The sequence below is a fragment of the Paraburkholderia sp. JHI869 genome, from assembly GCF_038900775.1.
GTDB lineage: Bacteria > Pseudomonadota > Gammaproteobacteria > Burkholderiales > Burkholderiaceae > Paraburkholderia.
In genome coordinates this window covers 1-49,160 of record NZ_JAYMSC010000050.1, presented here as the reverse complement: position 1 = coordinate 49,160, position 49,160 = coordinate 1, and the positions used below count along the sequence as shown (strand labels likewise).

46 protein-coding genes and 1 pseudogene are annotated in these 49,160 nt (G+C 60.9%); 30 read left to right on the top strand and 17 right to left on the bottom strand.

Annotated elements, in window-relative coordinates; all coding sequences use genetic code 11:
• Positions 1–1,385 (top strand): hypothetical protein (locus VSR72_RS41400; protein WP_342957967.1); only part of this gene is annotated, 1,385 nt, incomplete at its 5' end.
• Between the two features lie 97 nt (positions 1,386–1,482).
• Here VSR72_RS41400 and VSR72_RS41395 read toward each other — a convergent pair.
• From VSR72_RS41395 to VSR72_RS41385, 3 genes are all read right to left on the bottom strand, one after another.
• Positions 1,483–1,947 carry a hypothetical protein gene (locus tag VSR72_RS41395; protein ID WP_342957966.1) on the bottom strand — a complete coding sequence of 155 codons (465 nt, stop codon included), beginning with the start codon at positions 1,945–1,947 and terminating at the stop codon, positions 1,483–1,485.
• Positions 1,948–2,049: 102 nt separating this feature from the next.
• A complete protein-coding gene (locus VSR72_RS41390) occupies positions 2,050–2,610 on the bottom strand; it encodes a GNAT family N-acetyltransferase (RefSeq protein ID WP_342957965.1) in 561 nt (186 codons plus the stop codon).
• A gap of 170 nt (positions 2,611–2,780) precedes the next feature.
• Positions 2,781–3,584: a lipid II flippase Amj family protein gene (locus VSR72_RS41385; RefSeq protein ID WP_342957964.1), complete on the bottom strand. Its 804-nt coding sequence runs from the start codon at positions 3,582–3,584 to the stop codon at positions 2,781–2,783.
• Positions 3,585–3,837: 253 nt separating this feature from the next.
• Here VSR72_RS41385 and VSR72_RS41380 point away from each other — a divergent pair, with 253 nt between their 5' ends.
• Positions 3,838–4,380, top strand: a complete 543-nt coding sequence (locus VSR72_RS41380; protein WP_342957963.1) for a hypothetical protein — start codon at positions 3,838–3,840, stop codon at positions 4,378–4,380.
• A 30-nt stretch (positions 4,381–4,410) separates the two neighbouring features.
• On the opposite strand, the gene VSR72_RS41375 is transcribed toward VSR72_RS41380, so the two are convergent.
• The gene (locus tag VSR72_RS41375; RefSeq protein ID WP_342957962.1) at positions 4,411–4,881 is read right to left on the bottom strand and encodes a hypothetical protein; all 471 of its coding nucleotides are present in this window, start codon (positions 4,879–4,881) and stop codon (positions 4,411–4,413) included.
• A 366-nt stretch (positions 4,882–5,247) separates the two neighbouring features.
• On the opposite strand from VSR72_RS41375, the gene VSR72_RS41370 reads away from it, so the two are divergent.
• On the top strand, positions 5,248–6,663 hold the full coding sequence (locus tag VSR72_RS41370; protein WP_342957961.1) for a CocE/NonD family hydrolase: 1,416 nt from the start codon (positions 5,248–5,250) through the stop codon (positions 6,661–6,663).
• A gap of 237 nt (positions 6,664–6,900) precedes the next feature.
• Here the strand turns inward: VSR72_RS41370 and VSR72_RS41365 are convergent, their stop codons facing one another.
• From VSR72_RS41365 to VSR72_RS41345, 5 genes are all read right to left on the bottom strand, one after another.
• Complete coding sequence (locus tag VSR72_RS41365; RefSeq protein WP_342957960.1) at positions 6,901–7,245, bottom strand: hypothetical protein; 345 nt, start codon at positions 7,243–7,245, stop codon at positions 6,901–6,903.
• Positions 7,238–7,564, bottom strand: a complete 327-nt coding sequence (locus VSR72_RS41360) for a hypothetical protein (protein ID WP_342957959.1) — start codon at positions 7,562–7,564, stop codon at positions 7,238–7,240. Before VSR72_RS41360 ends, VSR72_RS41365 begins: the two co-directional genes overlap by 8 nt.
• A 2,114-nt stretch (positions 7,565–9,678) precedes the next feature.
• Complete coding sequence (locus VSR72_RS41355; RefSeq protein WP_342957958.1) at positions 9,679–9,972, bottom strand: hypothetical protein; 294 nt, start codon at positions 9,970–9,972, stop codon at positions 9,679–9,681.
• A 159-nt stretch (positions 9,973–10,131) separates the two neighbouring features.
• Positions 10,132–10,542 carry a hypothetical protein gene (locus VSR72_RS41350; RefSeq protein ID WP_342957957.1) on the bottom strand — a complete coding sequence of 137 codons (411 nt, stop codon included), beginning with the start codon at positions 10,540–10,542 and terminating at the stop codon, positions 10,132–10,134.
• A gap of 196 nt (positions 10,543–10,738) precedes the next feature.
• A complete protein-coding gene (locus tag VSR72_RS41345; protein ID WP_342957956.1) occupies positions 10,739–12,328 on the bottom strand; it encodes a winged helix-turn-helix domain-containing protein in 1,590 nt (529 codons plus the stop codon).
• 182 nt (positions 12,329–12,510) lie between these two features.
• On the opposite strand from VSR72_RS41345, the gene VSR72_RS41340 reads away from it, so the two are divergent.
• From VSR72_RS41340 to VSR72_RS41295, 10 genes and pseudogenes are all read left to right on the top strand, one after another.
• A complete protein-coding gene (locus tag VSR72_RS41340; RefSeq protein ID WP_342957955.1) occupies positions 12,511–13,266 on the top strand; it encodes an SDR family oxidoreductase in 756 nt (251 codons plus the stop codon).
• Positions 13,267–13,317: 51 nt separating this feature from the next.
• Positions 13,318–13,797: a carboxymuconolactone decarboxylase family protein gene (locus VSR72_RS41335; protein WP_342957954.1), complete on the top strand. Its 480-nt coding sequence runs from the start codon at positions 13,318–13,320 to the stop codon at positions 13,795–13,797.
• A 24-nt stretch (positions 13,798–13,821) separates the two neighbouring features.
• On the top strand, positions 13,822–14,220 hold the full coding sequence (locus VSR72_RS41330) for a cupin domain-containing protein (RefSeq protein WP_342957953.1): 399 nt from the start codon (positions 13,822–13,824) through the stop codon (positions 14,218–14,220).
• Between the two features lie 53 nt (positions 14,221–14,273).
• A pseudogene (locus VSR72_RS41325) lies at positions 14,274–14,393 on the top strand (MBL fold metallo-hydrolase); the annotation flags it as partial.
• A gap of 484 nt (positions 14,394–14,877) precedes the next feature.
• Positions 14,878–15,846, top strand: coding sequence for an ABC transporter substrate-binding protein (locus VSR72_RS41320; protein ID WP_342957952.1), 969 nt, complete (start codon positions 14,878–14,880; stop codon positions 15,844–15,846).
• Positions 15,847–15,957: 111 nt separating this feature from the next.
• Entirely contained in the window at positions 15,958–17,472 is a 1,515-nt protein-coding gene (locus VSR72_RS41315; RefSeq protein WP_342957951.1) for a sugar ABC transporter ATP-binding protein, read from the top strand.
• Entirely contained in the window at positions 17,469–18,509 is a 1,041-nt protein-coding gene (locus VSR72_RS41310; RefSeq protein ID WP_342957950.1) for an ABC transporter permease, read from the top strand. Before VSR72_RS41315 ends, VSR72_RS41310 begins: the two co-directional genes overlap by 4 nt.
• Positions 18,506–19,585: a galactofuranose ABC transporter, permease protein YjfF gene (gene yjfF, locus VSR72_RS41305; RefSeq protein WP_342957949.1), complete on the top strand. Its 1,080-nt coding sequence runs from the start codon at positions 18,506–18,508 to the stop codon at positions 19,583–19,585. The genes VSR72_RS41310 and yjfF overlap by 4 nt, the downstream gene beginning before the upstream one ends.
• Before the next feature lie 386 nt (positions 19,586–19,971).
• On the top strand, positions 19,972–20,544 hold the full coding sequence (locus VSR72_RS41300) for a hypothetical protein (protein WP_342957948.1): 573 nt from the start codon (positions 19,972–19,974) through the stop codon (positions 20,542–20,544).
• A gap of 103 nt (positions 20,545–20,647) precedes the next feature.
• Positions 20,648–22,198: a methyl-accepting chemotaxis protein gene (locus VSR72_RS41295; protein ID WP_342957947.1), complete on the top strand. Its 1,551-nt coding sequence runs from the start codon at positions 20,648–20,650 to the stop codon at positions 22,196–22,198.
• An 89-nt stretch (positions 22,199–22,287) separates the two neighbouring features.
• On the opposite strand, the gene VSR72_RS41290 is transcribed toward VSR72_RS41295, so the two are convergent.
• Positions 22,288–22,506: an HAD-IA family hydrolase gene (locus VSR72_RS41290; protein ID WP_342957946.1), complete on the bottom strand. Its 219-nt coding sequence runs from the start codon at positions 22,504–22,506 to the stop codon at positions 22,288–22,290.
• Positions 22,507–22,712: 206 nt separating this feature from the next.
• Between VSR72_RS41290 and VSR72_RS41285 the strand changes: the two genes are divergently transcribed.
• From VSR72_RS41285 to VSR72_RS41265, 5 genes are all read left to right on the top strand, one after another.
• The gene (locus tag VSR72_RS41285) at positions 22,713–23,831 is read left to right on the top strand and encodes an ABC transporter substrate-binding protein (protein ID WP_342957945.1); all 1,119 of its coding nucleotides are present in this window, start codon (positions 22,713–22,715) and stop codon (positions 23,829–23,831) included.
• A gap of 20 nt (positions 23,832–23,851) precedes the next feature.
• Entirely contained in the window at positions 23,852–24,787 is a 936-nt protein-coding gene (locus tag VSR72_RS41280) for an ABC transporter permease subunit (protein WP_342957944.1), read from the top strand.
• Positions 24,787–25,584, top strand: a complete 798-nt coding sequence (locus VSR72_RS41275; protein WP_342957943.1) for an ABC transporter permease — start codon at positions 24,787–24,789, stop codon at positions 25,582–25,584. Before VSR72_RS41280 ends, VSR72_RS41275 begins: the two co-directional genes overlap by 1 nt.
• A gap of 19 nt (positions 25,585–25,603) precedes the next feature.
• Entirely contained in the window at positions 25,604–26,674 is a 1,071-nt protein-coding gene (locus VSR72_RS41270) for an ABC transporter ATP-binding protein (RefSeq protein ID WP_342957942.1), read from the top strand.
• A gap of 145 nt (positions 26,675–26,819) precedes the next feature.
• The gene (locus VSR72_RS41265) at positions 26,820–27,137 is read left to right on the top strand and encodes a hypothetical protein (RefSeq protein ID WP_342957941.1); all 318 of its coding nucleotides are present in this window, start codon (positions 26,820–26,822) and stop codon (positions 27,135–27,137) included.
• 209 nt (positions 27,138–27,346) lie between these two features.
• Here the strand turns inward: VSR72_RS41265 and VSR72_RS41260 are convergent, their stop codons facing one another.
• Positions 27,347–29,707 carry an EAL domain-containing protein gene (locus tag VSR72_RS41260; protein ID WP_342957940.1) on the bottom strand — a complete coding sequence of 787 codons (2,361 nt, stop codon included), beginning with the start codon at positions 29,705–29,707 and terminating at the stop codon, positions 27,347–27,349.
• A gap of 194 nt (positions 29,708–29,901) precedes the next feature.
• Complete coding sequence (gene speB, locus VSR72_RS41255) at positions 29,902–30,855, bottom strand: agmatinase (RefSeq protein ID WP_342957970.1); 954 nt, start codon at positions 30,853–30,855, stop codon at positions 29,902–29,904.
• A 284-nt stretch (positions 30,856–31,139) separates the two neighbouring features.
• Between speB and VSR72_RS41250 the strand changes: the two genes are divergently transcribed.
• From VSR72_RS41250 to VSR72_RS41200, 11 genes are all read left to right on the top strand, one after another.
• A complete protein-coding gene (locus VSR72_RS41250) occupies positions 31,140–32,834 on the top strand; it encodes a 5-guanidino-2-oxopentanoate decarboxylase (RefSeq protein WP_342957939.1) in 1,695 nt (564 codons plus the stop codon).
• Positions 32,831–34,336, top strand: a complete 1,506-nt coding sequence (locus tag VSR72_RS41245) for an aldehyde dehydrogenase family protein (RefSeq protein WP_342957938.1) — start codon at positions 32,831–32,833, stop codon at positions 34,334–34,336. The genes VSR72_RS41250 and VSR72_RS41245 overlap by 4 nt, the downstream gene beginning before the upstream one ends.
• A 146-nt stretch (positions 34,337–34,482) precedes the next feature.
• On the top strand, positions 34,483–35,580 hold the full coding sequence (locus VSR72_RS41240; RefSeq protein ID WP_342957937.1) for an extracellular solute-binding protein: 1,098 nt from the start codon (positions 34,483–34,485) through the stop codon (positions 35,578–35,580).
• A gap of 5 nt (positions 35,581–35,585) precedes the next feature.
• Positions 35,586–36,512: an ABC transporter permease gene (locus tag VSR72_RS41235; RefSeq protein ID WP_342957936.1), complete on the top strand. Its 927-nt coding sequence runs from the start codon at positions 35,586–35,588 to the stop codon at positions 36,510–36,512.
• The gene (locus tag VSR72_RS41230) at positions 36,509–37,351 is read left to right on the top strand and encodes an ABC transporter permease (protein ID WP_342957935.1); all 843 of its coding nucleotides are present in this window, start codon (positions 36,509–36,511) and stop codon (positions 37,349–37,351) included. The genes VSR72_RS41235 and VSR72_RS41230 overlap by 4 nt, the downstream gene beginning before the upstream one ends.
• 41 nt (positions 37,352–37,392) lie before the next feature.
• Positions 37,393–38,466: an ABC transporter ATP-binding protein gene (locus tag VSR72_RS41225; protein ID WP_342957934.1), complete on the top strand. Its 1,074-nt coding sequence runs from the start codon at positions 37,393–37,395 to the stop codon at positions 38,464–38,466.
• A gap of 57 nt (positions 38,467–38,523) precedes the next feature.
• Complete coding sequence (locus VSR72_RS41220; protein WP_342957933.1) at positions 38,524–39,348, top strand: transporter substrate-binding domain-containing protein; 825 nt, start codon at positions 38,524–38,526, stop codon at positions 39,346–39,348.
• Between the two features lie 43 nt (positions 39,349–39,391).
• A complete protein-coding gene (locus VSR72_RS41215; protein WP_342957932.1) occupies positions 39,392–40,150 on the top strand; it encodes an amino acid ABC transporter permease in 759 nt (252 codons plus the stop codon).
• Positions 40,150–40,806 (top strand): amino acid ABC transporter permease, encoded by a 657-nt coding sequence (locus VSR72_RS41210; protein WP_342957931.1) that lies wholly within the window; start codon positions 40,150–40,152, stop codon positions 40,804–40,806. Before VSR72_RS41215 ends, VSR72_RS41210 begins: the two co-directional genes overlap by 1 nt.
• Before the next feature lie 39 nt (positions 40,807–40,845).
• Positions 40,846–41,571 carry an amino acid ABC transporter ATP-binding protein gene (locus VSR72_RS41205; protein WP_342957930.1) on the top strand — a complete coding sequence of 242 codons (726 nt, stop codon included), beginning with the start codon at positions 40,846–40,848 and terminating at the stop codon, positions 41,569–41,571.
• Positions 41,572–41,603: 32 nt separating this feature from the next.
• Positions 41,604–42,512 (top strand): LysR substrate-binding domain-containing protein, encoded by a 909-nt coding sequence (locus VSR72_RS41200; protein ID WP_342957969.1) that lies wholly within the window; start codon positions 41,604–41,606, stop codon positions 42,510–42,512.
• Positions 42,513–42,548: 36 nt separating this feature from the next.
• Here the strand turns inward: VSR72_RS41200 and VSR72_RS41195 are convergent, their stop codons facing one another.
• From VSR72_RS41195 to VSR72_RS41175, 5 genes are read right to left on the bottom strand one after another with little or no spacing between them, the layout of a single operon-like run.
• Positions 42,549–43,505, bottom strand: a complete 957-nt coding sequence (locus VSR72_RS41195; RefSeq protein ID WP_342957929.1) for a transporter — start codon at positions 43,503–43,505, stop codon at positions 42,549–42,551.
• A gap of 37 nt (positions 43,506–43,542) precedes the next feature.
• Positions 43,543–44,076 carry a flavin reductase family protein gene (locus VSR72_RS41190; RefSeq protein WP_342957928.1) on the bottom strand — a complete coding sequence of 178 codons (534 nt, stop codon included), beginning with the start codon at positions 44,074–44,076 and terminating at the stop codon, positions 43,543–43,545.
• 23 nt (positions 44,077–44,099) lie between these two features.
• Positions 44,100–45,338 carry a styrene monooxygenase/indole monooxygenase family protein gene (locus VSR72_RS41185; RefSeq protein ID WP_342957927.1) on the bottom strand — a complete coding sequence of 413 codons (1,239 nt, stop codon included), beginning with the start codon at positions 45,336–45,338 and terminating at the stop codon, positions 44,100–44,102.
• Between the two features lie 55 nt (positions 45,339–45,393).
• Positions 45,394–46,182, bottom strand: coding sequence for an SDR family oxidoreductase (locus VSR72_RS41180; RefSeq protein WP_342957926.1), 789 nt, complete (start codon positions 46,180–46,182; stop codon positions 45,394–45,396).
• Positions 46,183–46,218: 36 nt separating this feature from the next.
• A complete protein-coding gene (locus VSR72_RS41175; RefSeq protein WP_342957925.1) occupies positions 46,219–47,463 on the bottom strand; it encodes a dienelactone hydrolase family protein in 1,245 nt (414 codons plus the stop codon).
• 342 nt (positions 47,464–47,805) lie between these two features.
• On the opposite strand from VSR72_RS41175, the gene VSR72_RS41170 reads away from it, so the two are divergent.
• Entirely contained in the window at positions 47,806–48,819 is a 1,014-nt protein-coding gene (locus tag VSR72_RS41170) for an AraC family transcriptional regulator (protein ID WP_342957968.1), read from the top strand.
• The last annotated feature ends 341 nt before the right edge of the window (positions 48,820–49,160 follow it).

Below are 49,160 nucleotides of genomic sequence, written 5' to 3'. Positions count from 1 at the left end.
AGTGTCACCAGTTCGCCTGGTCGCATGGCTGGCTCCGCAGTTCGCACGAGCCGACCAGCATGCCAGTGGTCAAAAACACGACATCTGTAAATAGCCAGAACACGACATTAGGATATAGCTCCTACATATGTATATCTCACTATTCGGGTTATGTTAGGGAGGCGGCGATTGGGCGGGCGGTCGAGCTTGGTGACAGTTCGTCTTTAGACTCGATAGCAAAGCGCGTAAACGATTGGGTACCCGAGGTGCGGCGGGCTGCGACGAGCGCACTGCTTACGCTTTTGGCAACAGTTCCCGCCGAGCACTTTGTCCCCATCATTCCACGACTGCGCGGTCTCATGCTGGCCACGCGTACGGACCACAGGTCTTGGTTGTTCGAATTTGAACGGCGTCTCGTGGAAGCAGGCGGAACCAAAGCGATTGTCGCGGCAATGACTGGCACAGATTTCCGGCTCCGACGTGCTGCGTTTCTCGTGGCTGTAGACCATCAACTTCTGTCGCTTAACGAGACGATAGCGCTTGGTTTGAACTCAGGCGACATTGTGCTTGCGAGATCAGCGGTCGCCATGCTTGACCGTGCGCCGGTTTCAGAACGAGCTAAGTACATCGATCTTGCTGCCGCATCGCCGTTTGGTCCCGTACGCCTTGCTGCTTTCAACCTTATTTCGAGCGACAAAAGCAGTTCCGATTACGAGCCCTTCCTGTGGCGCGCGACACTTGACTCGCAGGGGAGTCTGCGGACGGCAGCCGCCCGATTGCTTGCCGAGCACGGTCGAGATGTGCTTGGCCACTGCACCGCGCTGCTCGATGCGGGAGAACTGACCGCAAGACAAGTCCGTGCAGGTTTATCGCTGCTCGCGGAGCTGCATGCGCCAGAAGTTGTCCCCACGCTTGCGAGGCACGCCGACGATGCACGAGCCGAAATTCGTGCCCATGTGGTCGCGCTGCAGGCCAAGATTTCGCCATCGCTCAAGGACGAAATCGCATCGCGTGCGCTTCTCGATCCATCCAGGCAAGTCCGAAAAGCCGGGGTTCGCCTGTGCACTTGTGGAGCGTTTGTCCCTCTGGATCTGATTAAAGCGGTTCTTGTTCAACAAGGAGACTATTGTGCAGCACTAACGGTCTGCGCGAGAGACAATTGGGATCGCCTCACATGCATCGCGCTCGTCACAGAACTGCATGTGTCGGGTGAAAGCGACTATCCAGATGTAAAAGAGGCGCTGAGACATTGGATCGAAGACCCTACTTCATCGTGGACGAAACCCAGCGGCGAGCACCGCGTGATTTTGTCCAATCCAAGCGCTCGATCACGTCTCCTCGATCTTGCCGATGATCAACAACCGCAGTTGCGTGCTCGGCTGCGAGAAGGCGGTATAGAGCTTTAGGGCAGGTTCCAACGCGAACTTGTAGCTGGGCGCGAGGAGGACGGATTGTCGATGATCCACGGGCTATTGCTGAGTGTCCCCTAGTGGCCGTTCGCGGCTAGTTGGTGATGTTGTCGCGTATCGATGCTGGGTCTTTCGGCTCCCAGTACCCGCCGCTCCCGTGATACGTTTCCGCGCGCAACCAAAAATCTTCATTGCAACGCAGGCAGCGAAAATGGTACTCGACGTAGTCGTCCCATGCGGCACCCGCCGCGAGTTTGTCGAATGAGACGGAGACCCAAGGGCTGTCGGGAATCACTTCTACGAGCGTCTTATCCGCGATGTTCTCCGCTGCGATCTGTATCGCTTTGCGTAGCTCGCGAGGATGCCTGATTGCATACCGAACGCAAAGGTCCTCGCATCGAGCGCATGCCACAAAAGACTCCTTCAGGGTTTCTCCGTCTTTAACGGGGATGGCCAGGCTGATGCCAGCAAAGCCGCCGAACCGAATTGTCGACGATTCATCCGTCGATGTCGAACGGCCGGTTGTGGCCGGCCAGAGCCCGATGACCGAGCGCGACAATTGCGTCAGGCGCTCGTCTCATGCAAAAGGCATAGCCAGACCCGCTCCGGACCTTCGGTTTGCTTCAAAGCGGCCGTTCAGCGCCGAAAGCGCCGGCGCTATCTAGCATCCTGACCCACGTATCGGATTCACCGATTTTTCAAACAGTGATTCGACATAGTCGCCAAGCTCGGGCATTGGCTTCACTCCTACCCGGACGAAGCCAAGCGATTCATAGTAGGCACAGAGCTTGGTGTTTCTCGCGTCGCAGCCGAGCCGAACATGACGTCGGTTCAGGATGCTGACTTGGTCGGCGCACCAATCGATAATGAAGCTGCCAAGTCCACGGCCGTTGAAGCCCTTTCTCACGGAAAGTCCATGCACATAGCCGGCGATTGGTTCTTGAGGTCCCCAGTACGCTTCATCATCCCAATCCAGAGAAAACGTCCCCACCGGCATGCAGTCGTGTTCGACAACATACACCGCTCTTCGCGAGAGACTGTTCAGCACCCACCTTTCGGAAAAGCCGTCGCCGTCCTTGCCCCATGCATAATCGTCGTGGGCCACCTTGTTCGCATGCGCGTCGTTTCGGATCAGCGTAATAGCCTGCACGTCATCTGCTGTTGCGCGGCGGATGCTTCTTGAGGTCATCGCTTGTAGCTCCGTTCGTTGTGCATTTGTCATCTCGATCGCCGTGGAGATCCACGCCCCGATTGTTAACGGTCTGGTCCGTATGGCGAACGGCGGAAACTGGCCCGGCCTACGCCTAACGGATGCAACGCGAATGAATCGGAAGCCGCCATGCTTTCCCCGTCAGCGGTCAATCACACCGTGTCGGGACGGCGTACTCAGCTCTAAATCAACTCGGCGACGCGTACGATAATCAGCGCGGCCGGTATGAGCATTATTTGTGCACACAGGGTCCCGAGAACACGCGCTCCAGCAAGGGTGGTGATAGCTCGCCGAAAGCTATTCTCGGAGATCCGGCCTTCGATCACGTCGTCCGTCATGACGGAAACCTGCGGGTCGATGACCACGGCTAACACCACGGTCGCAAAGCCATTAATCACCGACGATAGATTGGCGCACGTCACGCGCAAATCTGGCTTCAGATATCCAGCGTAGAGCGACGCGAAAACTCCGACAGTCCAGATGGCCATCGCAAAGACGTTGAGAGCTATCACCGTACCCGAGACCCCGGCACCGCTCGCTAGCTGGGAGATGTTTTGGCGTGACGGAACCCGCGCACCGTCCCGCAGATAGTTGATGCCGCCACGGCTGAAAATGTGGAGCACGAGGCGCGGCAATGAACGTTTGGCCTGAAAGTGCTCGACAGCTCGGCTGAAGTATCGCTGAAACGTTGGGATCAGCAGTGCGCCGACTACGCTCGCCGCAGTGGCTGTAATCAGGAAGAGACGAAAATCACCGAGCAAGCCACCCTCAAGATGCTGGGCGATATCAAGCTCTACGCGCTTAGCTATGAATGGCCCTTGAAAGGAGTTCGCCGTTCGGGAGACAAGGGCGATGATTCCGAACAGAGAGAAAGACACAGCGATACGTCGCGTGCGGACGCCAGCGATCCGTACCGCGTAGGCCAACGTCGCGATAACGTGGATTACGAATGTAAGTCCGCAGATGATGAAAAGCTGGGTGTCCATGCTATCGCGACGAGGTTGGGCAAGAGTCCGAGTCTACCGGAGCGCCGTTGCCGTTTCGATTGTCACGAAACTGACGGTCGATACCGAACGTCCGGAACTGGCCGACCGGGGCCCGACGACCGAGCGCGCGGATAGTCTCCGGGGCGTGTCCGATGCAAAAGGCATAGCCGACCCTGAAGAGACCTTCAGTTTTCCCGTTAGCGGACAGTCGCGAGGATCACTCTGTTACGCTAAGCGGAACCGGGTGACATCAATGAACAGAATAACTGCGGACCTGAATTCGTGGATTATCCAGGACGGAAACTACGATGATTTTCACTGCGGCGACCGTCGCAAACTCGCATTCGAATTTGGCGGCACGAGGCTAACGCCGTCAAATGACCGGGCACGACAGTGCTCGCACAATCATGGGTCCATCTACACGGTGACTGCCCAGGTGGCTTTCGCGCACCCAAAGGTCTGGGTGATCGACTTCGGCGTTCTGGCATATTGGGAATCGCCACCACCAGATTTCGCGAAGGTCGGAGCGTGGGTAACGGGCGAAATTTTGATAGGCGTCGATCCTTTTTTCTACAAGGAATACCTCTGTCAGGTGCCAGAAATGCCGGACCTGTTTAACGAATGGGTCGTCAGCCGTATTGAGCTAAATACAACGCCATGGATCCAGACAACGGAAAGTGGTCGGAAGGTCTTGGCAAGAGATCAGGCTGCTGAAGCGTGGGCCGAAGTTGAGGCCACCGACGCTTGGAACGATGACCAGTGCCGAGCTAGCTATCTCCTTTGTTTGGAGAAATAGGTTGAACACCGCGGCAGCGTCAAAGCCAGGTCACGATGACGCATGAATCTGAACGCTTGGCCAGTCGAGTCGAAGAAACCCGGTTGAAATAGCGGGACCATCGATCGGGAGCAAACAATACTCGACACCGCCTGGCGCATAACCCATCGATCCCCAATCCATCGAGATGAGCCTCCCCCATGAATAGTGGTCGGTTTTGACGGCGTCTCGCATCATGTTTTCGGGCGATCCTGACATATCGGATTTCGACAGAAGGTGCGCCGCGACTTCCTTCTCAGCAAAGAGATGCGGAAACAGGATTTCGACCAAGTGAGGCTCCTTCTGCGCAAAGCGTCCCGTTGAGCAGAACACCGTGGCCGACTGTGCGGCCTGGACAAGCTCAATTTCCTGCTCTGTATCGATCCAGTCCTCGTTCATCGAGTCATAGTCGCCATTGCGCGGCACCTTGATTATCGCTGTCCTGAAATCAAGCCTCACGAGTCCCAGTTCGATGGAATACATGTGTTGTTCGAAAAGAGGTGACGCGACCAATTGTCGACGATCTAGGAGCCGCCGTCGAGTGACCGGTTGAATCCGCCGCCGATCCCGGTCCGACGTCAACCTTGCGGAGTAGGCCGCCCTTGATCGGTCCGCGTCCGGCAGAACTCGACCCGTTGCCGCCGTTTGCAACGCCAAGCCGAACGGCGGATTATTCAGGCATGTTCGGACACTCGCATCAGCACTCGTGTGACGGCGTGGCGCGTGCATATCCAGGACTTTCACGGGCGATTTTTAAAGTTTCTGGCGTGATGTGCCGTTGACCGCAACGTACCGACGCGTTGTAGTAAGGACAACCCGCAGCAAATTCCCTAAAGAAAAAAAGCATAAATGCTGCTACGACTAAAGTTTTCGCTCGCCTTACTTTGGACTGCTTTCGTTTCGCTTTCTGCGCTGTCGCCGGCCGCATGGCCGGCAGATCACAGCGCAATCGAGCCCGAGGCGCCACTTAACGAACAAATTCTTCGCGTACCCGTTCAAGCGTCACCGCTAGTCACACTGGAGGTGACCGTGTATATGCCCGCACACTCTGCGGGTGGCGGTCCCTTTCCGCTCGCGCTTATCAATCATGGTGCGTCGCACGATCCGATGAACGCACCGCGCGTGGGCGATCAATTCATCGTCTGGTACTTCCTCTCGCGAGGCTACGCCGTCGCCATGCCGATGATGCGCGGCTACGCGCATTCCTGGGGCCATCTCGTCCCGCACGGATGTGACGTGCTTGCCATCGGCACCGATGCCGCCAAAGACATTCGCAAGGTCCTCGACTATGTGAAAGACATGCCGAGCATCGATGCCACGCACATCGTCGTCGTGGGAAAGAGCATGGGAGGCTGGAATACTCTCGTATTCGGCGCACAGAATCCTGCCGACGTGAAAGGGCTGCTCAATTTCGCGGGCGGCGTGAAAGAGGCGGATTGCGGCAAGCCCGACGAGAGCCTGATTACGGCCGCCGGTGAACTCGGCGCGAACACGCGCGTGCCGTCGATCTGGTTCTACGGCGACAACGACCAGACTTTCTCCAGTACGACGTGGAAAGGCATGTATGCCCACTACACGGGCGCGGGAGGCCACGCTCAACTGGTGGACTATGGCAGCTTCCAGCAGGACGCTCACGCCATGACGGCCTCAGGTGCCGGGCTTCCACTATGGGTTGCGAAGGCTGACGCCTTTCTGGCCAGCGTCGGCATGCCGGGCAGCGAAGTCAATCAGGAGTACCTTCCGCCTCCTGTGCTGAAGGCCAGCGGCTACGCGCGCATCAACGACCTCAATGCCGTTCCCTACCTCAGTGCGCTGCAGAAAGCCAAGATCTATGCGAGCTATCTGGTGGCGCCGCGGCCTAAAGCGCTCGCCATTGGGAGCACGAACGGCACATGGGCTTCCGGTGGATTCGACGCTGCGCGCAGCGCGATGCAGCAATGCTGGAAGATCTCGCAGTATTGCCAGCTCTACGCAGTCGACAATACTGTCGTGTGGCCGCGTCAGGAGTCGGCGCCTCCACTGACGAATTTCGCATCGCTTCAGGACGTCAACGCGGTGCCATATTTGCATTCGGATGGGCGGCAGGCCTATACACGTTATCTGGCTGCGACACGACCGCGCGCATTCGCGATCGCTCGCGATGGCGCGTGGGGGCAGGCTTCCGGCATCGATTCGATCAACGCGGCTTTGGTGCAGTGTGCAAACGGCCACGAGGAATGTCGCGTTTATTCGGTGGACGGTGATGTTGTATGGGATACAAAGTAGTTTGCGCATTTACCAGCGTTAGAGCGAGCAGCGGCAGGTACTGCGCGAGTGCCGGAGAGGCAAGACAGGGGCGGCTCAGAGTCTGGGGGCGGACACCCCCGGGATACTTATGAATGACTGCAACTGGCCGACCTGCCCGACGCGGTCGGCGGAACTCGACTTACAAGGGACAGTTGCAGTTCTCTGAAGCGGCCATTCGCGGGAGTGGCTCGCGTACCGGTGGCCGGGTGCTCGGGGCTACTGATTCTCGGCACGTCCCTCATAAACTCCCAATCTCTCATAGACGATAGCGAAGCGGTCTCCCAGTTCCTGTTGAAGATGGTCACGCATCGCGATCGCGGTCGCTTCAAAGCGCTCATACTCGTGCGCGTCCCATGGCCCAGGATCTGGAGGGTATTCCCAGTTGAGCGATAGGTCATGCCACGCAATCATTTCCGCAAGCTTTCCACGTGTCTCACCAGCTAGCGGCAGCGAGTCCTCAATCGGACCAACTCCGTACGTGCTACGAGTTGCGTCGTCTCCCGCCCAAATACAACCACCGCCCCACTCGAACATGAGCCTGAGGCGATATTTTTCAGTCATCACAAGAGTCCGCATTTGAAATAACCTCAAGTGCGGATAGCACGACCTTGAAGAACTCTTCCGCAAGCGTGTAATACTCCGCGGTTTCGGGACTCCTGGCCGGAAATTCGTGCATGAAACTCCTGCCTCGGTCGATAAGAATGGTGATCGGTCGATAATTCTCACTGAACCAGCAGGCAATCGTGTGATTGACCGCGCTAGACAACTGATAGATCGTCGCATCACGCCGATACAGGCGAAGTTCGAGGAAGCGCTTGTCATTCAACTGGCGCTGCAGTGAAGCAATTTGCTCGAGCAATCGACTGAGTTGCGTTGTCATGGCGCCCACCTCTCATTGGTTTGTTGTTCGAGAGCAGTTCGATTCAGCTTCGATGGGCCGGATATCGAACTGTCGGCGTTCGGTCTGAATTCGGCAAAGAATGCAAACATATCCGCCATTTGTTCACTGGCGGTTAGTGCCCGGCTTCCGAGCTTGAGACCCTAGTCGAGCCATCTCGAAGCAAGTACGCCGTCTGGCGCTCGTACGCAGCGGGAGAATAGGGTTGCCAATCTAGATCGCCCTGCACGCTATATTCCCCGTAGCCTACAAATTCATAGTAGACGGCCATAGTCTCTGCATGTGAACGTGTCCAGAATGTCCAGACCCATCCACTTCCAGACTCATTGAGCGCACGTGCTGCGTCGCCATCTGGTCCATATGGAATGCATGCAGGAAGCGATTGTCCGTGCCCGTCGGGACAAAGCCAAACCTCATGCAGATACCCAAGGGAGTGTCTCATTTCCGTGCGTCCTGGATTGGTGATTCGGTCGTCGTGCGCGAGGGCGTGACAATCGAACTCTTGAGCGAGGCATTGTCAACCATCCTCGTGCTTGGGTCGAGTGTCTCTTCCTGGCCGGAGCCCGACGACTGAGCGCCGATGATCTCCGGTGTGCACTCGATGCAAACGGCACGGGTCGACCCGAGGCGGCCAAAGAGGTTTTCATAAGCGGACATTGAGCGAGGTCACGTTTCCGTCTTCGCCCTGAACCAAGGCATTTGCTTCGCCGTCCGCCAGGCGTGCCATCCAACTGGAAGATCGAACAAAACTCGAACAGAGCCATCTAGCTGAACGATGTTTTGCAAACTCGCTACGAGGGCATCGCTTTCTCGCATTGGGTTAGATCGAGAGCCGTGAAATTGCCACGCACCATCTTCATAGTCGTGTGACACGAACGCGATCCAATCCTGCTCGTACACAATGCTCTTGGTTGCTATGACTGCCACGTTTGGAGGATCACCAAAAGCCCACATTTCGTTATTCACGCGTTAGCCGCCGCGGTTAAATAAGGCTGATTGTCGACGATCCATGCATCGATGTCGACCGACCGCTTATCCGACTGGCGCCCGACGACAGAGCCATGGCGATCTTCCCCGGCGCGCACCGAATGCAACAGGCATAACGCGACCCGTTACGGACCTTCGACTTTACCCAAAGCGGCCGTTCACCGTGCGCGGCGAGCCAAGCTGGTAGGATGACGTTCGTACTCGATACTCCTATAGAAGCTTATCCGCCAATGAAATTCGAGATTGAGGGAAAGGTAGATATTTCAGCCCCAACGGCAGCCCAAATCAGCCGCGGAGTAAAGTCATTGCGCAGCTACGGGCCGTCTTCGTACGCCTGTCTGACGAATGAGAACGGAGATTACGTTCAGATTGCATGGTCGAACATTTTGATTCCAGCACGAGGACGCGTTCAAGAGCCTTCCACTGCAAGCCCAATCCTGTGTTCCCGGACGGAACCATATTGGCGTTTCGGGCGGGGAACATCCCGATGCGTTCCGACGAATGGTTTATGTCGACGCAGGTCATCGACATATTTGCCGCGTTCTTGAATAACGCTTCATTCCCGGCTTATGTTCACTGGCGACCTGCGCCGGGCTTCTGAGCTGAGTGCGCTTCGAACCGTTCCCAAAAGCATCTAGACCTCTTTGACCGTAACCAATGCCTGTGGCTGCCAACGATCTAGGCGATCCCGTTGATCGACTCATGTAGGCCGCGTAGCGCACTACACACACTCTCAATTCCCATGAAAAAATCAGTTTGGCTTCTTCTCGTGCTCGCCGTGATCTCATGGGGGATCTGCTATGTATACGCTTCCAGCACCATTCACTTTGGCTGGCTTGGAACCTTTCTCGCATCAGCTGCAGGGATACTCGCGACAATATCTGCCTACCACACGGAAGAGAGGGCGCATACTCGCGGCGGTGTCGTTTACAAGTCCAAATCGCCTATCCAATTTCTCCTCGTACACCTTTTGCTGGGCTTGTTTCTGTCGGCAATTGCGCTGTTTAGCGTAATGGGTTGCCTTGGACTCGCGAGTGGTTCGTAGGGACCGATAGGCCGAAATTGTTACCGATTGGTGGGCGGTGGCGACCGGCCGCTTGTGGCCGAACTTAACTAAGACGATCGCCACATGGCACGTGGAGAGACCACAGCGTTTCGAAGGCCTCTAGCGTCACTTCCTTCGCCTCGAACTGCGAATCAGCGTTAATTGCATACAACTCGGGCACCGGAAGCGCTCCGAGTCCTGTTCCCAGCGCCGATCTCTTTCCGTCCGAAAATCCGACTCGTCCGTCGCGAAAGAACTCAAGCTTGCGGAGTTCATAACGATCCCGGTCGAGCACGGATACCAGACGGACTGGCTCCGCAGCGAAATCGTGCTTCCACTCGACATCAATCGCAATCAAACTGTCTCCCCTTGTCCGCGCGCGTCAGAGTAGCTCCATTCGCCGCTCCGTTGTGCGATTGACGATTTGGGCGTGGGGTGCCAATGGGCGCGCCTGGCCGCACGCCGACCAACAGCGCTGTCCCGACGGATGGTGACGCGCCGGCGGTACACGACACCCTTAGCCTCGAGACTCCCCAACGACCTGATCGCGATACTTCCGCCACTTCTCCAGCCCGGTGGCAGGGTGCTCGGACTGGTCGAGCAAGCTACTGTCTGAAAGGTCTATGGCTTGGCAGCAAAGGCGCTCGCAGAGCTGGAGAATTCCGCCAACGATCTCAGTGTTCGCCCGTACGTGAAGAGCCAGGTTTCGCACCGATTCGCCTTTTCCCAGGTTGAACTCAATCGAGCCGAACTCACTGTCGTAAATGCCCCAGCCGGGATCATTCCAGTTCGTGCCAGGAAAAACTTCTGACACTGCAGTTTGGACTTCGGAACGAGACCCTAGTAGCTGTGGCTGCTCGTCGCCTGGAATCTCCTCGATGCGGCGATAACGTCGGGTAAATTTGTACAGCGACACGTCCCAACTCATACTAGATACTCCGGTGAGGCTATCGGTCGATACGGACGGGGCTAATTGTCGACGATCCACGCCCCCGAGTCGAACGACCGTTCCTGGCCGACTCCCGCCTAACGCGGTCGGCCGTGGCCAACCCTGAAGGGACGCTCGCCTTCGCCGGAAACGGACGTACAGCTGGGAGTAACCTTGATGTGCTCGCCAGATCGCATCAATCCTTGCAGGGTTCAGGATTGAATCCAGCCTTGGCCAAGCCTTCCGTTAAAACGGCAAGATTTTCGCTGCGCTGGATCGGCATCCATTCGGTCAAGTTGCTGAGGCGCAAGTCGGGAACCAGTTCGCGTAAGCGAATCGCAGCTTGTCGAGCCTCTCCTTGATTCCCGAGCCAGGCCTGACTCGCGGCGAGCGTTGCGTGGGCAAGGCCGAAACTCGGCAAATCCCGGATCGCCTTCTCTGTCCACGCAGCGGCCTCGACGAAGTTGCCCATGAACAAATGCGCAGCGGACAACCCAAACTGCATCCGGTAACGTTCTGGATCCAGCGGGCTCAACTGCATCGCATGGGAAAATTGCCTGATCGCCTGTTCGGTTTCGCCGTGCCACAAGCGAACAAATGCGCCGAGGAACCACGCGGCGGAAAGATTGGGATTCAGCTCGAACGCCCGATCCAGAAGCGCAATGCCTTCAGCCAGGTCACCGGCAAGATGTCCGAGGGCGTGCCCGCTACGCGCCAGGGCCACGGCGTCGTATCTGCCCAGTTCGACGGCGCGGCGCGCCAGACGCGCGCCTTCGGCCATTTCCCGCGGCCGATCCTGCATCCAGCCATTGACCTTGCGCCAGCAATGACACCATGCCGCCATTGCGTACGCCGATGCGTATTCCGGATCGCACTCAAACGCGCGCTGGAATAGCGGCAACGCCTGGTCAATTGCTTCGCGGCTGCCTCGATGAAGCTGCGCCATGCCGCGCAGGTAGTAGTCGTAGGCATCGAGACTCCCGGTCGGTTTGTACCGAGCGCGCGTGATCTCCGCCTGTTCGAGCTGCGGCGCGATCGCGCCGACCACACTGTCGGCGATCTGGTCCTGGAACTCGAAAATATTCTCGAGCACGCCCTCGAAGCGGTCAGCCCAATGGGTCGCACCGGTGCTCGCATCGACGAGCTGGCCGGTGATGCGAACGCGGCCCTGTGCCTGCCGCCAACTGCCTTCGAGCACATAGCGCACACCAAGCTCTCGCCCGATCTGCTTCACATCCACGTTTCGATGCTTGTAGGTAAAGCTCGAATTGCCTGCCACGACGAACAACCAGCGGTATCGCGACAGCGCGGCGATAACGTCTTCGATCACACCGTCGGCCAGGTAATCCTGCTCCGGGTCACCGGTGAGATTGACGAACGGCAAGACGGCGATGGAAGGCTTGCTGGCCTGCGCCGTATCCGGCGATGACGTTTCGGCTGCCGTCGTTGTTTTCTCGCCGGACTGAACCGATGCCGGTTGTTCGGTGACGTCGGCGACAAACCGGAATCCCTTGCGCGCCACGGTTTTGATCACACGCTGCTGCTGGCCGTCATCGCCGACCGCCGTGCGCGCAGCGTTGACGTGGCTGGCGATGGTGGATTCGGAAATCACGCGTCCGTCCCACACCGCATTGATCAACTCATCACGGCCCACGACGCGGTTGCGATGGCTCGCCAGATAAGCCAGCAGATCGAACACTTTCGGCGTCGTGGCGACTGCTCGGGAAGCGCGGCGCAAGTCGCGACGCTCCAGATCCAGCGTGCAGTCAGCGAAAACCCATTGCATTCGGGACTCCGGGGTGAGAAAGCCGCCAGGTATGGGGGGCCTGGCGCGCTGAGGGAGCAGATCAAGGAATTTTGGACGGAAATACAAGGCGCAGGCAAAGCGGCGCCGGCAGTTGGAAATGATACTGCACCCATCGGATGAACCAGCAAGCTCTTCGTAAACCGAACCAGAGGGAGTGGAACATGAAAGTGGTCGTCATTGGTGGCAGCGGGCTGATCGGCTCGAACGTGGTGCGGCGGCTTGGCCGCGATGGTCACGAAGTGGTGGCCGCATCCCCCTCGACCGGGGTGGACTTGATGACGGGCCAGGGGTTGGCTAGAGCGCTTGAAGGCGCGCAAGTCGTCGTCGATGTCGCCAATGCGCCGTCATTCGAGGACGAGGCCGTGATGGCCTTCTTCCAGACGGCAGGCCGCAACCTGTTGGCCGCCGAGCACGCTGCGGGCGTCGAGCACCATCTTGCCCTCTCCGTCGTGGGCACGGAGCGCCTGCAGCAAAGCGGCTATTTTCGCGCCAAGGCCGCGCAGGAGACGCTGATCAAGGCGTCGCCGGTCCCGTACACGCTGCTGCGTGCCACCCAGTTCTTCGAATTTGTCGGCGGCATCATCGCGGCCGGCGCCCAGCGAGACGAGGTGCGCCTTTCGCCCGCGCTGATCCAGCCGGTCGCTGCCGACGACGTCTCCGCAGTCCTGGCCGACCTTGCCGCGGGGATGCCACTGAACGACACCATTGAAGTCGCCGGTCAGGACCGCTTCCCACTGGACGAGTTGGCCCGCAAGTTCCTCGCCGCGCACAAGGATCCACGCACGGTGATCGCCGATGTCCACGCGCGCTATTTCGGCAGCGAACTGGACGACCGCACCCTGGTCGCCGGCAGCGCTCACCGCATCGGCCCGACGCGCTTCCACACCTGGCTCAGCCTCTCCGTCGCGAAAGGCTGAACCGCATTCCCGCAACGATTTTCCTCCCTTGAATCACACAAAGGACATGCCATGACCCAGCGCATCGACTACCAGCAGCAATCCCCGGAACTGTTCAAGAAGTTCGTCGAGTTCAGCCTCGCGCTCAAGAAGTCCGCAATCGAGGAGTCCATCCGTCATCTAGTCGACATCCGGGCCTCACAGCTCAACGGCTGCTCGTTCTGCGTCGACATGCACGTGAAGGAAGCCACGATCCATGACGAGCGGCCGCTGCGCCTTCATCACGTGGCCGTGTGGCGCGAGTCCAACCTGTTCACGCCGCGCGAGCGTGCGGCACTGGCCTGGACCGAAGCGCTGACGCAGATTTCGCCGCTGGGCGTGAGCGATGAAATCTACGAGCGCGTGCGCTCCCAGTTCTCCGAAAAAGAGTTGTCCGATCTGACCTTTCAGGTGATGTCGATCAACGCGTGGAATCGCGTCAACGTCGGCTTCCGCATCCCGCCTGGCATCTATGACAAAGCGTTTGGCGTGGACAAGTCGGGCCTGGCCTGATCGCGACACAAAGGGGGTAACGTCATGCAAATTTCCAGATTGCTGATCGCATCGCTACTGCTCGCTGCGGGCGTTGTGCAAGCGCATGAGCCGGCGCAAGCACAAGTCACGCCGCTGATGACCAAGGCGCTGGACGACTATCCCGGCAAGGAAGCGCTGATGATCCGGGTGGAATATCCGCCCGGCGCGTCGGACCCGGTGCATCGGCACAATGCGCACGGTTTCATCTACGTGCTGGAAGGCAAGATCGTGATGCAGGTCAGGGGCGGCAAACAAGTCACGCTCGGCCCGGGACAGACGTTTTATGAAGGTCCAAACGATGTTCATACGGTTGGGCGCAATGCGAGCCAGACGAAGCCCGCGACGTTCATCGTAGTGCTGCTCAAGGACAAGGGCGCACCCGTTCTCGTGCCAGCGAAGTAAACGATGCCGTCGCGTGGCGCGGCTCACTTGATTCATGCACAGGAATACTTAATATAAGCAAAGCGACCCGCAATGTGCAGCCAGTTGCCGCCAACCTTGGCAAAGAAGGTTCAGGCGAACTCGGGGCATCCCGCTACGCCGTGCGCGTGGGTGACATTGACGTCGTGCTGGTCAAAGGTATGCGCTTCGAGCTCCGGGTTGGCCAGCGCGTTGCGGCGCAATGATTGTCGCAAAGGTGGCAGCCTCATTGCGGACTATGCCACCCCCCCTCCGCGCACAAAATCTCCCTCGCTCCCGGTCCTGCTGCCCGGAGCTCCGCGTTCACACGGTGCGCCTAGGTATTTATACCAATGCCGAAAAGTATATCGGACAAGGCCAATATTTCATTAGAAGGTTATCGGACTTCTTCATAGACTCTGTCGAGCCAAGCATTACCCGGAAATTCAAATCTAACGACACAAGGGGGAAGCGGAAAACTTGCGTTTTGGCTGAAGCATCCATTCGATCGGTGATTCGAACAGCGTCGGATCTGACAAACGGAAGAACCACCGGGGGCGCTTGAACGCGATGGCGGCCGTCACTGAAATTCGGCGAGCACTGCGGGTCGAGGCTGTCGCGAAAAATAGCAATTAGAAATTCGTACATCGGAGACAGAACATGAAGCTGGTCAGAAATATCGCACTGCGAACGATAGTCGGGGCAGCATTTGCGCTTGCCGCCGGGACAAGCGCGTTCGCGCAGAGCAAGCCCATTACGCTTGGATTCTCCCAGGTGGGCGCCGAGAGTGCTTGGCGCACTGCAAACACCGTGTCGGTGAAAGCGGCGGCAAAGGACGCCGGTATCAACCTGAAGTTCTCGGACGCGCAGCAAAAGCAGGAGAACCAGATCCGGGCGATTCGCTCGTTCATTGCGCAGAAGGTCGACGTTATCGCGTTCTCGCCTGTTGTCGAGTCGGGCTGGGAGCCGGTGCTTGAAGAGGCCAAGCGTGCAAAGATCCCCGTCGTTCTCACCGATCGCGCGATCGATGTGAAGGATCCCTCGCTGTACGTGACGATGATCGGCTCTGACTTCATGGAGGAAGGGCGCCGCGCAGGTCATTGGCTCGAGGAGCGTTACAAGAACGAGCCGGGCCCCATCAACGTAGCAGAACTGCAAGGCACGGTCGGTTCGGCGCCAGCCAACGATCGCCATGCAGGCCTGATGGAAGTGATCAAGAACGATCCGAAGTTCAAGGTCATTGCGTCGCAGAGCGGCGACTTCACGCTGGCGGGCGGCAAGCAGGTGATGGAAGCGTTTGCGAAGACGTACGGCAAGAAGATCAATGTCGTCTATGCCCACAACGACGATATGGCGCTCGGCGCAATCCAGGCCATGGAGGAAGCCGGCATCAAACCCGGCAAGGATGTCACGGTGGTTTCGTTCGATGCAACGAAGGGTGGCTTCCAGGCGATGGTGGACGGAAAGATCAACGTGGACGTCGAATGCAGCCCGCTGCTCGGCCCGCAGTTGATGGCTGCGGTGAAGGATATCGCGGCAGGCAAGCAGGTTCCGCGGCGCATTGTGACCGACGAAGGCGTTTTCCCGATGAATGTCGCGGCGCAAGTCATGCCGAGTCGCAAGTACTGATACGCGCGTCGTATTCAGCCGCTGAAGGGGGCGGTCGGGAGCGTCGTTCCTGACCGCTCCGGCTCGTCCCTGACACCACTGGCGAGGCCGTCTGCGGATCTCGCGAACACCATGAATCCTCTACCCATTCTCGAAATGACCGGCATCGACAAGACGTTCCCGGGCGTCAAGGCGTTGCAGCAGGTCGATTTTCGGCTGTTCCCCGGCGAGATTCACACGCTGATGGGCCAGAACGGCGCGGGCAAATCCACGCTCATCAACGTGCTCACTGGCGTGTTCGCACACGATCGCGGCGAAATCAGTCTCGCTGGGAAACCGGTTCGCTTCACCGCGCCGCTGGATGCCGAAGCTGCCGGAATTCAGACGCTCTATCAGGAAGTGAACCTCTGCCCGAACCTTTCCGTGGCCGGGAACATTTTCGCCGGCCGACATCCGAAGAAGCGTGGAGCCATCGACTGGAAGGCGATCAATATTCAAGCGCGCGATGCACTCGCCGCGCTGGATCTTTTCATCGATGTCACGCATTCGCTGGACTCCTATCCCATTGCGGTCCAGCAAATGGTCGCCATTGCGCGCGCCGTTTCCGTCGACGCGAGCGTGCTCATTCTCGATGAACCGACGTCGAGTCTGGACGACGGCGAAGTCGCGCGGCTTTTCGCCGTGCTGCGCCGATTGAAGGCGTCGGGCATGGCGATTCTCTTCGTGACGCATTTTCTCGAACAGACCTATGCCGTCTCGGATCGCATCACGGTCATGCGCAATGGCGCGCGGGAAGGCGAGTATCTGGCGAAGGACTTACCCGTCGACCTGCTGGTGGCAAAGATGACTGGCCGGGAAGGCATGAGCGAGCCAATGAAGGAAGGCGCATCGGGCGGTCCGCAGCCGGACTCCGCGGCAGCGCCTTTTCTTTCCCTGAAGGGCGTAGGGCGACGCGGATTGATGAGTCCCGTCGATCTCGACGTCTGTCCCGGCCAGATCGTTGGCCTTGCCGGATTACTGGGTTCGGGCCGCACGGAAACCGCGCGGCTGGTGTTCGGCGCCGAACGCGCGGACACCGGAACGATGCTGATCGACGGGCGTAGCGCGAAGCTCACGTCCCCGCGAGACGCGGTCCGCCATGGGATCGCCTATTGCCCGGAAGATCGAAAAAAGGAAGGAATCGTAGCGGCGTTGTCGATTCGCGAAAACATCATCCTGGCCTTGCAGGCACGACGTGGGTGGTGGCGCATGCTCAGTTACGCCCGTCAAAGGAAAATGGCCGAGCAATACATCGCGCAGCTCGGCATCAAGGCGCGCGACGCGGAACAACCCATCGGGCTGCTGTCGGGAGGCAACCAGCAGAAGGTATTGCTCGCTCGCTGGCTCGCGACAGAGCCCAGGTTGCTGATCATGGATGAGCCGACGCGCGGCATCGACGTTGCCGCGAAGTTCGAGATCATGGACCGTGTCCGCTCGCTTTGCGCGAAGGGCCTCGCGATTCTCTTCATCTCTTCGGAAATGAGTGAGGTGGTGCGCGTCAGTCACAGGGTTGCCGTCCTGCGCGACCGCCGCAAGGTCGCCGAGATTGCGGGCGATCGTCTCTCGGAGGATCAGGTGTATCAACTCATCGCAGGAGGCCAGTCATGAAATCGATTCGCGCGCTGGCGCGGCATCCATTGATCTGGCCTGCCATCACACTCATCTTGCTGGTCCTCCTTGACGTTGCGCATCGCGCAAGCTTCCTCCGTGTGACAGTGCTGGACGGCCATCTTTTCGGCGCGCCGATCGATATTCTCAATCGTGCCGCGCCGCTCGTGATCGTCTCCCTTGGGATGACGCTCGTCATCGCGACGCGAGGCATCGACATCTCCGTTGGCGCGACGGTGGCGATTGCCGGCGCGACCGCGGCGATCATCCTCGAGGCGGATCCATCGCGCGTAGGCCTGGCGCTTGGCGCAGCGGTTGCCGTGGGGCTGCTTGCGGGGATGTGGAACGGTCTGCTTGTCGCGCTCGTTGGCATGCAACCGATCATCGCCACGCTAATCCTGATGGTCGCGGGGCGGGGCGTTGCGCAGCTATTGACGGGCGGCCAGATTATCCCCATCGGGGCGCCTGGCTACCTCAGGCTCGGCGATGGATATCTGGCAATGATTCCCTGCTCGGTCTGGATTGCGGCCGTCGTGACCGCGGTGCTCGCGCTCGTGGTGAACCGGACCGCACTCGGACTTTTCGTGCGCTCGATTGGCGTCAACCCTATCGCTACGCGGCTGGTTGGGCTGCGCTCCAGCGCGATCGTCTTCAGCGTGTACGTTATCTGCGGCTTGATGGCGGCGCTCGCCGGCATCATTGCCAGCTCGAACGTACGGAGTGCTGATGGAAACAACGCGGGCCTGCTGCTCGAACTCGACGCGATTCTGGCCGTAACGCTCGGTGGCACGTCGCTGCTTGGCGGCCGCTTCAGCCTTGGCGGCACCGTGCTGGGCGCCTTGATCATCCAGACGTTGACCTATACGACCTATTCGATCGGCGTCCCGCCGGAAGCCACGCTGGTTGTGAAGGCGGTCGTCGTGGTCGTGGTGAGTGTGATCCAGTCGGAAGTGGCGCGAGCCCTGTTTTTCAAGCCGCTGAAGCATCTTCTTTCGCCGGCGCGCCAACGCGCATCCACCGGAACGAGTACATCATGAGAAAGCTGACTAGCCGGCTGACTGATCCGAGAACCCTGCCTATCATCGCGACGATCGTGCTGTTCGCGGCGCTGTTCGGCTTTGGTTCCGTCATGTATACCGGCTTCTTTTCGATGCAGGTATTGACGGGGCTCTTCGTCGACAACGCATTCCTGCTTGTCGTGTCGATTGGCATGACGTTCGTGATCCTGTCGGGGGGCATCGACCTGTCGGTCGGCGCCGTGGTTGCCCTGACTACGATCCTGTGCGCTGTGGGCGCCCAGTGGCTGCATTGGCCCATCTGGGTCGTCGTGCCCATCGTGCTGGTATTCGGTGCACTCTATGGCGCGGCGATGGGTGCGCTGATTCACTTCTTCCGTCTGCAGCCGTTCATCATCACGCTCGCGGGGATGTTCCTGGCGCGCGGCGCGTGCTTCCTGATCACGACGGAATCCATCACGATCGACGAACCGTCGTTCCATGCGGTTGCGTCGCTGAACATTCCCGTCGGCGGCGGCTCCCTGAATGCGGGGTCGTTGATTGGCATTGCGATGCTCGTCGTGGCGATCTTCGTCGCCCACTTTACGCGCTTCGGGCGCAACGTCTATGCCATTGGCGGCAACGAGCGCTCCGCGCTGCTGATGGGCCTGCCGGTCGCAAGAACGAAGATAGCCGTCTATGCGTTGAGCGGCTTCTGCTCGGCGCTCGGCGGGGTGATCTTTACGCTCTACGTGCTTTCTGGCTACGGACTGCAGGCGCAAGGAATGGAACTCGATGCCATCGCCGCGACGGTGATCGGCGGAACACTGTTGACCGGCGGGGTCGGCTATGTCATCGGATCACTGTTCGGCGTCGGCATTCTCGGCACCATCCAGACGCTGATCACTTTCGACGGCACGTTGAGCTCATGGTGGACGCGCATCGTCATCGGCGCATTGCTGTGCGTGTTTTGCCTGCTGCAGCGGATCATCGAACGCCATGCCGGTCGCCGCCGCACAGGCGGCACGGGGCTCTCGCGGAAATCGACTGGACCATCGCACGGAGGCAAGCAGGGGCAGGGCGAGCGCGAGAGTGGTGATCTGGTCACGACGACCTGATCGGCTCAGGGCGAACGTCGGTCCGTCTGAATGAGGAGAAGAACGTGCTCGAAATACGGGAAGCAGATTTACGAACGCCTGTCTTCGGAAATGCGGGCCGGCCTGGCGAATCAGCGCAAGGCGCGGCCGGCAGGAGGCATCGGCAAACGACGCTTTCGAACGCCTGTCTGAGAGTCGACATAGAGGCAGGCAGCCACAGCGGGATTGCGCAATTCGAGTGGAATGACCGCGGAATGTGGACGCCCGTATTTCGATCGGCGCAGCGGCAGGGGCCTTTATCGGCTCCGTGCCGGCTAGCGTGTCAGCCGTCAATCTGGATTCCAGGCGCCACGAATGACTCGATGGATGACTGGAGGATCGACTCAGTCGCAGAAAGCTCGCTTCGCTTGCAAACCGAAGTCGCGCAACGGTACAGGGCGACCCAGACATACGCGCTTGAGGGGCCAACACTCGAAATAACCGTCGAATTCGAGAATAGGCGGCGCAAGCCAGTAGCGTGCGCAATCGAAATCAGGCCGGCACTCGTGCGGGATCCGGATACACGCATCAGCGCTCCGGCCGGCGGGATCTGGATTGCGCGAGGGAAGGGCGTGGCTCCGAGGCTCGTTCCCGCTCCGTTCGCGTGGCAATTCGGCGTGACCTATCCTTTGCCGCAGAAGGCAGTGGACCACGCATTCACGGGCTGGGGAGGGCGGGCGCTGGTCGAATGGCCTGCGCGGCAGTTTTCCCTTGCGATTGTGGGAAACACAGACTGTTATCGCCTTCGCGCGCTGCCGCAAGAAGATGCGTTTTTGTTCCAGTTGATGAATGATCGATCGGAACACGGCTGCGTTCGCGGCGGCGATGGCGTGAACGGGTTGACGAAGCTCGCTGCGGGAGAAACGCTCAGTCGGCGCGTGAGCTTCACAGTCGAACGACTTGCGTCGCTGACGAAAACCGCGCGCTACGCGACGCAGTAGCGGCGCGGTTCTGACGGCAAGCGTGGAATTTCATTCATATTATTAAAAAGTCATAGGACCCGTGTGAGAGGTCGATTTGACGCACCATGAATCGGGGGGAAGTATGCTCAAGGGGTTCAGTATCAAAAGCGGGTTGACCGGCGTAATTTCAGTGTTCGTCGCAATCCTCGCCGTGACGAGCGCCGCAGGCATTCTGGCGCTGAAACTGAATAACGATGCGCTGCGAGCCATGTATGAAGTCGATACTAGTTCATTGGTCGCGCTGAAGACGAGCGACGCCCTGCTTCAGCGTGCCCGCGTTTCGCTCGACAGTTACCTTTCGTTATATGGTCTGGGCGACCCACAGCCCGCCTTGCTCTCGGGTGCCCAACAGGATCTCAAGGATTCCGAAGTAGAGTTCTCCAGGTATTTGTCATTGCAACTGGCTGCGGACTCGGAGGTGGTGAAGCAGTTGACCGCGCGCCGCCGAACGGTGCTCGATGGGTCCGTCCTGCCGGCGGCTGACGCACTCAGTCATATGGATTTCGGCCATTTCAAGGAACTCCAGGGGAAGGCGACACAGGAGGCAGTGGCCGCATATCAGAGCGCGATGAAGGCGCGCGAGAGCGCGGTCGTCGACGGACAACGTGAGCGGTTTTCACAGGCGCAATCGCGCTTTCATTTGATGGTTGCGACGCTGGCTGGAACGTCGATATTCGCACTTGCAGTGGGAATCATCGCGAGGCAGATTCTCGTCGGCATCGTCGTGCGTCCAGTCGCTGAGATCAAGACCCACCTCGCACGCATTGCTTCAGGGAATCTGCAGGGTAACGTGCACGCCGAATCGCGCAATGAGATGGGCATGCTCATGGCTGACGTCCGGACAATGCAGGACGCGTTGGTGCGGACTGTGCGCAGCGTTCGCAGCGGGACGGAAACCATCAATGTCGGTGCGCAGGAGATTGCGTCCGGCAGCACAGACCTCTCGCGGCGAACCGAGCAGCAGGCAGCGTCGCTGGAACTCGCCGCTGCGAACATGGCCCAGTTGACGCAGGCAGTCAAGAAGAACGCGGCGACAGCCGACACCGTGAGCCGCCAGGCACTGGCGGCTTCGCAAACCGCATCTGCCGGTGGCGAAGTGGTTCACGAGGTCGTGCGGACGATGCAAGGCATATCGGTGCATTCGAGCAAGGTTGCCGAAATCGTCGGCCTGATCGAAAGCATCGCGTTTCAGACCAACATACTGGCGCTGAACGCCGCTGTCGAGGCGGCGCGCGCCGGAGAAACCGGGCGCGGATTTGCGGTGGTCGCGAGTGAGGTTCGAAGTCTTGCGCAGCGAAGCGCCCAGGCGGCCAAGGAGATCAAGCATTTGATCGACGCCACCGTCGGAAAGATCGACGAGGGTTCGCTGCTCGCGCAGAGGGCGGGCTCGATCATGACTGAGGTCGTGTCGTCCGTCACAGCGGTTAGCGGTCTGATGGCCGAGTTGCACCGGGCGACCCAGGAACAGAGCCACGACATCGAGCAGGTGAGCGGCGCAGTTGTGCAAATGGACACAACGACTCAACAGAATGCCGCACTCGTCGAGCAGGCTGCGGCCGCCGCCCAGTCGCTGAAGGAGCAGGCAGCGCTGCTGGACAATGTTGTTTCGGAATTCAAGCTTGCCTCATCCTGATATGGGATAGCCGGTGGCCCGAAATGGGAAGTTTGTGGCCCGTTCAGACGTGTCGACGCTCCTGCGCGGCCCCGATTTGAATCCAGACGTCAGCGATTCAACAGCCCACATTGGCGGAGTTCTTCGGCAAGCACCTTGTGCCCGGTAAAGACATGCCCGGTCAGGCCGGCCTTACGGGCGCCCGCCACATTCGCTTCAAGATCGTCAATAAATAGCGATTCCGAAGGAGCCGCACCCAGCGAGTCGATGCACTTCAGGAAGGTTTGGGTCGATGGCTTCGCCGCACTGAAGGATGCCGACGCGAACACTCATGACGGCCCTTCCGACACGTACGAAAAGCTCAATCGTGGGATCTGGCAATCAGGGTTTCGTCGGCGCGAAGGTATGCAGCCTGCATCCGCCAAAACGCGAAGTTACACGTTTTTGACAGCTTGCAAAATTCTGGATTTAAATCTAGCCTGCATCAGCAATCGGCGGATCTCTTCAACGCACTACCTTCCTTTCGGGAACAGCGATGACGATGAAGCGTATCTGGGCGGGCCGTGTCCTTTCGATCTCCGCAACGGCTGGACTGGCTGCGGGCGGCATCAACCCTGCATCGGCTGCACCACCGGACGCGCTCGTGGCCGCCGCGAAGCAGGAAGGGCAGTTGACCACGATCGCCCTGCCGCATGACTGGTGTGGGTACGGTTCGCTGATCGCCGCATTCCAGAAGAAGTACGGCATCCACGTCAACGAACTCAACCCTGATGCAGGCTCGGGGGACGAGATCGAAGCGATCAAGGCGAACAAAGGCAACAAGGGACCACAAGCGCCCGACGTGATCGACGTCGGCCTGTCGTTCGGACCGTCCGCGAAAAAAGATGGCCTGTTGCAGCCTTACAAGGTATCGACGTGGGATTCGATCCCGGCAGCTTCCAAGGATGCGGAAGGCTACTGGTACGGCGACTACTACGGCGTGCTTGCGTTCGAAGTCAACGCGGACATGATCGACAAGGCGCCGGCCGATTGGGGCGATCTGCTCAAACCGGAGTACCGCAATGCGGTCTCGCTCGCCGGCGACCCGCGCTCGGCGAATCAGGCCATTCAGGCGGTTTATGCCGCGGGCCTTTCGCAAGGCAAAGGCGATGCAACGAAGGCCAACCAGACGGGCCTCAAGTTCTTCGCCGATCTGAACAAGAGCGGCAACTTCGTGCCGGTGATCGGCAAGGCCGCGTCACTGGCGCAGGGCACGACGCCGATCATCGTGCGTTGGGACTACAACGCGCTCGCCGATCGGGACACGCTCAAAGGCAACCCGAAGGTACAAGTCATCGTGCCGAAGACAGGCGTGGTGGCGGGCGTCTATGTGCAGGCGATCAGTGCCTATGCGCCTCATCCGAATGCCGCGAAACTGTGGATGGAATACCTCTACTCTGACGAAGGGCAGCTCGGTTGGCTTGCCGGTTATTGTCATCCGATGCGCTACAACGAACTCATCACGCAGAAGAAGGTGCCGGCAGCGCTGCTCGCGAAACTGCCGCCTCCATCGGCCTACGGCAACGTGGTCTTTCCGACGCTCGAGCAGCAGAACGCCACGAAGGACGTCGTGACCAAAGGCTGGGATCAGGTCGTTGGCGCGAACGTGAAGTAGGCGCGCGCGAGACCGCCGGGATGAGCGCATCTCCGCAGCCAGACGCCTCGGGCCCGGACTTGCTGACGCCTGCCGGGCCCGCGCCGAAATCCGGTCCCGTGCGCGACAGTGGCGGTGCAAGCTGGCTGACCTATGCGGGCGTCGTGCCGTTTTTCGCATTCGCGCTGCTATTTCTTTTGTTGCCCACCGCTCTTCTGATGATCGGCGCGTTTCAGGATGCGCAGGGGCACTTCACGCTGGCGAATCTTCGCGAGCTGTTTGAACCAGCCGTACTCGATGCCTACTGGATCAGCGTGAAGGTGAGCGTCGCCTCCGCGACCGGCGGGGCCATCTTCGGCGCGCTGCTCGCGTGGGCCGCGGTGCACGGTCGGTTACCCACGTGGATTCGCCCAACGCTCATGACCTTTTCTGGCGTCGCGTCCAACTTCGCGGGGGTGCCGCTCGCCTTCGCGTTCATCAGTACATTGGGGCGCGTGGGTCTCGTGACGGTGCTCGCACGGAAATATCTCGGCTTCAATCTCTATTCCACCGGGTTCAGCATTCTGAGCTTCCTCGGGCTAACCATTACGTACCTCTACTTCCAGATTCCGTTGATGGTGCTCATCATCACGCCGGCGCTCGATGGCCTGAAACGCGAGTGGCGCGAAGCGTGCGACTGCCTTGGCGGCACGGCGGCGCAATACTGGCGCTACGTCGGTTTGCCGGTCCTCTGGCCGAGCTTTCTGGGTGCGGCCCTGCTGCTGTTTGCCAACTCGTTCGGCGCGGTCGCCACGGCTTACGCGTTGACCGGCAGTTCCCTCAACATCGTTCCGATCCTGCTCTTTGCGCAGATTCGCGGCGACGTGCTGCACAACCAGAATCTCGGTTACGCCCTCGCGCTCGGCATGATCGTAGTCACGGGCCTGTCCAACGGCGGCTACATCTGGTTGCGCGCGCGAGCCGAAAGGGGACGCTGATGAAATCGCAATCGCAATCGCGCGCGGGCGCTTGGATCACCGTGATCATCGGCACACTGTATTTTTTGATTCCGCTCGCCGCGACCTTCGAGTTCAGTCTGCGGATGCGTCGCGATACGTACAGCTTCGATGCATATCGCGTTGTCCTGGGAGATCCCCATTTCCAGGCTTCGTTCGGCTATTCGGTATTGATGGGGTTGCTCACCATCGTGATTGGCGTACTGCTCGTCGTGCCGACGGCGTATTGGGTGCAACTGCGCTTGCCGAAGCTTCGGCCGGTCGTGGAGTTCATCACCTTGCTGCCGCTCGTGATACCGGCCATCGTGATCGTCTTCGGCTACCTGCGCATCTACAGCAGCAGTTCGATTTTGCCGTTCACCAGTAACGAACGCGCGACCGATCTGCTACTCGTATTCGGTTACGTCACGCTATCGCTGCCTTATATGTACCGCGCCGTCGATGCGGGTATGCGCGCCGTTGATGTGCGCTCGCTGACCGAGGCCGCCGAGTGTCTCGGCGCGGGCTGGACGACGATCCTTTTCCGCGTGATTTTCCCGAACGTGCGCTCGGGAATTCTGTCTGGCGCGTTCCTGACGTTCGCCGTGGTGATCGGCGAATTCACGATCGCGAGCCTGCTGGATCGCCCGGCGTTTGGACCGTATTTGCAACTGATCGGCGCGAACCGCGCTTACGAGCCCTCGGCGCTGGCGATCATCGCCTTCATTGTCACGTGGGCATCGATGGGATTGATCCAGGTGTTCGGCTCGGCGCGCGCGCTGGCCGGCCATAAAACTTGAGCCGGTGAGGCCGCGACCCATGGCATTTCTCGAGATCGACAATCTCCACAAGGCGTTTGGGGCGAATGTTGCGGTGCATCAGTTCGACATGAACATCGCGCAAGGCGAATTCATCACCTTTCTCGGCCCGTCGGGCTGCGGTAAGACGACTGTACTGCGCATGATCGCCGGATTCGAAACGCCCACGCGCGGCGCGATCCGCCTGAATGGTCGTGACGTCACGCGTGTGCGCACGCGCGATCGCGCCGTCGGCATGGTGTTCCAGTCCTATGCGTTGTTTCCGAACATGACGGTGGCGCAGAACATCGGCTTCGCGTTGAAGGTCGCAAAGCGTTCGGAGAAGGAGATGAGCGGGCGTGTTGCAGAGATGCTGGAACTCATCAAGCTGCCGCATCTCGCCGGGCGCTATCCGTGGCAATTGTCCGGTGGGCAGCAACAGCGTGTGGCCCTGGCCCGTGCGCTCGCAAGCAAGCCTCAAGTGCTGCTGCTCGACGAACCGCTTTCCGCGCTCGACGCAAAAATTCGCGTCTCGTTGCGCGAAGATATACGGGCACTGCAGCGTGAACTTGGCATCACGTCGATCTTCGTCACGCACGATCAGGAAGAAGCGTTGTCGATGTCGGACCGCATCGTCGTAATGAACGACGGGCGTGTCGAGCAAGTGGGTGCGCCGCTCGATATATACAATTTTCCGCGTACACGCTTCGTTGCGACGTTCGTGGGAACGCTCAATATCCTGGCCGGGCGTGTGATCGATCCTGCAACGGGGCGCATTGCCGTTGACGGTCAGGAACTGGTGACATCGCGGCCGCTCCCATCGGACGATGCCGGCAAGGAGCGTGTGCTGGCGTTGCGTCCCGAGGCAATTCTGCTGGAGCCGCCATCGACTGACCGCAACTCGCTGGCGGCGACGGTTGAAGAGATCAGCTTCCTCGGTTCCGTGGTGCGTATTCGCGCGCGGGTTAGCAGCGCAATCGTCACCCTCGATGTCTTCAACGATCCGAACCGGATCCTGCCCGAACGCGGGCAGCCAGTTGCTCTTGGCTTTTCGCACGACAATCTGCTTGTGCTGGATGAGAGCGTGCACTAGTAGGGATTGCTGATCGATAGTTTCATGCAGACAGATTTAAAGTGCTCTACGGGTAGTGATGTGCTGGACAACTTCCGATACGCATCGTAACTGCCGAACTCGCGAGGGGATACACTGTAACTTGCGATGGATACAGGAGGCGGAGATGATGAATTCTGACCCCCAAAGCACTTTCCGAGGGCTACCGCTTACGCCGGAGCAGGACGCGGAAGTGCGGCACTATATCAAGGTCCGTACGCAGCACGGTTTGCCCTGGGATACGGCGGAACTGCGCGCGATGCTCAGGGATATGCTGCAGCCCCCAGTTGACGACAACGGTGATGTTGATCCGGCAGCGGCCGAAATGAAAGGAGCCGCCGAACGTGCGACGGGATTGGTCGACGAGGAGATTGACCCCATCGAGGCGAATGAGGAGCAAAACGCGGCGATGGAGTCGGAGTGGATGAAAGGACCCAGACGTTAGGACTGCGAGCACTCATTTTTGTCGCTCGGGCCTCGGGTTTTGGAGTGCGCAAGAATGAGGATCACGATCGTTGATTCGTAGAACTGAAGTCTGTGACGCTCGGGAAGTCACCGCCTTTTTCTTCCGGAAAGGTAGAAGGAGGTGTGACGCCACCACGCCAAAGAACAGACGATTGTCTCAGCTGGACCGAAATGGGCGAAGGCGTCATTTCACCGTCGCGATGATCCCGTTATGTGCCCCTGCCGCAGCAGCGCACCGGCTTGCGCACCGCTCACCGCCCGGCTGAAGTGAAAGCCTTGTGCCTTCGTCGCCCGATTGGTGTCGGCGAGGAACAGACGCTGCTGCTCGGTCTCCACCCCCTGCGCAATGACGCCCATGCCGGCTTCGCGCGCGAGGTTGACAATGGCCTGGATCGTCGCCGCCCCTGCAGGATCACTGGCGAGCCGCTGGACGACGGATCGGGCGATCTTCAAATGGTTCACCTCACATTTGCGGGCATAGTCGAAGGTCGCGAATTCGTCGCCGAAACCGTCGATGGCGATCTTCACGCCTAGTTTGCGCAGCGCGCTCAGCACGTCGTTGTGCGCCCACGTGAGACGGGTCAGGGTTGCCTCCGTTACGTCAAACTCCAGATCGGATGCGGCCAGCCGCCATTTCGCGATGGTGCCGGCCACGTCGCGAACGAAAGCCTCCCCTCTGAGGAGTTCGCACCAGGACAGGTTGACCGTGACCATCAGCGGGGCGATTCCTTCGTCGCGCCATGCCCTCATCTGGCGGCATGCCTGCTCCAGCACCCAGTGGCCGAGCGTCGCCATGTGGCCGGCCTGCTCAGCGACCGGCATGAAGTCGTCCGGAGCAAACTCGCCGCGCGTCGGGTGATGCCAGCGCACCAGAGCCTCCATCCCGATGATGTTTCCTGAAGACAACTCCACTTCGGGCTGATAGTGCAGTTCCAACTCGCCACGATCCGCCGCACCGCAGAATTCTTCGGCGAGCGTCATCCGTTCGCGCACGGTCTCATCAAGCTCCCGCGTAGGGAAGCAGTACCGGTTGCCGCCCGTACGCCGGGCACGCTGGAGCGCCAGATCAGCCAGCCCGAGCAGTTCCTGCGCACCGCCGCTGCCATGCACGTACGGACATACACCAATACTGGCGGTCATGCGGACCTCGCTGCCGCCGAAGTACCAGGCCGCCGCCAGCGCCGTGCGGATTCTCTGCGCGAGGACGCCTGCATCGACGGGCTCGGACGCCTCGGCTTGCAACACGGCAAATTCGTCGCCACCGACCCGCGCCACCAGATCCCGTTCGCCCGCGCAGGCGGTCAGGCGCTTCGCGACCTCTTGCAGCAGCCGGTCGCCGACCGGCCGGCCGAGCGTGTCATTGACGGACCCGAAATGATCGAGGCCCAAATGCAGGACTGCAAATGGTATTGCGCCACGCCCGGCAGCCGCCATCGCATGGCGCACCCGGTGCGTGAAGGCCACCCCGTCTATCAGCCCGGTAAGCACATCGGTGCCTGCAAGCGATACGACGCTCGCTTCCGCCGCCCGCTTTCCAGTCAGGTCGAGCATGAGCCCTTCCACCTCGATGAGCCGACCGTCGACGTCACGCACCGGGATGAACCGGTTCTCGACCCAACGGCAGTGACCGTCGCCCGTGCGCAAGCGGAACTCGACGGTTGCCTGTGTGACACGCCTGTCCAGTACGCGCGCCATGACAGCCTCGACTTCCGGCCAGTCGCGTGGGTCAACCAGCCCTGGTAGTCCGGCAGGCGAGGCCAGCACGGCGTCGCGATCGTGCCCGAATCGGACGATGTCGTGCGAGATTTCGAGGAGCGGCAGTGCAGGCTCTCCACGCAGGCGGTAAAACACAACCGGTCCGTTGACCGAGAGGATGTTCGCCTCGTCGAGTGCGTCGGCCCACTGCTCGACGGGGTCAATCCAGGAAGCGGCGGGGGCGCCGGTGCGCCACTTCGCAGCCAGCACGCCTTCAATGTGACGGATGGCTGTTGTGCTCAACGGCTCGCCCAGAGCGAGCAGACGATCTGCTGATCCGAGTCGTCTGGCCAGGAACTCCCGGGCGACGAAGGCGTGTGCGCCCACGAGAGCGAACTGCAAATGCGCATCGGCACGCCAGAGCCGCCCGACGGTCCGGACGACGTCCCCTCCGGGCAACCTGCGTGCGCTCACGAACACCATCGCATAAGGCCGTGCATGGGCAATCGCACGCACGGCCCGCGTGAACGCGTCGCTGCCCGATCGCGCGGCCTCGATCTGGAACGCCGTGTGCGCGACCCCCGTGCCACCAGACAAGCGGGGCTGAACCGCCGCAGACACGGTTTTGCCTTCTGGCGGGCCAGCAAGCAGCTTGCGAAGATCCTGTGCAAGCGCCGCGTCGTCGTCGATGACGAGAATGCGATGACAGGCCGGGGCGGTCTTTCGGCTCGTCAGAGTCTCGTCGTGGCGCCGAAGCTCGGTTGCCGACGGAATCCGCGTAGCCGTTGCCGTGCGCCCGACGCGTTGCGAGCCCCGCCTCGATGGCCAGTGTGGCACGTTGTGAACCGAAGCCATGATCACCCCCCGTGTGAATGACGAGGCAGGGTGGATAACGCCATCCGGGCGGCGAGGCATGCCTTGCTCAAACCAGCAGGACGAGCCCATCTCGTCAGACAAATATCAGTATAGTTATTGTTTGCCGTTCACGACTACCTATCCACTGCGCGAACCTGGCGATACTCCGCGGGAAGCTGGTGTTGCACCCGCGATCAGGCGCGGCGCTTTACGCCAGGGAGCACGCACAGCATTTCGTAGGCGATATTGGCGCCAAGCAGCGCGGTGGTGCCGAACGGATCGTACGGCGGCGCGACTTCCACTACATCAGCACCCACCAGATCGAGCCCCCATGCGCCGCGAACGATTTCGAGCGCCTGCGGCACCGTCAAGCCTGCGATCTCCGGCGTGCCGGTACCGGGTGCGTATGCTGGGTCGATACCGTCGATATCGAAACTCAGATACACCGGCCCACCTCCCACGCGCTCGCGCACCTCTGCCATCAGCGGTTCGAGCGAGCGGTTCCAGCATTCCTCGGCCTGTACCACGCGAAAACCCTGCTCGCGACACCAGTCGAAATCTTCGGCGGCGTAGCCCGTGCCGCGCAGACCGATCTGCACCACACGCTGGCAGTCAAGCAGGCCTTCTTCGACTGCACGGCGAAACGGTGTGCCGTGCGCAATCTTCTCGCCCATCATCGTGTCGTTGACGTCCGCGTGCGCGTCAACGTGAATCAGGCCGACCTTGCCGTGCTTGCCATGAATGGCACGCAGAATTGGCAGCGTGATCGTGTGGTCTCCGCCTAGTGTGATCGGCATTGCGCCGTGCCGCAGGATGGCGTCGTAGGCAGCTTCGATCCGGGCGATCGAATCGAGCAGGTTGTATGGATTGATCGCGATGTCGCCGATATCCGCGACACGCAGCGAATCGAACGGCGCAGCGCGTGTCGCCATGTTGTACGGGCGCAGCAACGCAGATTCTGCGCGAATCTGGCGCGGCCCGAAGCGCGCGCCGGTGCGGTTCGATGTGCCCAGATCGAAAGGCACACCGACGAAGCACGCATCGAGCCCTTCGGCATTCAGCACGTTGGGCAGTCTCATCATCGTCGCGATCCCACCGCAGCGAGGCATCGCGTTGCCGCTCAGAGGCTGGAAGAATTCGGTAGCCATCATGTCTCCTGTCGCATTCGATGAAGGCATTCTCCGCGCGACAGCGGGACACGAACAATCGATAAATTTTCATGTGACGCATGTCCACCGGTCATGAACTGGCGTAAACCCTTGCGCTCCACAGGCCCCTGGTTATGCAAGAAGCTCATGCACCTCATGAAAACTTATCGATTGTCCGTGCCGCATGGCACCGCCGAGAATGGTTTGGACAACGACGCAGATGCGGCTAGGGCGACTCGACCCGCATCCGCATCTGGCGGTACCAACCAGGAAAGCGACAATCCATGAACTATCCGGAATTCACCGCCCGCTTCGAGGAAGCCGGCGCGAGGCCAAGCGAATGGCCAGATACAAGCCGCCTGACTTGCGGAGAGGCGCTCGTCACCCTGCTTGAAGGATATGGTGTCCAGTACGTTTTCGGGATTCCGGGCGTGCATACGGTCGAGCTGTATCGGGGTCTCGCTGCATCGTCCATTCGCCACGTCACGCCGCGCCATGAGCAGGGCGCGGGCTTCATGGCCGACGGCTATGCACGCGTGACCGGGAAACCTGGCGTGTGCTTCATCATCACCGGGCCGGGCATGACCAACATTGCGACCGCGATGGCGCAGGCTTATGCCGACTCCATTCCGATGCTGGTGATATCGAGCGTCAATGCACGCCGCGAACTCGGTAGCGGAGACGGACGCCTTCACGAGCTGCCGTCGCAGCGCAACGTGTTCGCAGGGCTCACGGCGTTCTCGCATACGCTGCTCGATGCGGCGGAATTGCCTCAGGTGCTGGCCCGCGCGTTTGCCGTTTTCGGCGGAGCGCGGCCGCGACCCGTGCACATTGAGATTCCACTGGACGTGATCGTCGCGCCGGCTCGTGGCATGAACCTGACGCCCGCGGCGCTGCCAGCGAAGCCGGCAGGATGCCCGGGGTCCCTCGAAACGGCGTCGGAGTTGCTCGCCACGGCGCGACGGCCGCTGATTCTCGCCGGTGGCGGCGCGCAGCACGCCGCGACCGAACTGCAGGAGCTCGCCGAGTGCCTGCAAGCGCCGGTTGCGCTGACGATCAACGCCAAGGGATTGCTGCCCCAGGGGCACCCGCTGCTGATTGGCTCGACGCAATCGCTGCCGCCCACGCGCGCGCTCGTGCGCGAAGCGGACGTCGTGCTCGCGGTCGGCACCGAGCTGGGCGAAACCGACTATGACGTGGTGTTCGACGGCGGCTTTTCGATCGATGGCCGGCTGATCCGCATCGACATCGACGCGCCGCAACTGATGCGCAACTTCAATCCCGACGTGGCCGTCGTTGCCGATTCGCGGCAGGCGCTCGGCAGCCTGTCGACGCGGCTGCACGAGCGCATCATGCCGCCGCGCCAGCGCGACTGGGGCGCGCAGCGGGTTGCGCTCGCGAGGCAGGCCGTGGAGGCAAGCTACGACGCGCCGACGCGCTCGCAGAGACGCCTTGTCGCTACGGTCACTGCCGCGTTGCCCCGCGTCATCATCGCGGGCGACTCGACCAGCCCCGTGTATGCGGGCAACTTCGTGCACGACGCACCGGAGCCGCGTTCGTGGTTCAACTCGTCGACCGGCTACGGCACGCTGGGCTATGGGCTGCCCGCGGCGGTTGGCGCGAAGCTTGCCGCGCCCGATCGCCCCGTGGTTTGCCTGATCGGCGACGGCGGCCTGCAGTTCACGCTGCCGGAACTCGCCAGCGCAGTTGAAGCCAGAGTGCCCATTGTGGTTCTCTTATGGAACAACTTTGGCTACGGCGAGATACGCCGCTACATGACGGCGCGCGACATCGTGCCGGTCGGCGTCGATATTCACACGCCCGACTTTCTCGCGCTGGCACGCGGTTTCGGTTGCGTGGCTTCTCGCGTGGATACACCCGATGCACTTGCTGAACAGTTGCAACAGGCAATGTCGCGCGATGTCCCCACCGTCATCGAAGTGAACGAAGCCGACTGGTTTGCGCGGGTGCCAGCATGAAACAGCATGAATGGCTCGAGTCTGGCGCTGCGCTGCGAACGCAGCTCCTTATCGATGGGTTCTGGTGCGCAGGTGAGTGCGGACAGCGCTTGCCGGTGGTCAATCCATCGACCGAAGAAACGATTGTGGAGGTCGAGGCCGGCAACGCAGCCGATGTCGATTGCGCGGTACGTGCCGCCGCACAGGCCTTCCGCACCTGGAAAAAGACCACAGGCGCGCAACGCGCCATGTTGCTTCGAGCGATTGCTCGCGGCGTGCACAGCCGGCGCGAGCACCTGGCGGCGCTCCAGTCGCTCAACAACGGCAAACCGCTGGACGAAGCGCGAATCGACGTGAGTGACGTCGTCGCCACGTTCGAGTACTACGCGGGTCTGGCTGAGCAGCTGGACGACGTCGGCGAGTCCGCGGTGGCAATTCCCAGCGACGAGTATCGGGCGACCATCCGGCGCGAACCAGCAGGCGTCGTCGCACTGATCGTGCCGTGGAACTTCCCGATGGTCACGACGGCGTGGAAGCTCGCACCTGCGCTTGCGGCGGGCTGCACGGTCATTCTCAAGCCTTCCGAGATAACGCCGCTGCCCGAGCTGGAACTCGCGGCGATCATCGCGGATGCCGGCGTGCCGAGAGGCGTGCTCAACGTCGTGACGGGCACGGGCACCGAAGTGGGGGCGCCGCTTGCCGCACACCCGCTTGTCGCGAAGGTGTCCTTCACCGGGAGCACTGCGGTAGGCGCTCAGGTCATGAAAACCGCGGCGGATACGATCAAGGGCGTGAGTCTGGAGCTGGGCGGGAAGTCCTCCATCATCGTGTTCGCCGATGCGGATCTCGATCTCGCCACCGACCTGGTTGCAGGCGGCGCGTTCTTCAATGCCGGCCAGATGTGCTCGGCCACTTCGCGTGTGCTGGTCGAGCGATCGATAGCGGACGCGTTGGCCGCGCGTCTCGCAGACCGCGCAACGCGCATGGTCGTGGGCGATCCATTCAAGCCCGGCGTACAGATGGGGCCTCTCACCAACCGCGCGCAGTACGAACGCGTGCAGCGGTACATCGCGCGCGGCAAGGCCGATGGCGCGCGGCTCGTGATCGAAGGCGAGGCGCCAGCCGGTCCCGGCTACTTCGTAAGACCGACGATATTCGTCGATATGCCAACCGAAAGCCCGCTGTGGCGCGAAGAAGTCTTCGGTCCCGTGCTGTGCATGCGCAGTTTCGATACCGAAGACGAGGCCGTCGGTGCCGCCAACGATACCGAGTTCGGCCTGGTCGCCACGGTCGTCACGCGCGACGCAGGGCGGGGCAGGCGGGTGGCGGACGAACTGGAAGCGGGCGTTGTGTGGATCAACGCGCCGCAGGCGATCTTTCCTCAGACCTCATGGGGAGGTTACAAGCGCAGCAGCATTGGGCGCGAACTGGGTCCGTTCGGGCTCGCGGCCTTCCAGGAAATCAAGCAGATCCTCATGTCTACCGGGGGCGCCGCCGGTCCGGAATGCGCTCGCGGCGCATGAGTATTTGTCATGGCGCGCATGCAGAGATTTCGTTTGTTGCAGGTTTTTGACGCACGTAGAGTCAATTCACGGCGCACGTTTGCGTGATTTTTGGTGATGGCAGCGCGCTTCAGGCCGCGGCCGTACGATTCGATCAGGAGATGACCATGCAGGGGATCAAGCTGGGGAGAAGGCAGGCCATTAAGGCAATCGGCACGGCTATGGCGGCATCGGCGTTGCCCATGCCATTCATCAGTACTGCCAGGGCACAGGAGAAGAGCTACGCGGGCAAGACCCTGCGGCTGCTCACCTGGTCCGACGATACCGGCGCGGCGGCCCTGCGCAACATCGCCGCTACGTTCAGCCAGAAGACCGGCGCGCAGGTGATTGCCGACCGCGCAGATGGCACGTCCGGCATGGTCGCGAAGCTCAAGGCGGCCGGCGACCGGCCGACCTACGACGTGATCACGCTTGCCGGGGTCGGCGCTTCGGGTCTTGCCGATGCAGGTCTGCTGATGAAGCCGGACCTGAACAAGCTGCCCAACCTGAAGGACGTCGCGCCGCAATACCGGACAGGCGCCAACGGTTTCGGTGTCGGCTACCTGCTGTGGTCGGACGGTCTTATCTACAACACGTCCACTGTGAAAACCGCGCCCTCGACGTACGAAGCACTTTGGGATCCGAAGTATGCGGGCCGCCTGTTCCTGCCGCCGCCCGAGTGGGCAGAAGCGGTTGACCTGGCGATCATCGCGGCGAAGATGGCTGGCGGCTCCCAGCAGAATATCGATCCGGGCTTCAAAAAGCTCGCCCAGTTGAAGGACCGCGTGCTGACGCTCGGCGAAAACCCGAACCAGGTCGCCGATCTGTTTCGCACCGGCTCGCTCGATATTGGCGGCATCTATGCGCCGGCATTCTTCCCGGAGCAGATCCGCAAGCCCGAGTACAAGATGGCCGTGACCTACGGCATGAAAGAGGGCTTCGCGACCCAGTTGATGTTTACGGTGATTCCGAAGTCGCATCCCGGCGATAGCGATCTCATCCACGCGTTCATCAACCATTCTCTCGATTCTGGTGTGCAGGGCCGCATGGCTGCCGACGTGCTCAACGGTCCCGTGAACTCCCGCGCGATCATTCCTGCAGAGAGCCGCGCCTTCGTACCGTCGCCGCAGCAGATCGCCGAGAAGGCCGTGCTTCACGACGACAAGGCGCTCGCCGCGTTGCAGCCTGCGTGGATCAAGCGTTTTACCGAGATCTTTTCCGCGTGAGCGCCATGTCAGCACTCTCTTCACGCCGTGCGGGCGCGCGGGCAACCGCCGGGGAGTCGCCGGCGCAAGACAGCACTGCCACGACGCTGCCGCGCGTGCCGCCATTGCTGCTCCTTGCGCCGATCCTCGCGTTTCTCGCCGTGCTGATCGCGGCGGCACTTGCGGTTCTGCGGATGAGCTTCGGAGTCCCAGGCAACGAGTGGCATGCCTTCACCCTGCAGAATTACGTGGACCTTGGGGACGCCTACTTCCTGCGCTCGCTCTGGCTGACCTTGCGGCTTGCCTTCCAGAGCATGATCGTCGCTGTCGTGCTGGCGATTCCCGTCGCGCTCGCAATGGCGCGTACTCAGTCGCGCACAGCACGGCGCCTCCTGCTCGCCGGCGTGCTCCTGCCGCTGCTGGTCAACCTGCTGCTGCAGGGCTATGGGTGGCTCGTGATGCTGGGGCCCGCTGGACTCGTCAATCACGCGCTCATGAGCACGGGACTGATCCAGCGCCCCGTGATGTGGCTGTATCGCGAGAATGGTGTGCTGCTCGGACTGATACAAACGGCGTTTCCGCTCGCCGTTCTGCCGATCTCCAGTGCAATGCGCGCGGTCTCGCGCTCGTACGAGGAAGCGGCGGCTACCCTCGGCGCGAGCCGGTGGCAAACGCTGCGCCACGTCATGCTGCCGCTGGCGATGCCTGGCATCGTCTCAGGTGCGTTGCTCGTGTTCGCGTACAACGCCAGCGCATTCGCCGTGCCATTGCTGCTGGGCGGCCGCCGGGTGCCGATGCTCGCCGTGCTGGTGCACGACCAGGTGGCGCCGCTGCTGAACTGGCCCGCCGCATCCGCTTCGGGTGTCGTTCTGATGGCCGCGACGCTTGCGGTGATGGCGATCTCGCAACGACTGGTGCGCAACCTGCAACGCCACGCGGAGACCCGCTCATGAACGCCCTGCGTATCCCCCTGACGATGCCCGGTCGACTCAGCCGCGTGACCGGCCTGCTGGCGGCGATCGTCCTCTTTCTCGCCGCGCTGCCGATCCTGACGATGATCACGATGTCGTTCGGCAATTCCGACACGCTCGAATTTCCGCCGCAGAGTTTCGGCTTTCACTGGTATCGGGCCGCATGGCACACCTTCGTGTCGCCCGATGCGAGCGACGTGCTGTCCATGGGCACTGCGCTCTCGACGAGCCTCATCGTCGCGGTTTCGACGATGTTCATCGCCACTGCCGTTTCCGTGCCCGCTGCCTATGCGCTGTCGCGTTACCGCTTTCGCGGCAAGGCCGTGATCGAGCAACTGGTCGCGCTGCCGCTGGTGTATCCGCTCGTGATGCTGGGGCTTTCGCTGCTGCTTGTATTCAACGTCTTGCCGGTGGAGTTGGGCATGGGGCGGCTCATCATTGCGCACGTGATCCTTGCGCTGCCGTTCACGGTAAAGAACTGCGCCGCATCGGTTGCGTCGATCGGACCGGAGTTCGAGGAAGCGGCCTGCGTGATGGGCGCGAGCCCGCGGCGTGCGCTCGTCGACGTCGTGCTGCCGCTCATGCGTCCCGGAATTCTCGCCGGCATGCTGTTTGCGTTCATCATTTCGTTTAACGAATTCACGGTGACGTTCTTCCTCTACGGCATCAACACGATGACGCTGCCTGTCTGGCTTTACAGCCGCACGGTTTCGTCGCTCGACCCAACGGTGTTTTCGTTCGCGGTCTTCATCGTCCTGATCGACTTTGCCTTGATCTGGCTGCTCGAAAAGCTCGTCGGCGACGAAGGCGTGGCGCTTTGATTGCCGCTTCTCTCGCGATCCCTGGGCACAAAGGAACTCTCATGACCCATCTGTCATTGCAGGCCGTCACCAAGCGCTTTCACAACGCGTTCGCTGTCGACCACGTCGATCTCAACGTCCCGGACGGAAAGCTCGTGTGTTTTCTCGGGCCTTCGGGTTGCGGCAAGACGACCCTGCTGCGCATCATCGCGGGCCTGGAGACGCCCACGTCCGGCTCGGTGATGTTTGCGGGCCGCGACCTGACACATGTGCCGGCCAACCGGCGAGACTTCGGCATGGTGTTTCAGTCGCTCGCGCTGTTCCCGCATATGACCGTTGCCGAGAATGTCGCCTATCCGCTGCGCTTGCGCGGCGTCGACAAGAGTGCGCAAGCAAAGCGCGTGGCCGAACTGCTTGAACTGATCCAGCTTCCGCATATGGCTAACCGGCCGGTGACGCAACTCTCCGGCGGGCAACGTCAGCGTGTGGCGATCGCTCGTGCGATTGCTTCGTCGCCGAAGTTGCTGCTGCTCGACGAACCGCTCTCGGCGCTCGACGCGAAGCTGCGCGAAGCGATGCAGGTCGAGATCCGGCTGCTGCAACAGCGGCTCGGCATCACGACGATCATGGTCACGCATGACCAGCGCGAGGCGATGACGATGGCGGACGAGATCGTGGTGATGCAGAAAGGGCGCATCGCCCAAGTCGGCAGGCCGCTCGATATTTACCGCGATCCCGTGAACGAATTCGTGGCGGACTTTATCGGCCTCGGCAACATTTTGCCCGTGACCCGCGAAGGCGACGACGGCATCGCGCTGCCGGGCGGGCAGCGGATTGCCGTGAATACGACCATGTGCATGCCGGAGCGTGCAGGCGACATCCGCCTGCTCATTCGGCCGGAAGACGTGTGTGTACGAGCCATGTCTGCGAATCCGGGGCCGAACGTCGTCGCCGGCAAGGTCACGTTCGTCCGCGACGTGGGCGCGCAGATCGAAGCGACGATCGATTGCGACGGCTTCACGCTCACCGCCGCCACGACGCCACGCGAGACGCCCGACCTCGAAGTGGGGCGTCCGGTGCTTGCAGAGATGCCGGCCCACGCGTGCAGGCTGATTCCGGCGCACACCGCGCACTGAAATCTCGCATTGAAATTTTTTACCCCCACACGAAGCAGTTCGAAGGAGCCACCTGTCATGAACACCACTATCGTCACCACGAGTTCCGTGCAGCGCCTTGCGGCTCGCACTATCGCTGCTTTCGCGTTTGCCGGCATGACTGGCCTCAGCGCATTCGCCCCGCTCGCACATGCCGATGCGCTCGACACGATTGCGAAATCGGGCGTGGTGCGTGTCGGCGTATTCGAGGACTATCCGCCGTTCGGATCGATCGGGCCGGACATGAAACCGCAGGGCTACGACATCGACGTGGCCAATCTGATCGGCAAGGCGTTGAACGCAAAGGTCGAACTCGTGCAGGTGACGGGCGACAACCGCATGGCGTATCTCGCGGATCACAAGGCAGACATGCTGCTCTCGGTTGGCCAGACGCCTGAGCGCGCGAAAGTCATCGACTTCTCGCAGCCGTATGCGCCGTACTATCTCGCGGTATTCGGGCCGAAATCGCTGGCGGTGAAGAATGCGGGCGACCTGGCCGGCAAGACGGTTGCCGTGGCGCGCGGCACGCTCGAAGATCTGAGTGTGTCCAAGGTGGCGCCGCCTTCTGCGGTTATCAAGCGTTTCGACGATCCCAATGGCGCGATTTCGGCGTTCCTGTCCGGTCAGGCGCAACTGCTCGTGGTCGGCAACGATGTTGGCGCGACGATCATGGCCCGTCATCCTGCCAACGATCCGGAGCAGAAGTTCTCCTTGTTCAGTTCTCCGGATCATGTTGGTCTGAACAAGAACGAGCCGCGCCTCATGCAGAAGGTCGACGATGCCATCGCGGCCGCGAAGAAGGACGGCTCAATGAACGCGATCTCGCTCAAGTGGCTGCGCGCGCCTCTGCCGGCCAGTCTTTGATTCGCTCCGGCTTCCGCTTACCTGAACGATAGACGGCGCAGCGATGACTTATACATTCGACTTTAGTGGCTTCGGTCTGTACGCGGGCATGCTCGCGCGCGGTGTGGAGGTGACGCTAGGCCTCACGGCGGTTTCCACCGTGCTGGGTGGCGCGCTCGGGATCGCCGGCGCGAGCCTTGCCGTCGCGGGGCCGAGGTGGGTGCGCGCACTGGTGGCGTCCTACGTCGAGCTGATCCGCAATACGCCCTTTCTCGTGCAGCTCTTTTTCGTGTTCTTCGGGCTGCCGGGTCTGGGCGTGCAGATCAACGAGATGCAGGCGGCGGTATTGGCAATGACCGTCAATCTCGGCGCGTACGCAACCGAGATCGTGCGCGCCGGCATCGACTCGATTCCTCGCGGCCAGCGTCAGGCGGCGATGGCGCTCGGGCTTCAGGGCAGGCAGGTGTTTCGCTTCGTCGTGCTACCGCAGGCGCTCGCCAACGTATTTCCGGCGCTGCTGGGGCAGGTGCTGATCGTGATGCTCGGCTCGGCGGTCGTTTCGCAGATTTCCGTGCCAGACCTGACTTATGCAGCCAACTTCATCCAGTCGCGTAACTTCCGCTCGTTCGAAAGCTACGTGATCGTCACTGTGATCTATCTCCTGCTGTCGATCGTGCTGCGGCTGCTTGTCAACCGGCTTGGTAAGGGCCTTTTTGCCGGGCGCACAGCACGCGGCGACAGCGCGTCACGCATGCGCCTGCGTTCGTGGTTCTCCGGTCGCGTTCGCATGGCGGCATCCGGCCTTCCTAAGGAGCGTTCGTAATGGTCGAGTTCACTCTCTGGGATATTGCGCGCAACCTGCTGCTCGCCGCACGCTGGACCGTTCTGCTTTCGCTTTGCGCATTCGTCGGCGGCGGCGTGGCGGGCCTCGTGCTGCTGGCGATGCGTGTGTCGCCTCTGGCCTGGTTGCGTCGCATCGCGATCCTGTACGTCGAGCTGTTTCAAGGCACGCCGCTCCTGATGCAGCTTTTTCTCGCATTCTTCGGGTTGCCGCTCGTGGGCGTAGAAGTCTCGCCGTGGCTGGCCGCTACGGTGACGCTGACTCTCTATACGAGCGCTTATCTGGCCGACATCTGGCGTGGGTGTGTCGAAGCCGTGCCACGAGGGCAATGGAGCGCCGCGGCGAGCCTCGGCATGACATGGCCTCAGCAACTGCGTTACATCGTCTGGCCGCAGGCATGGAAGATCGCCGTGCCGCCGACGGTCGGTTTTCTCGTGCAGGTCGTGAAGAGTACGGCGCTCACGTCGATCATTGGCCTGACCGAACTGACCAAGACAGGAACCATGATCACCAACGCCGTGTTTCGTCCGTTCCCGATCTACGCAATGGTCGCGCTGCTGTACTTCGCGATGTGCTTTCCGCTCACGTGGTATGCGCGTGTGCTCGAAGGGCGCTACCAGCGCAGCCGTCACCGCTGATCGCATGAACCTCAACTCATTTCAGAAGCAGGTTTTGACATGATTTCCATTAGCAACGTATCGAAGTGGTACGGCCAGTTCCAGGTGCTCACCGAGTGCACGACGGAAGTGAAAAAGGGCGAAGTCGTCGTGGTGTGCGGGCCGTCCGGATCGGGAAAATCGACGCTCATCAAGACGGTCAATGGTCTCGAGCCGTTCCAGGGCGGCGAGATACGGATCAACGGCGAGTCGGTTGGCGACAGGAAGACCAACCTGTCGAAGCTGCGCTCGAAAGTGGGAATGGTTTTTCAGCATTTCGAACTGTTCCCGCATATGTCGATTACCGAGAACCTTACGCTCGCACAAGTGAAGGTGCTGGGTCGGCGCAAGGACGAGGCGGCTCAAAAGGCACTGGGGCTGCTGCATCGCGTCGGTTTGCGCGCCCACGCGGACAAGTATCCCGGTCAACTCTCCGGCGGCCAGCAGCAGCGTGTCGCGATTGCCCGTGCACTGTCGATGGACCCGATTGCGATGCTGTTCGACGAGCCGACTTCCGCACTCGACCCGGAGATGATCAACGAGGTGCTGGACGTGATGGTCGAACTCGCTCAGGAAGGCATGACGATGATGTGCGTCACGCATGAGATGGGCTTCGCAAAGAAGGTGGCAAACCGCGTGATCTTCATGGACCAGGGGTGTATCGTCGAAGACGATCTCAAGGAGGCATTCTTTGCGCAGCCGAAGTCCAGTCGCGCGAAGGATTTCCTTTCGAAAATCCTGCACTAGGACACGCCCGCCAAACCGGACACCCGAACCCCATGCGACGCCTTCCTCCGCTCAACGCACTTCAGGTATTTGAAGTGGCTGCCCGCCACCGCAGCTTCACTCGCGCTGCGGAACAACTGTGTATCACGCAGGGTGCGGTAAGCCGGCAGATTCTCAGCCTCGAGGATTACTACAAGTTTCCGCTCTTTATAAGGGGCAAGAAAGGGCTGACCTTGACGGCGGAAGGCGAGATGCTGTTACCGGTCGTGAGGGAGGGGCTCGCGCGCATCGAAGACATCTCGCTGCGCCTGACGCGGCAGCGCACGGATCTCGCCATGAAGGTGCCGACCTGCATCATGCGCTGGATGTTGCCGAGAATCATGCGGTTTCAGGCAGAGCACCCCGACTTGCTGGTGCAGATCACGACAACCTGGCAGCATGACGTCGACTTCCAGGTCGAGCCTTTCGATGCTGCGATCATTTACGGTTCGTCGCCCGGCGTCGATGTTCACGCGGTGCCGCTTTTCGATGAGCAGATTACGCCTGTCTGCGCGCCGGAACTGCTGAACGGCAAGCCCCTCGCACAGTTTGACGATCTCTCGCAATTCACACTGCTGCATCCGACCCGAGACCATCGGGACTGGAAACAATGGCTCGACCAGGTCGGCGCGACTCAGGTGGACGCGAACATCGGTCCGAGTTTCGAAACGCTCGATCTGGCGACAAACGCGGCGATGCAGGGCTTCGGGATCGCCATCGGGGACCGGACGCTGGTCGATGACGACCTCACGGCGAGACGCCTTGTCATGCCGTTCGACAAGGTGATCGAAACGGGCGCCCGCTATTACTTTGTCTATCCCGAGTGCGTGGCGCATCAGCCAAAAATGAAACTCTTCAGCGAGTGGATTGCACTGAATCGCGAAGGGCAAGCGGTGATTGCGCCTGTAGCGGGGAGCGGCTGAAACCATCGGGCCGGGATAAGTGAGCGCGGAAACGAGTCACTGAAAGTGATGCACATAACGCAGCACCACGCGCGTTCCCTCAGGCCGGTTGCGCGCGTCCGCCTCGAAATAGGCATTGAACATCAGGTGGTCGTGCTGGGAGAAGCTATACATCGCGCCCGGACCGATCGCCCATACGGCTTCACGCTGCCCTGACACATCCTGGCCGTTGACTTTCATGTCGCTGATCTGACGCAGCCAGTAACCGTTAAGGCCGATGCGCAATCCCGGCATCACCTCGTACTCCGTGGCGAGGTTGGCGTGCAGCGCCTGCCCCGCCTGCGATGATGTCGCGTCCGCTCCCAGGCCCTGATATGGCCGATTGTTCGTGGCGTTCCAGAGATAGTGCAGCCGCCAGGAAACTGTCCACTTCGGCGTGAGCCAGACAGTCGCTGCCCAGTACGGATCGATTGACCAGAAGCCGCTGCCGGGGTTGATCGCCTTGCTCGGGTCGTAGGCACCCGTTGGCGCAATGATCTGGAATTCGAAACGCTGCGCAAAACGTGGCCCGTCGGGACCCATGACCGGATCGAACTGGATGAACGGCCCGACAAGCAAATCGCCGAAACCGGTGCGTGCGTTCAGCGCTACGTTGCCCATGCCGTCGTCGGTGTGCGCCGACGCCACCCACGGCAGGATCACGTCTATGCCCGGATGCGCGCCGGCAATCTTGAACGGCGACTGATAAACGAGTTGCGTCAGGCCCGCGAAGATATCGATGTTCTGCTTGGGCAAAGGGACCTTGTTGCCGGCATTGTCGTTGATGCGGTCCGCCGTGTAGTACTCGAGGTATTGCGTTGCATACCAGCCGGATCCCGCCGGCGGCGCCCCATCGAGGAAGCTCGTGAAGCCGAGGTTGATGTCGGGCAGGTCGCTGGCGGTTGCCGGCGTGTTGCAGATCAGGCCACATGCAGCGAGGCAGAAAAGCAGCGCGCGGGACAGACAATGCTTCATGGGATTGCCTTTATGGTAGGAATGCTAAGTAAATGAATCATGAAAAGACTGTATTGTCGGCGACCGCGGCGTACTGTCCCGAATGGAAGACCAGCGGCGCATGGCCGTCTGCCTCGTAGTGCTCGATCTGCCCGATAAAGATCAGGTGATCGCCGCCTTCGTGCTGTGCCAGGTTGCGACAGACGAAGTGCGCGCTGCAGCCTTCGATCACCATGGTGCCGCCGATGCTTTCGCGGCAGGCCACGCCAGCGTACTTGTCGGGCGACGCTTTCGAAAAATGGCGGGACAGTTCGACCTGGTCTTTGGCCAGCACGTTGATCGCGAAGTGCCCGGCACTCACGAAGTCCGGACAACTGGGCGAAGTCTTGCCGATACTCCAGAGCACGAGCGGGGGATCGAGCGAGAGCGACGCAAACGAGTTCGCGGTCAGACCGATCTTGCGTCCGTCCCGTGCGGCAGCCGTGATGACGGTGACGCCCGTTGGGTACTGGCCGAAGGCATTGCGTAGTTGCCGCATCGCATTGAGCAGGTCATCGGGTTTTGCGGCGGTGGGTTCGTGTGTGCAGGACATGAGTTCTCTCCGGGTTGTGTCGATTACGCGGCGCGCGCAGCGTGCTCGCCGATCAGCGCCGAGCAGGCAGCCGGATCGAACCACCATGGCGAGAACGTGCGCGGGTCGTCGAAACCATTGGCGATCGTCGAGGCCAGCGAAGGGAACTGTCCGGCTGCACCGAGCAACTCGAGAATGTGCGGAGGCGGTGGCGTGAGCAGTGAGTTCGTCCATTTGACGACTGTTTGCGCATATGACCAGTAGCGCTCGAACGTCTGCTGCATCCAGTCCTCGCTGAAGGCAGCGCTGCCGCGCTCGAGAATGGCGTCGAGATAGACCTTCGTACACTTGGCGGCATTGTTCGACCCTTGACCCGTGATCGGATCGTTCACGACGATCGCATCCGCCATGCCGAACACGTTCTTGCCGGAAGGCAACCTGAAGAAGGGATTGCGTACAGTCGGCGCGAATCGGCCGGTCAGCACGCCGTTGGGGTCGGTCAGTTCTACGTTCGCGCAGCGCTCGGCCTCCCACGGCAGGTATTGGCGGAGAAAGGCCAGACTCGTCTCGAGATGTTGTTCCGGTGTCTTCACATCGCCCCAACAATCGAGCGGACCGCCGGGAATGCCTTCGAACACCATGATTTCGCATGGGCCGCTCGTAGTCAGCGCGGGGAACACAAAGTACTCGCCCACACCGGGAATCAGGTTGAAGCGCACGCGCGAGTAGGGCGTTGAAGGTGTCATGCCTTTCACGTAGGTCAATGCGAGCGCGCGCTGGGGCTTGTCGAACGGGCTACGTTCGGCGTTGCGGCCCAGCAGGTTGACGATTTCGCCCTTGCCGGCCGCGAGCAGCACGAGGTCATGGCTTTTCGCGAGCGCTTCCATTTCGGGCACGCCGACGTCGCAGATCCGCACATCGGCGCCGCGCTGCCCGACGGCTTCGAGCCAGGCCGACATCTTGACGCGCTGATCCACCGACTGCGCAGGATGCGTCAGACGCGCGGACCAGTCGATCAGCTTGCGGCCCGGCACGTCCGGATGCGGCACCGCAAGGCCGATACCTTCCACGGGCGGGCAGAACTCGTCCCACCAGTTCAGGCCGAGGTCGCGCTCGATCTGCAGCGACGTATTGAACATGCACTGGCTCGACATGACCTTGCCGGTGCGGATCTGCCCGGCATCGCGATTGGTCAGGAGCGTGACCTGATAGTCCCGTTCGAGCAGGGCGAGCGACAGTTGCAGGCCGGACTGGCCGGCGCCGACGATGGCAATCTTTCTCATGGCGGATACCTCGAAGTCGATAAAATGGGAAGAGTGTTAAAGAATCCGTATGGCCTTACTCAGCCAGCTTCGGAATGGCCGGCGCTGCCTGTTCGGGACCCATCGCCGAATAGCCGCCATCGACGGCGTAGTCGGCGCCTGTCACGAAGCTCGCTGCATCGGTGCACAGGAAGGTGACGACATGCGCGACTTCCTCCGGGTTGCCGACTCGGCCAAGCAGATGAAACGGCGCGGCCACGCGGTCAGTCTTTGCGCGATCGCCATGCGTGAGTTCGTCCATTACGCGCGACCAGGTCCAGCCGGGCGAAACCGAATTCACGCGGATCCTGTCCTGGGCGAGGTCCATCGCCATGTTGCGCGTGAGCGCCTTGAGCGCGGCTTTCGAGGTCGGGTAAAGCCATCGCCCCGTTTGCGCGCACTCGGCTGAGATCGAGCTGAAGTTGACGATCGAGCCGCCGCCGCGCTTGACCATATACGGGTGCACGGTCTTGACCAGCATGACCGCCGAGATCACGTTCACGTTCATCGCGGCAAGCCAGTCATTGCGACCTGCCTGAATGCCATTGTCGACATAGCTGCAGGCCAGATTGACGAGGATGTCGATTCCGCCGAACTGCTGGGCGGTTTTCGCAACTGCCTGCTCCAGGGCGCTGTCGCTGGTGATGTCCGTTTCGATGAAGACGCCCTTGGCGCCGAGCGCTTCTGTCACGCGTCTGCCGTTCTGCACATCGATATCGAGCACGGCGACGCTGGCGCCGGCGGCAGCGAGATCCCGGGCGACGGCCGCGCCGATCAGCGTGGCGCCGCCCGTCACGATGGCGGTCTTGCCTGCGAGTGAGGTCATGATGGTTTGCTCCATGTTCTTGAGAGGTTCATGCGGTCAGTGGACATCGTTGGCGGGGACGCTGTCCTGCCAGCGCTGCATCAGCGTGTTCGACGGGAGGGTTTCGTCGAGCAGTTTGCGGGCGGTATCGGCGCCTGTAGTTGGCAGCCCCCTTGGGTCGAGCAGGCCGATTTGCACCAGCACGCTGGCCTGGTCCCAGTAAATGTGCTCGTGGTAGAGCTTGTTGCCGCGAAATTTCACCACGGCCAGCAGCGGAATCTCCACGCGCTTTCCCGTGGGCGCAATGCCGGGCAGCATCCAGTCAATCTCCGTGGTGTGCGTGAAGCAGAACAGCATCTCGTCGACGATCTGCGTCGCACCGACGGTGCGCGAGATCGGCGTGATGGCGGTGTCAGGCGGATTGGCATGCACGAAGTGGTGGCGATAGAAGCGTTTCAATTCCTTGTAGCCCACGCCGCCCGTGAGCGTCGGAATATGGTTGACGTAGGGCTCGGCCACCATCGTCGCCATCGTGGCATCCACGTCGCGTGTCGCGAACTCCTGGGCAAGGTGTTCTTCCCACAGTGCCGACAAATCGTAATGCGGGCCCATCGTCTTGCGGAATGCGGCCACGGCGCGCTCGTGCGCCATCATCGCGGATGCCTTGTCGAAGTGGTCGCCGCCTTTGCGGGCGAACGCGTGATCGACGCCCGGATAGACATACACCTCGACGTTCTCCTTGTGGCCCAGCGCCGCCACGATCTGCTGCTGCGCTTCGGGTGGGCAGAAGCGATCGAGTGCAGCGATGTGGAGGACCACGCGCCCCTTGATGTTGGCCGCTTCTTCCAGCGCTTGCTCGATGCCCACGCCGTAGTAGCTGACCGCGCAAGCCACAGGCAGACGGCAGGCCGCAAGCCAGGCCAGTTTGCCGCCCAGGCAGAAACCGAGTGCACCGATCTCGCCCTGGCATTCAGGCAATGTCCGGAGGACGTCGAGCGTTGCGCGGATATCTTCGACGCCCTGGTTCTCGTCATATTGCTGGTAGAGGTCGAATGCGCGGGCAAAATCAGCTTCCGTATAGCCGAGTTCGATGCCCGGTTCGACGCGCCAGAACAGGTCAGGCACCAGCACGGTATAGCCTTCTTCGGCGTAGTAGTCGGCCACGTCGCGCATGGTCGCGTTGACACCGAAGATTTCCTGGCACAGCACGATGCCAGGACCACTGCCACTTGCAGGCGTCGCCAGATAGGCACGGAACGCGCCGCCTTCCGGGGCGGGAATGTCGATGTATCGTCCTTTCATTGGAGGCTCTCCAGTTGGGTTGCAGCTCGAGTGCCCCCAGTGTTGCGCGACAAAACGACTGGCTCTATCCGTTTCATGCAACGGCTATCCGGGGAATCCGGAAACCTGCGGAACGAGGGAAAACCCTGGAGACGGGGCGCGGGTAATTGAGGATGGTTGCCGGCGTGTGGCGGGCCTACAGTACGCAGCTACCTGAAGATGGCCTGTTTCTTGCTGCTTTCTTTCGCACCGAAAGGAAACTATCCGAATCCGCACTCGGCTATCCGCTTCCTGCGAACGGCTGCTGGAGTGGGGAATATCGTGCACGGCTCAGGTGCAGATGGACGTAATTGGAGAACTGCTATGGAGCCTCTTCCCGCTGCGAATGCGCTGGTCGGCGCGGCCTGCTTCAATAGCGGTACCTTGTTGCTCGAATCGGGCGACCTCGACGAGGTCCGCGAGTGTGTCGGCTCCGTGTTCAAGCCTCACAAGCTCGCTTTGCTAAGCGCTTCGCAATCCTTACAGAGCCGCATGTATCACGCGAGGCAGGGGAGTCTCTCGCTCAATCTGCTGCACTATGGCGGCGACGTGAGGATCGATCCCGAACGTCTCGACAGTTTCTTCCTGCTGCAGATCCCCGTGAGCGGCGGCGCTGAAGTTGAATGCGGCGACCATCGTTTCGATTCGACGCCGGACGTTGCGTCGCTCGTGTCGCCGACGCTGCCCTTGCGGATGCGCTGGATGGATTGTCCCCAGGTCGTACTGCGCATCGAGCGCGAAGCGATCGAACACCACTGCGCGCGTCATTTCGGCACCGAAGAGCGCAGGGTGGTGGAGTTCGAGCCCGCATTCGACCTGACGTCGCCGTCGGGCAGGTGCCTGTTGCCGTTGCTCTCCTTGCTGGGGAATGCGTTGAGCGATCCGGCGCACCCGCTGCGTCATCCACTGGCCTACGAGCAGTTCGAATCTACCGTCCTCAATGCGCTCGTCTATGGGCAGGTCAACACGGCGCGTAGCGGCGCACGGCCCTCACGCACACCGCTTGCGCCTTTCTACGTGAAGCGCGTCGAGGAATACGTCCGGACGCATCTGCATGAACCACTGACGATCGAGCGGCTTGCCGAATTTGCCGGCGTGAGTGCAAGTACACTGTTTTCCGGCTTTCGCAATTGCCATGGCGTGAGCCCGATGGCGTGGGTTCGTCAACTGCGTCTGGAGCGTGTGCGCGATGAGCTGCGAGGCGCGTCGGCTGAACCGATTTCCGTTACGGACGTCGCGCTCAAATGGGGGTTCGCTCATATGGGCCGGTTCGCAATGGAATACAAACGGGCGTTTGGCGAATCGCCCTCGGTCTCGCTTCGAAGCCGTGCAGGCTGAGCTCAAGGCGGCAGTCTGCGAGCGAACGTCCGGGGCGAGCAATCGCATGATCTGCGCCGGCGGCCAGACTTTGATAATTTCGCGTCACATAATCGGCGTAGCGGCCCCAAAAATAAATATTCGAAAGACGCTTGACGATATCCGGAATGACCCGCATAATTCGCCTCCTTCGCTGATCGCTGCGAACGAAAACGAAGCGATTAAGACGAATTGCTCTTTAAAAATTTACAGCCGATAAGTGTGGGCGCTTGATGCGGTGGCGGCCTGACCTTGTTCTCCGGAATGAAGTCGGGAGCAGCAAAAGTATCAAGAGTCTCACACTAAAGTAAGTCAGGTTTTTG

Excerpts from the sequence above, each read along its gene's own strand:
- VSR72_RS41170 (WP_342957968.1), top strand. The coding sequence starts at position 47,806 with ATGGAGCCTCTTCCCGCTGCGAATGCGCTGGTCGGCGCGGCCTGCTTC.
- VSR72_RS41370 (WP_342957961.1), top strand. The coding sequence starts at position 5,248 with ATGCTGCTACGACTAAAGTTTTCGCTCGCCTTACTTTGGACTGCTTTC.
- VSR72_RS41210 (WP_342957931.1), top strand. The coding sequence starts at position 40,150 with ATGGTCGAGTTCACTCTCTGGGATATTGCGCGCAACCTGCTGCTCGCC.
- speB (WP_342957970.1), bottom strand. The coding sequence starts at position 30,855 with ATGGCTACCGAATTCTTCCAGCCTCTGAGCGGCAACGCGATGCCTCGC.
- VSR72_RS41330 (WP_342957953.1), top strand. The coding sequence starts at position 13,822 with ATGCAAATTTCCAGATTGCTGATCGCATCGCTACTGCTCGCTGCGGGC.
- VSR72_RS41225 (WP_342957934.1), top strand. The coding sequence starts at position 37,393 with ATGACCCATCTGTCATTGCAGGCCGTCACCAAGCGCTTTCACAACGCG.
- VSR72_RS41275 (WP_342957943.1), top strand. The coding sequence starts at position 24,787 with ATGAAATCGCAATCGCAATCGCGCGCGGGCGCTTGGATCACCGTGATC.
- VSR72_RS41380 (WP_342957963.1), top strand. The coding sequence starts at position 3,838 with ATGAACAGAATAACTGCGGACCTGAATTCGTGGATTATCCAGGACGGA.
- VSR72_RS41350 (WP_342957957.1), bottom strand. The coding sequence starts at position 10,542 with ATGAGTTGGGACGTGTCGCTGTACAAATTTACCCGACGTTATCGCCGC.
- VSR72_RS41265 (WP_342957941.1), top strand. The coding sequence starts at position 26,820 with ATGATGAATTCTGACCCCCAAAGCACTTTCCGAGGGCTACCGCTTACG.
- VSR72_RS41220 (WP_342957933.1), top strand. The coding sequence starts at position 38,524 with ATGAACACCACTATCGTCACCACGAGTTCCGTGCAGCGCCTTGCGGCT.
- VSR72_RS41315 (WP_342957951.1), top strand. The coding sequence starts at position 15,958 with ATGAATCCTCTACCCATTCTCGAAATGACCGGCATCGACAAGACGTTC.
- yjfF (WP_342957949.1), top strand. The coding sequence starts at position 18,506 with ATGAGAAAGCTGACTAGCCGGCTGACTGATCCGAGAACCCTGCCTATC.
- VSR72_RS41270 (WP_342957942.1), top strand. The coding sequence starts at position 25,604 with ATGGCATTTCTCGAGATCGACAATCTCCACAAGGCGTTTGGGGCGAAT.
- VSR72_RS41190 (WP_342957928.1), bottom strand. The coding sequence starts at position 44,076 with ATGTCCTGCACACACGAACCCACCGCCGCAAAACCCGATGACCTGCTC.
- VSR72_RS41340 (WP_342957955.1), top strand. The coding sequence starts at position 12,511 with ATGAAAGTGGTCGTCATTGGTGGCAGCGGGCTGATCGGCTCGAACGTG.
- VSR72_RS41385 (WP_342957964.1), bottom strand. The coding sequence starts at position 3,584 with ATGGACACCCAGCTTTTCATCATCTGCGGACTTACATTCGTAATCCAC.
- VSR72_RS41235 (WP_342957936.1), top strand. The coding sequence starts at position 35,586 with ATGTCAGCACTCTCTTCACGCCGTGCGGGCGCGCGGGCAACCGCCGGG.
- VSR72_RS41335 (WP_342957954.1), top strand. The coding sequence starts at position 13,318 with ATGACCCAGCGCATCGACTACCAGCAGCAATCCCCGGAACTGTTCAAG.
- VSR72_RS41390 (WP_342957965.1), bottom strand. The coding sequence starts at position 2,610 with ATGACAAATGCACAACGAACGGAGCTACAAGCGATGACCTCAAGAAGC.
- VSR72_RS41180 (WP_342957926.1), bottom strand. The coding sequence starts at position 46,182 with ATGACCTCACTCGCAGGCAAGACCGCCATCGTGACGGGCGGCGCCACG.
- VSR72_RS41360 (WP_342957959.1), bottom strand. The coding sequence starts at position 7,564 with ATGACAACGCAACTCAGTCGATTGCTCGAGCAAATTGCTTCACTGCAG.
- VSR72_RS41185 (WP_342957927.1), bottom strand. The coding sequence starts at position 45,338 with ATGAGAAAGATTGCCATCGTCGGCGCCGGCCAGTCCGGCCTGCAACTG.
- VSR72_RS41320 (WP_342957952.1), top strand. The coding sequence starts at position 14,878 with ATGAAGCTGGTCAGAAATATCGCACTGCGAACGATAGTCGGGGCAGCA.
- VSR72_RS41200 (WP_342957969.1), top strand. The coding sequence starts at position 41,604 with ATGCGACGCCTTCCTCCGCTCAACGCACTTCAGGTATTTGAAGTGGCT.
- VSR72_RS41310 (WP_342957950.1), top strand. The coding sequence starts at position 17,469 with ATGAAATCGATTCGCGCGCTGGCGCGGCATCCATTGATCTGGCCTGCC.
- VSR72_RS41205 (WP_342957930.1), top strand. The coding sequence starts at position 40,846 with ATGATTTCCATTAGCAACGTATCGAAGTGGTACGGCCAGTTCCAGGTG.
- VSR72_RS41215 (WP_342957932.1), top strand. The coding sequence starts at position 39,392 with ATGACTTATACATTCGACTTTAGTGGCTTCGGTCTGTACGCGGGCATG.
- VSR72_RS41295 (WP_342957947.1), top strand. The coding sequence starts at position 20,648 with ATGCTCAAGGGGTTCAGTATCAAAAGCGGGTTGACCGGCGTAATTTCA.
- VSR72_RS41195 (WP_342957929.1), bottom strand. The coding sequence starts at position 43,505 with ATGAAGCATTGTCTGTCCCGCGCGCTGCTTTTCTGCCTCGCTGCATGT.
- VSR72_RS41285 (WP_342957945.1), top strand. The coding sequence starts at position 22,713 with ATGACGATGAAGCGTATCTGGGCGGGCCGTGTCCTTTCGATCTCCGCA.
- VSR72_RS41250 (WP_342957939.1), top strand. The coding sequence starts at position 31,140 with ATGAACTATCCGGAATTCACCGCCCGCTTCGAGGAAGCCGGCGCGAGG.
- VSR72_RS41260 (WP_342957940.1), bottom strand. The coding sequence starts at position 29,707 with ATGGCTTCGGTTCACAACGTGCCACACTGGCCATCGAGGCGGGGCTCG.
- VSR72_RS41375 (WP_342957962.1), bottom strand. The coding sequence starts at position 4,881 with ATGTATTCCATCGAACTGGGACTCGTGAGGCTTGATTTCAGGACAGCG.
- VSR72_RS41240 (WP_342957937.1), top strand. The coding sequence starts at position 34,483 with ATGCAGGGGATCAAGCTGGGGAGAAGGCAGGCCATTAAGGCAATCGGC.
- VSR72_RS41345 (WP_342957956.1), bottom strand. The coding sequence starts at position 12,328 with ATGCAATGGGTTTTCGCTGACTGCACGCTGGATCTGGAGCGTCGCGAC.
- VSR72_RS41175 (WP_342957925.1), bottom strand. The coding sequence starts at position 47,463 with ATGAAAGGACGATACATCGACATTCCCGCCCCGGAAGGCGGCGCGTTC.
- VSR72_RS41280 (WP_342957944.1), top strand. The coding sequence starts at position 23,852 with ATGAGCGCATCTCCGCAGCCAGACGCCTCGGGCCCGGACTTGCTGACG.
- VSR72_RS41230 (WP_342957935.1), top strand. The coding sequence starts at position 36,509 with ATGAACGCCCTGCGTATCCCCCTGACGATGCCCGGTCGACTCAGCCGC.
- VSR72_RS41245 (WP_342957938.1), top strand. The coding sequence starts at position 32,831 with ATGAAACAGCATGAATGGCTCGAGTCTGGCGCTGCGCTGCGAACGCAG.
- VSR72_RS41365 (WP_342957960.1), bottom strand. The coding sequence starts at position 7,245 with ATGACTGAAAAATATCGCCTCAGGCTCATGTTCGAGTGGGGCGGTGGT.